The organism is Streptomyces sp. NPDC007971, from assembly GCF_042958635.1.
In the GTDB taxonomy this organism is placed as follows: Bacteria; Actinomycetota; Actinomycetes; order Streptomycetales; family Streptomycetaceae; genus Streptomyces.
Map to the genome: position 1 here is coordinate 400,730 of NZ_JBIBJK010000004.1, position 56,714 is coordinate 457,443.

Consider the following 56,714-nt stretch of genomic DNA (forward strand, 5'->3'; position numbering starts at 1 on the left):
GAACACCTGTGCCGCCCCCTCCGCCGTCTACGACGGCGAGGTGTTCTGGTCGGCCGACGCCACGGTCGTCTACGACATCGAGGGCGACGGCCATGGGCCCATCACCAAGGAACTGACGGGATCCCCGCTGGTCCACGGGTAACGGGTCGTCCCTGCACGGTTCTTCAGCGCCACACCGCACGACCGGCCGGCCCTGACCAGGCCGTTCCCGGCAGCACAGCACCCGTCCGTCCCACCGGCCGTATCGGCCGGGGCGGGCGGGCAGTCGTGCCCGCTCAGGGCACCAACCGACTGACACGGGGGATCTCTCTTGAGACCGAGAAAGCGAACACTCGCGCCTCTGGCCGCCGTAGCGGCCTGTACCGCGCTCACCGGCAGCCTGATACAGACCGCCCCTGCCGTCGCGGCGCCACACCCGGGTTCCGCACGGAGCCATACCGCACCGACGCCGCCCGGACGCGTGACGCATCCCGACAGCCTGCTCGGCAAGGGCTGGAAGAGCAGCGGGGACCGGGCCGTGACCGCCGCCGCCGACACCGGCGGGCTGAAGATCCTCGTGGCGGACAGCAGCCGGGCGTACGCGTGGAAGACCGCCGCCGAGCTGTCCGAGCCGGGTCTGACGGCGGACTCGTGGATCGGCAACCAGTGCGTGATGGACCGCGACCACGTCGCGGCCGTGTACGCGCCGCGGACCTTCACCAACAAGCCGGACCTGATGCAGGGCGGCGCCTTCGCCGCCATCGTCAACACCGGCAACGGCCAGGTGACGAAACTGCCGTTCACCGTGTCCCTGGCCTACTTCGACCCCTCCTGCAACACCCGCACGCACACGGCCGCGTTCAGCGCCTTCCGGAACGTCAACGACCCGTCCCTGACGAAGACCCGTGTGCTGACCGTCGACACGGCCGGAAAGTCCCTGGCCGAGGCGGCCGTCAAGGGTGAGATCACCAGCGCCGTGCCCGTCGAGGACGGGGCGGTGGCCGCGCGCGGCCACAACCTGGTCCACATCGACCGCTCCGGCAGGGTGAAGGACCTCGTCACCGGGGACAGCGTCCCCTTCGACATCCGGCCCGCGCAGGGCGGGAAGATCGCCTTCGTCGACCGCAAGAACACGAAGACCGCGCAGGCCAAGGTGTGGTCCGGGCACGGCAGGCCGGCCCTCGTCGCCGCCGGGAAGCTGGGCGACCTCGACCTGATGCCGGGCGAGACGGGCCGGGTGTTCCTCACCGGTCACCCCGAGGGAGCCCCGAAGGTGCGGGGCACCGGCGTCACCCGGATCGACGCCCCCGCCGACACGGACATCTCCACCCGGGGACGCCTCGCGGTCGAACCGGTCCTGACCCCGGGCGTCCGCGCGGGCCTGGCACACATCAAGAACGCGGGCAAGGGGTTCACCAGGACCGAGCCCGCCCCGGGCGGCACCAGGCCGACCCCTGAGACCGTGGCCGCGGACCAGCCCGTGACGGTCACCGGCACGGCCACCGCCACCGGCGAGAAGGTCACCCTGTCGGTCGCGGACACGACGGCACCGAACGGGAAGAACCCCTCCCCCGCGCTCGCCGTCGCCGGCGGCAGGGCAAAGGGATCCTCGGTGGCGCGGGTCAACGACCCCACCGCGAAGGTGGACCCGCGGGACACCGACCGCATCTGCGCCATCTCCCGCAACGACGTGAACGCGCAGGCGCTGCAGCCGACGCCGAACCAGGTCGAGTGGGCCGTCGACATGGCCGTACGCGGTCAGCTGCGCTCCCAGTACCTGCGCCAGGGCGGCTACCGCAGCCAGTCCGGCCTGGGCACGATCGACCCGCAGGGTCTCTTCCCGGTGCCGACGCTGACGGGCGGTGACGGCAAGGGGCGTATCCCGGCGAACGTGCTGCTCGGCATCATGGCGCAGGAGTCCAACCTGTGGCAGGCCGAGGGCGGTTCGATCCCCGGCCAGATGGGCAACCCGCTCGCCGCGATGGACGGCTACTACGGCCGCAAGGCCGTCGAGGACGACCCGGACGCCTACTGGAAGATCCACTGGGACAAGTCCGACTGCGGTTACGGCGTCGGTCAGGTCACCGACGGCATGCGCCTGGCCGGCCACGAGAAGGTGGACGACAACGGGCACAAGGAGCAGGCCCTGTCCCCGGCCCTGCAGAAGCTCGTCGCGATCGACTACGCCACGAACATCGCCGCCTCGATGAAGATCCTGGCCGGCAAGTGGAACGAGGTCCACACCCCCGGGCAGACGGTCACCGTCAACAACGACGACCCGTCCATGGTGGAGAACTGGTTCACCGCCGTGTGGAACTACAACCTGGGCTTCAACCCGGTCTCGGACGCGGGCAAGAACTCCGGCCACTGGGGTCTGGGCTGGTACAACAACCCCGCCAACCCGCTCTACAAGAAGAGCTGGGGCCACCCGTTCATGGACACCGACGTGGACGGCCCGGCCGCCAACAAGGACGCCGCGCATCCGCAGGACTGGCCCTACGAGGAGAAGGTGATGGGCTGGGCCGCCTGGTCCATGGACACCGGCTTCTCCTACGGCACCGACGGCAAACAGGACTGGCTCGGCGACTCCGGGTACAACACGGCCGGCTTCCAGCCCGCGTGGTGGACCAGCAAGGACTACCGCAGCCAGGTCTCCCCGCCGCTGGACGCGTTCTGCAACACCAAGAACAACTGCGACCCGAACGTCCCGCCGAACTGCCCGAACAAGGAGTGCTACAAGCAGTACTGGTGGAACCAGCCCAACGTGACGTGGAAGGCCCTGTGCGCCACCACCTGCGGGCACGAGAACATCAAGTACCAGACGCTGATCTCGGAGCCGGGTCAGGGCCACCGCCTGCAGACCGGCACCCCGGTGTGCACCGGCGCACCGACGGGGGCGAAGGTCGTGGCCTCGGTGCCGGACGGGACACCGACATGGTCCGACTGCGGCCCGGTCAAGTCGGCAGGCACCTTCGGGTTCCTCTTCCAGCCCGACTCCGACGTCCATTACGAGGGCAAGGAGGACCTCCACCAGGTCGGCGGCGGCTACGGCGGCCACTACTGGTACGCCCACACCCGCGACGCGCAGCACCTCGGCGGCGACGGCGGCCGGATGACCATCACCGGCGCCTGGACCCTCGGGCAGGACCTCGGCTGGGCACGGGTCCTGGTGCACCTGCCGGACACCGGCGCACAGACGAGGCAGGCGAAGTACCACGTCCTCAACAGCGACAGCAAGAGCCCCGACCGGGACGTGCAGCAGCGTGCCGGACGCTGGGTGAGCCTGGGCGCCTTCCACTTCACCGGACGGCCGACCGTGACGCTGTCGAACGCCACCGACGACGGCACGGCCGACGAGGACATCGCCTGGGGCTCGGTCGCGTTCCAGCCGCTGCCGGGCAAGCCGAAGAACGTGGTCGTCGCGATGGGCGACTCGTACTCCTCCGGTGAGGGCGCCTCCGAGGGCGACCGGGACTACTTCCCGGAGACCAACTACCGCGACAAGCTCGACGACGACGCCCGTGACGCCTGCCACCGCTCCACCCAGGCGTGGTCGCGCCAGGCGACGCTGCCCGGGGCGTCGAAGTCCATCGGCGCGCTGGACGACGCGCTGGACCCGGCCATGGACTACCACCTGATCGCGTGCTCGGGTGCCCGCACCTACAACGTTCTGCCCAAGAAAGTGAGCCCGGCCGACAGTGCTCTGTCGAAGGGCGAGAGCCAGAACGGCGAGGAGCCCCAGATCGACAAGGGCTATCTGGACCAGAACACCACCCTGGTCACGATCTCCATCGGCGGCAACGACTCCCGGTTCGCCCAGATCGTCCAGAAGTGCCTGCTGTCCATCGGCAACGGCAGTTGCCAGGGCGAGACGTTCGACAAGACGGACGACAGCGTCAACGGTCGGGACAAGCAGTTCCTCGGACAGCCGCTGGAGACCGCCGTTCCGGGCCTCATGAACCAGGTCGTCCGGCCGGACATCACACGGGTCCTGAAGGAGATCCACATGAGGGCCCCGAACGCGAAGATCGTCCTGATGGGGTACCCGCCCCTGTTCTCCGACAAGGGATCGTGCCTGAACATCGGCTTCAGCGGCATGGCCATCGGCCTGTCCGAGGCGTCCGCGGGCTGGCTCGACGACACCGCCGACACGTTGTCGACGGCGATGCAGGGCGCGGTCGACGACGCCAAGGCCTCGGGCATCAACGCGTGGTTCTCCAACCCGAAGGCCGACTTCGCGGGCAAGGGCGTGTGCGGTGACCCGGAGCAGATCCACGGCATCGTCAAGACGCTGGTGAAGTCCGACGATCCGGTCAAGGACTGGCCGCTCGTCAACCAGTACGGCCTGTCGGCCCAGTCGTTCCACCCGAAGATCGGGGGCGCGCGCCTGTACGCGAACGCCCTGGAACGCACGATGGCAGGCATGGGCCTGTAACCGTCCGAGTTCTGAGTACGGGTACTCATGCCCGGCCCGGCCGTCCTGGTGGACAGTGACGGCCGGGCCGGGCGTACGACGAGAGAGAGGCAGCTGCGGATGAGAGGCGGACAGGCATGAGGGCCTTCGCGCGGCGCACCGCCGGCCCGAAGAGCGTGTGGGGATCGTTGGCGGTCGTCGTCCTGCTCGCCGTCTCCGGCTGCTCCACGACCCCGGACCGTGCCGTCGGCGAGAAGCAGCTGCGCGAGCTCGGGGAGAGCAGCCGGGCGGTCCAGGCCCGGGAGCGGGCGGAGCAACGGCTTCGGGACGTGGCACGGGCGTACACCGACGGCACCCACCTGTCGCCGGGCCTGGTCGTGGTGCACGACGTGTGTGTGCCGGGGTCGGGCCCGGGCTGGTTCTTCCAGCAGAAGACCGACAACTACAAGATCGCCTGCTCGATGAACATCATCGCCTACTACGGCGCCGACCCCCAGCACGTGGGCGACGTACTCGACAGGATCCTGACGGCGGGTGATCATGCCCGCTCCCGGCCGGGCGGGTCCGCAAGTGCCGTTCCGTTCAGGCACGACGACTACGGCAGGCGGCTCGTCGCCTACTACCGGGGTCACGGTCCGAACCCCCAGGGCCCTCAGGCTCCGGAGCCGACCCAACTGGCCGCGTCCGGAAAGACGTTGACCTGGGACACGACCCGGGGCGGCGCTTCTGGGCGGACGGTCGAGGAGCCCTACGCCGGCCTCGTCGACGATCCGCCGGTGTCACGCGTGGTCCGTGACCCGAAGGCCGCCACGGTCGCCGCCGTCCGGAAACGGTACGGCCTGGTGTTCAGGCTCGAACTCCCCTACCGCGACTATTTCGCCGTGCTCAAGAACGGCCGGACCCGTACCGAGGTGCCCGGCTAGCCCGTGGGCGCCGGCACCCGCTCCCGCCACGGGATGCGCAGGGCCGCCGCGGTCACGATCAGGGACGAGGCCGCGACCGTGGCCATGCCCAGGGTCAGGCCCCCGGCACCCGCGACGAAGCCGACCAGCGCGGGGCCGGCCAGCAGCCCGGTCGTCCCCATCGCGGCGACCAACGCCAGGGCGTCCGAGCCGCGTTCTGCGGCGGCGACGTACACGCACGGGGTCACTGCGGCCGCTCCCAGGCCCACGCAGGCGAAGCCGAGCAGGGTGGGCACCACCCCGCCGGCCGACAGGGCGAGGGCCAGGCCGGCGCCGGCCACGGCGCTGCCGGTGCGCACCACACGCCCGTCGCCCCACCGGCTGCGCCAGTGGTCCGCGCGCACCCGGGCCAGCAGCATCATGACCGAGACGACCGCGATGCCCATCGGCGCGACCGCCGAGGAGGCCTTGACGACGTCCTTCAGGTAGAGCGTCGACCAGTCGTTCATGGCGCCCTCGGTGATGGTGCCGAACGCCATGGCGCAGCCCATCAGCAGGGTCGTCCCGGCCGGCACGGCCCAGCGGGACCCCGTCTTCGGGGTGTCCACCTGTGCGGGTCCCGGTTCCGTGTGCCGGAGCAGGCCCTGGCGCGCGTACCCGAGCAGCAGCAGCAACAGCGCCGCGGCCACCGCGAAGTGGGCCGGAACCGACGAGGTGACGGCGGTGGCGCCGGAGGCCAGGAGGGCGGCGGCGAGCAGGCCCGCGCTGAACGTCGCGTGCAGCTGGGACATGGCGGTGCGGCCGTACGCCGACTCCAGCGCGGCGCCCTGGGCGTTCATCGCGACGTTCAGGCAGCCGACGGCGACGCCGTCGCCGCAGATGACCAGCAGGGCGAGCGGGTAGTCCGGCACCACCGACAGGGCCGCCAGCAGCGCCACGAGGCACAGCGCGGAGACGAGGGACAGCCGCCGGGAGCCGAGCCTGCGCATCAGCACGGCCACGAGCGGGAACGAGGCCGCCGCGCCCGCGCCGCAGGCCATCAGCAGCAGCCCCAGCTCGCCGGCGCCCAGGTCGAGCCTGGCCTTCAGTGCGGGCAGCCGGGCGGCCCAGGTGGCGTACTGGAGGCCGAGGAAGCAGAACAGCGCCGCGATCGCCCACTTGGCACGCCGGAAACCGGGGTCCTCCATCAGCTCGCCTCCCGGTCCGCGGCCAACCGCGCCGACATGTACACCGCGTCACGGCCGTAGCCGGCCGGCGGCCGGGCCTCGTGGTGGGCCCGGTAGCCGTTGGCCCGCCAGAACGCTTCCCTGCCGCCGACCGCGATCAGCGACATCGTCTCGAAGCCGCGCGCGCCGGCCGCGTCCGTCAGATGGCGGACGAGTCTGCTGCCCAGCCCCCTGCGCCGCAGGGGCGCGCTGATGACGAGGTCGTGCAGATGAAGGTTGGGCGAGCGGTGGGCGACCCGCTCCGGCCGGGTCAGGTCCGGGTAGCGGAACATCGGGTACGGCAGGGCGAGGACGTAGCCCGCGACGCGGCCGTCGAGGTCCAGGACGAAGCAGGTGCCGGCCGAGACCCGGGACCGCAGCGCGGCCTCGCCCTCGGTCAGCGAGGTGTCCGCGTACGCCCCGGCCTCCAGCGCGGCGACCTCCGGCCAGTCGGCCTCGGTGACGCCCCGTATCCCGGGGCGGCCGGCCTCGGTGACGCCCCGTATGCCGAGCGGGCCGGCTTCGGTGGCGCCCCGCACCTCGGGCCGGTCGGTCTCGGTGACGCCCCGTATCCCGGGACGGTCGGTCTCGGTGACGCCCCGTTCGGGGTCTCTCATGTCAGTGGTGTCCTTCCGGGCCGCGGGTGCACAGGTACGGCAGCGGGCGGATGCCGTTGAAGCCCTGGGTCGTGTAGCTGGTGGCGTAGGCGCCGGCGGACAGGATCCAGACCGGGTCGCCGGAGGTGAGGGCACGGGGGACGAGCACCGGGTGCCGGCCGTCCCCGTAGGCGTCGTCGCTGTCGCAGGTCGGGCCGGCGACGACGGCGGGGACGGGCTCCCCCTCCTCCGCGCCCGTGCGGCCGGGGAAGACCAACCGGTGTCTGACCTGGTCCATCTCGTACAGGCCGTTGAACTTGCCGACGCTCAGGTACAGCCAGCGTGCCTCCGTCCCGTCGGGCTGGGTCCGTTCGGTCAGCCGGTACACGTGGGCGCGCACGGCGCCGTGGTCGGCGACCAGGTGGCGGCCCGGCTCCATGACGAAGCCGAGCGGTGCGGCGGTGAGACCGCCCAGGCGCTCCATGCCCTCACGGATCACGGTGAACATCTTGTCCAGGGGCGGGTCGAGGGGGTTGCCGTGCCGGTCGAGGTAGCCGAGCGCGGGCAGCCCGCCGCCGAGGTTGACGTGGTCCGGTGCGATCCCCAGCCCCTCCAGGGTGACCAGGACCTCGGCGAGCGAATCGAGGGCCTGCTGCCAGGCCTCGCCGGTCATCTGCTGGGAGCCGACGTGCACGGACAGGCCCGCCGGGACGAGCCCGGACGCGCGTGCCGTGGTGAGGATGCGGACGGCGTCCTCGGGTGAGCAGCCGAACTTGCGGTTCAGTCCCCACAGGGCGCCCTCCCCGCTGGTGGCGAGGCGGCAGAACACCCGGGCGCCCGGGGCGTGTTCGGCGATCGCGGTCACGTCCTGCACGCTGTCGGTGGCGAAGGTGCGGACGCCGAGCCGGTGGGCCTCGGCGATGTCGGCGTCGGACTTGACGGTGTTCCCGTAGTGGATGCGGGCCACGGGCACTCCGGTGCGCAGCGCCTGGACGATCTCGGCGGGGCTGGCCGCGTCGAAGCCCGCTCCGCGGTCCGCGAGGCCCCGCAGGACTTCGTCCACGGGGCACGCCTTCAGGGCGAAGCGGACCTGGATGCCGGGCAGCTCGGTCAGCAGGGTGTCGTACCGGTGCTCGATGCCGGTGAGGTCGTAGACGATGTGGTCGGTGGCGGCTTCGGTGAGGGCTTCGCCGAGCGCGCCGGTGGGACTGCCGCGCCGTGCCGTGGCGAGGGTGCGGATCCGGCTCGGCCCGTCGCGCAGTTCCGCGCGCCCCTCCGGGGCGCTCATCGCCGGGCCGCTTCGACGAGTGCGGGCCAGACGTCCGCGAGGTCCGCGAAGTCCTCGACGTCCTGACGGGCCTCGGCCAGCAACCGCTCGCGGCGGGGGACGAGTTGCTCGGCGAACCGCGCCCAGCGGCCGCCCAGCTTGCGGTAGGCGGTGTCGACGCGGTCCAGGCGCCACACGTTCTCGGCAGGGTCCTGCCAGGTGCTGTCCCGCAGGAACGTGGCGATCCGGTCCGCCCGGACGTGCTGCCGCTCGTCCAGGAGCCCGTTCGCCCCCTCTGCGGCCATCCGGTCGTAGACGTGGTGGAAGTACAGCATCGACAGCAGGAACTTCACGAAGCGGGTCTGGTAGGCCAGGAAGCCCGTGTCGGTGCGGCGTTCGGGGGTGTGGAAGTTCTCGATGTGCCGGTTGTGCAGAATGCCGGGGAGCATGGCGTCGTGCACCAGGTGGATGAGGAAGTAGTCGCTGCCGATGGTGTCGGTCGCCGGGGGCAGCGGGATCCGTTCGTACACGTCGCGGTGGAAGGCGACGTTGCACATGTCGACCCGCATCGGGTCCACGAGGGTGAGGGTGGAGCGGTCGCCGGTGAAGGGGGTCGTGCCCGCGCCGGTGAAGGACTCCTCGACCAGCTCGCGTCGCTGCTGCGACGACGCGCCCGCGGGTGCCCACAGGCCGACCACGTCGTGGTAGACGCCCTCGTCCAGGTGCCGCATCTCGGCCACGTCGACGGAGAGTTCGCCGATGAAGGAGGCGCCGGCCATCGACACCGGGCGGCGGGCGTGGGCCGGATCGAGGGCCGTGGGGATGCCGGCCGCCTTCGCCTCGGCGGCGGGCCGGCCCAGCCACGGCAGTTCGTGGTGGACGGGGAAGACCGGCTCGCCGTGCAGGTGCTGGTAGGTGCTGTCGGAGTCCCGGCGGTGCACCGAGTCGCAGCCGAGCGCGGCGGCCAGCAGGAAGGCGCGGTCGGTGCAGGAGCCGTAGGAGACGCCGGGGGGAGCAGCAGGCCGAGGATCCGGTCCGGGTCGGGCACGCCGGCACGCCGGATCACGCGGCGCAGGAAGTCGCGCTGCGGGGCCTCGCCGAGGTGGTGCACGGTGACCTGCGCGGCCGGGGGCAGTGCGGCCACGGCACGGGCGTGTTCGGCGCGGGTGCGGTCGTCGCAGGAGTCGAGGACCACGAGCTGGACGTCGGCGCCGAAGCGGTCGGCGGCGTAGGCCGCTTCCCGGTGGATCGCGGTGATGGTGGCGGGGCAGGCCCGGTTGGTGGGCAGGCACAGGCAGATCCGGTTCACTGTGCCCCTTTCGCCGCGGCCCAGGAGTCCAGGCCCAGCAGCTTGCGGCCGAGGTCGTTCAGTTCGGCGGGGCCGTAGCGCAGGGCCTCCGGTCGGTGGGCGTCGCCGAGCAGGGTGGCGTTCCAGTCGGGGGTGCCGAGGGTGCGCCAGGACTCGATCCGCGACCGGCGAAGCTCCGTGTGCTCCTCCAGGGCGGGCATCATCGACAGGTACTGGACGGCGCGGACGGCGCCCGCGGAGAGGTTCGGCGCGACGCCATGGGCCAGCAGCCCGTTGAAGATCAGCAGGTCGCCGGCCTGGAGGTCGGGGCGGACCACGGGGAACTCCGCGCGGTCGGTCCCGGGCCGGATCGGGTCGCGGCCGGCCGGCTGGGCGACGCGCCACTGCTCGAAGCGGCGGAACAGCTCCGGGGCGCACTGGAAGCCACCGAGTTCGGGCCGGGTGTCGTGCAGGGCGATGATGCCCTGGACCCGCTGCGGCAGCACGGCGAGGGTGGTGTCGACGTCCCAGTGCAGCTCGATGTCGAAGCCCTCGTCGGCGGGTTCGATCAGGGAGCGGGAACGGGTGCGGACGTTGGGCGGGTTGAGGTTGAGCCGGTCCAGGGTGACCCACAGCTCCTCGCAGTCCCACACGTCCACGAAGGCGTCGTGGACGCGCCGGGACTGGCGGCTGTCCCACAGGAGCTGGTGGTGGTAGGCCTCCACGAAGCCGTAGATGAACAGGTGCTGGTCGAGTTCGGAGCGGAACTCGGGCTCGGCGTACCAGGTTTCGGGGCGGTCGGGGTCCAGGCCCTGGAAGTCCCAGGCGAATTCGAGCAGGCTCTTCGCCTCGCCGGGGGTGATGGCCTCGCGGACGACGATGTAGCCGTACGTCTGCCAGAAGGCGAAGTCCTCCTCGGACAGCACCCGCAGGGGCCGGGACTTCTCCAGGTCACGCAGGGGGGTCGGGGCGAGGTAGGTCTCGCCGTCGGCGCTGAAGTAGGGGCGGCCGGAGGCCGCACGGTGGAGATGGGGGGTGGGCTTGAGCATGCCGTCACTCCGTGCTGATCGAACTGAAGTGCCCCCTCAAGCTGGACTAGACCAATTGCGGGTGTCAACGATTACCGGTCGGTACCCCCGTAAAAGTGCCGCCCAACTGCCGCATGGATGCCGCTTGTCGGGCAAGCAGAAACGGCCGGCACCGGGCCTCGGTGAGACCTCGGTGCCGGCCGTTCGGGCGGGCGGTGCGGTTCAGCCCGCGACGACCGCCTCCGCCGCCGCCACACCGCAGACGCGGGCGGCGCCGTGCGTGGCGATGTGCAGGGCGCCGCGCGGTGGGGCCTGCGGCACACCCATCTCGACCACGACGGTGTCCGGGCGGGCGGCGAGCAGCGCGTCGAGAGCGGTGCCCATCCAGGCGTGCCGGTGCTCGTCGCGGACCACGGCGACGACCCGGCGGCCGCTCGCCGCCGCGAGGGCCTCCCGGCCCGCGGCGGGCCCGCCGAAGGAGCCCTCCGCGCTGCCCGGCAGCAGCCGGCACAGCTCGGCGGCCACGCCCCAGGGGGTCTGGTCACCGACGGCGATGTTCGGGGCCGGGTTGAACCGGGCGACGTAGACCGGGTCGGTGACCGGCGCGGCCGGGGCGGCCCGCGTCACGGTCAGGGCGCGGCGGGCGGCGGTCAGGCCGATCTCCGGCTCCGGTACGACGGTCTCGGCGTCCTTCCTGGTCTCGGCCGTCCAGCGGGCCAGCTCGCGCACCCGGGTGGCCGCGTCGGCCAGGCGTTCCTCGGGCAGCTCGCCGGAGCGCACCGCGGCCACGAGCGCGTCGCGCAGGCTGAGCACCGTGGCCTCGTCGCACAGGCCGCCGCCGACGCAGATCGCGTCCGCGCCCGCCGCGATCGCGAGGACCACGCCGTGCTCCAGGCCGTAGGTGCCGGAGATGGCACGCATCTCCATGCCGTCGGTGACGATCAGGCCCCGGTAGCCGAGTTCACCGCGCAGCAGGTCGGTAAGGATGCGGCGCGAGAGGGTCCCGGGGCGCTCGGCGTCGAGGGCGGGGACGAGGATGTGCGCGCTCATCACCGCCCGGGTGCCGGCGGCGATGGCGGCGCGGAAGGGGGGCAGCTCGCGCTCGTACAGGGTCTGCGCGTCCACGTCGATGCGCGGGACCGCGTGGTGCGAGTCGACGTTGGTGTCGCCGTGCCCGGGAAAGTGCTTGGTGCACGCGGCGACGCCGGTGGACTGCAGGCCCTCGACCCAGGCGGCGGTGTGCCGGGCCACCAGGGCGGTGTCCGCGCCGAAGGAGCGCACGCCGATGACGGGGTTGTCGGGGTTGGCGTTGACGTCGGCGGACGGCGCCCAGTCGAAGTTGACGCCGCAGGCGGCCAGGCGCCGGCCCAGCTCACGGGAGACGGCCCGGGTCAGGCCGGGGTCGTCGACGGCGCCGAGGGCGTGGTTGCCGGGGAAGGAGGAGCCGGTGCGCACGTCGAGGCGGGTGACGTCGCCGCTCTCCTCGTCGATGGCGACCAGCAGGTCGTCGCGCTCGGCGCGCAGCTGGGCGGTGAGGGCGGTGACCTGCTCCTCGGTGACGACGTTGCGGCCGAACAGGGCGACGGAGGCGAGCCCTTCACCGAGGCGTCGGCGCACCCAGTCCGGGGCGGTGGTGCCGTCGAACCCCGGCTGCAGCACCGCGAGCGCGTCCCGGGTGAGGGTGCCGGGCCCAGTGGTGAGTGTGGTCATCGGGGCGTCATCCCTTCACGGCGCCGTCGGTCAGACCGCTGACAGCCTTGCGTTGCAGGAAGATGAAGAGGATCAGGACGGGCAGCGCGAACAGGGACGAGGCGGCCATCGTGGCGCCCCAGTCGTCGCCGAAGGCGGTCTGGAACTGCGAGAGCCACAGCGGCAGGGTCTGCTTCTCGATGTCCTTGTTGAGGATCAGGACGAGCGGGAACTCGTTCCAGGCGGTGATGAAGCCGAACAGCGAGGTGGCCATCAGGCCGGGTGCCAGCAGCGGGAAGATCACCCTGACGAAGGCCTGGGGCCGGGTGCAGCCGTCGACCATCGCGGACTCCTCCAGCTCCTTCGGCACGGCGGCCACATAGCCGCGCAGCGTCAGGACGGTGAGCGGCAGCACCATGATCGCGTAGAAGACGGTGAGCGGGACCAGGCTGTCCAGCATGTCGTTGTCACGGACCAGCATGTAGATGGCGATGACCATGACCTCCCAGGGCGCCATCTGCGCCAGCATGAAGGTCACGATGAAGCCGCGCCGGCCCTTGAACCGCATCCGGGCCAGCGCGAAGGCGGCGAACAGGGCGATGACCAGCGACAGGAGCACCGCGCTGAGCGTGACGGTGACCGAGTTGAGGACCAGGGTCCAGAAGTGGTCGGCGTGCACCGCCTTCTTGAAGTGGCCGAAGGTGAGGTCGGTCGGGATCCAGACCGGGTTCTCCGAGATGATGTCGCCGGTCGGCTTGAAGGCCGTGGCGAACATCCAGTAGACGGGGAACACGAAGCCGGCGAAGAGGATCACGGCGGTCGCGTTGGGCCAGATCCGGCCGAAGAGTGAGCGCTTCACAGCTCGTCCTCCTCTTGCTTGAGCACCATGCGCAGGTAGTACGAGGTGAGGGCGAGCAGCACCAGGATGGTCAGGAAGGAGATCGCGGCTCCGACGCCGAAGTGCTGGTTGCCGACGCCCTCGACGAAGGCGTAGATCGGCAGGGTCTCGGTGAGGCGGTCGGGGCCGCCCTCGTTCATCGCGAAGATCTGCGGGAACGCCTTGAAGACCCAGATGACCTCCAGGAAGGTCGTCGAGTACAGGAAGGGCCGCAGGAAGGGGAAGGTCACCGAGGTGAAGCTCTTCCAGGCGCCGGCGCCGTCCAGCGAGGCGGCCTCGTACAGCTCTCTGGGGATCGTGGTGGTCGCGGCGTAGAGGTTGATCGCGACGAACGGGATCGACTGCCAGACGATGAGCAGGGTGACCACGGAGAAGGTGGAGAACTGCGAGCCGAGCCAGTTGTAGTCGGCCATGGAGTGCCACCCGAGCGTGTCCAGGACCCAGTTGACGACGCCGAATCGCTGGGCGAAGAGCCACTGGTAGACGGTGGTGGCCGCGATGACGGGCATGGCCCAGGCGAGGACGAGGCCCAGCAGGAGCAGCAGCCGCATCTTCTTGCCGAGCCGGGCCAGCAGCAGTCCGGTCAATGTGCCGAACAGCATGATCAGGACGACATTGGCGGCGGTGAACAGGACCGAGCGCTCGACGACCTTCCAGAAGTCCGAACCGGTCAGGACCTCCTTGTAGTTGTCGACGCCGTTCCACTCCGTGAGGTGCTGGATGAGCTGCCGCGGGTTGAGGTTCTGGAACGACAGCATGCCGTTCTTCACCAGCGGCCAGCCGAGCAGGATCAGTGTGGCCAGCAGCGCGGGCAGCAGCAGGAGGTAGGGGGCGGCGGCACCGCGGCGGGACGGGGCCCCGGGGCCGCGGTCCTCACCCGTCGGCGGCCCGGACGTCGGGGCCTTGCGGACAGCGGGCTCCCCGGCCGTGTCCGTGCCTTCGGTCTGCACTGACATGAGTTGCCATCTCTTCCGTGGCGGTCTGGGCCGCATCGGCCGTACGAACGACCTGGCCGGGGGCGTCCTCGGGCCAGGCCCCGGACGCCCCCGGCGGGTCATCAGTTCTTCTGGGCCAGGCGCTTGTTGATCTCGCCCTCGACCTGCTTGGCGGCGTCCGCCGGGGACTTACCGTTCAGCACGGCGGTCATGTAGGACTTGATCGGGTTCGGGGTGTTCTCCACCGCGGCCCACTCGGGGATCAGCGGGGTGGTGCCGCCGGCCGCGGCGGCGGGAGCGGCGGCCTCGGCGACGACGTTGCCCTTGAGGTTGGTCTCCAGGGACTGCTTGTTCGGGATGATGCCGTTCAGCTTGGCCAGCTCGCCCTCGAACTGGTCGGACAGGGCGACCTTGAGGAACTCCTTGGCCAGCTCCTGCTTCTTGCTGCCCTGGGCGACCGCGAGGTTGGAGCCGCCGAGGAAGACACCCTCGGGCTTGTCGGCCGTCGCGCCCGGGATGGTGAAGTAGCCGAGGTCCTTCTCGATCGCCTTGTTGGCCTGGACGGCGGTGCCGGCCTCCCAGCCCATGCCGATGAACGCGCCGGTCTTGCCCTTGGCGAAGACCTGGGCCTGCTGCGGGGTGGCCTCGTCCTTGTCCTTGGGGGCCTTGGAGTAGGCGGCGTACTGCTTGTAGACCTCCATGGCCGCGGCGACCTTGGGGTCGGCGAGGTTGGAGACGTACTTGTCGCCGTCCTTCTTCACCAGGTCGGCGCCCTGGCCGATGGTCAGGCCGTCGAAGAAGTACCAGTTCTGGCCGGGCAGGTAGAGCGGCTCGGCGTCGGTCTTCTTGCCGATGGTCTGAAGGTCCTTGAAGAACTCGCTCCGGGTCTTCGGGGTGCCCTTGATGCCGGCCTTGGCCCAGATCTTCTTGTTGTAGATGACGACGCGGTTGGCGAAGTACCACGGGGCGGCGTACTGCTTGCCGGCGTAGACCGAGGACGCGGAGACCGACGGGGTCCAGTCCGAGCCGATCTGCTGCTTGAGGTCGCCCAGTTCGGCGAGGCCGCCGGTGGCGGCGTAGGCGGGGGTCTGGGTGTTGCCGACCTCGATGACGTCCGGCGGGTTGTCCTCGGAGAGGGCGGTGGTGATCTTCTGCTGGATCCCGTCCCACTTCTGGATCTCGAACTTCAGCTTGGCGCCGGTCTTCTTCTCGAAGGCGGCCTGCACGTCCTTCGACCACTGGGGCGGCGCCGAGCCGTCCATCGTCCAGACCGTCAGCGTCTGGCCCTTGAAGCTGTCCGGTCCGGCGGCCTTGCCACTGTCCTTATCGTCGTCGCCGCCGCACGCCGAGACGGAGACCATCATGCCCGCGATCACGATCGCGGCAGCAAGCTTGCGCTTCACGCCACCCTCCTCAGGGATGCCACTAACCCCCCACGCCCTCGGCGGTGACCTGCGTACGACGCTGTTGCACGTAGGGCTCGGGACCTGGCCACTAATGGTGTAGACCAGTAGGGTGGAGCTTGGCCTAGACCTTTTGAGGTGTCAAGGGTGGTTCAGGAAGCCGGTCCCGGCCGTTACGAGAAAGTCACCGGAGCGCATCCGTCCCCTTTGCCGCGTCGCGCCCACTGGACCAGACCTCCACGCTCAGTTGGACTAGACCATAGGACAGTTGGTCGCTATAACGGGAGCCCACCCATCGAGCCGGGAAGGCAGGCATGACCACCGACGTCAGCAGCGCCCAGCACCACCGGGAGCCCGGCCGTGCCGCGCGCGTGCCGAAGTACTACCGCATCAAGCAGCAGGTGCTGGAGATGACGCAGGCGCTCGAACCCGGCTCGGCCATGCCCGCGGAACGTCTGCTCGCCGTCCGGTTCGCCACCTCGCGCACCACCATCCGGCAGGCGCTGCAGGAGCTGGTCGGGGAGGGCCGGCTCGACCGCATCCAGGGCAAGGGCACCTTCGTCGCCCAGCCCAAGCTGTACCGGACCCTCCAGCTCACCTCGCACACCGAGGACATGCGCGCCCAGGGCCTGGAACCCGCCTCGCAGGTGCTGGACATCGGCGAGGTCCCCGCGGACGAGAAGCTGTCGGGGCTCCTCGGCATCGACGTCGGCGCACGGGTGCTGCGCATCGAGCGGCTGCGGCTGGCCAGCGGCGATCCCATGGCGATCGAGACGACCCATCTGTCCGCCCGGCGCTTTTCGGGGCTGCGGCGGTCGCTGGCGACCTACCCGTCGCTGTACACGGCCCTGGCCGAGGTGTACGGCGTCCATCTCGCGGAGGCCGACGAGACCATCGAGACCTCGCTGTCCACCCCGCGCGAGGCCCAGTTACTCGCCACCGACGTGGGCCTGCCGATGCTGCTGCTGTCCCGGCACTCCCGGGACGCCGACGGAGCTCCGGTGGAGTGGGTGCGCTCGGTGTACCGGGGCTCCCGCTACAAGTTCGTCGCCGCCCTGCGCCGGCCGGCACCCTGATGAGCCCGCTCCACCCGGCCGCCGTCCCGGACACCCTGGCCGCCGCCCTGGTCCGGGCCCGCGAGGCGGCCTGCCTCACCCAGGGGGAGCTGGCCGAGCGGTCGGGGCTGAGCGTGCGGGCCATCCGCAACCTGGAGACCGGCCACACCGCCCGCCCCCGCCGGCAGTCACTGCTGCTGCTCGCCGACGCGCTCGGGCTGCCGTCCCGGGAGACCGGCCGGTTATTGCGGCTGCCCCGCGCCGGGTCCCCGCCCGCTCCCCCGGAGGTGTCGATACCGGCGGAGCTGCCGGCCGCGCCACGCCACCGGCTCGTCGGCCGGGATGCGCTGGTGGCGGACCTGACGGCCCATCTCGCACGGCCCGGGCCCGGCCACGGCAGGCCCGCCGTCGTCGTCGGACCGCCCGGCGCGGGGAAGACCGCGCTGGTCCTGCGGGCCGCCCACGAGGTGCGCGGCCGGTTCCCGGACGGACAGGTCTTCGTCGACCTGCACCCCGTCTCCTCGCTTCCCGTCACCTCGGACGTGCTCGTCCGCCGGATCCTGCGCTCCCTCGGCGACGCCCCCGCCGCCCAGAACCCGGAGGAGGACCGCGCCCGGCTGCGCGACGCGCTCAGCAGGCGCCGGGTACTCGTCGTCCTCGACAACGTCGACAGCGAGGCGCAGGTGCGGCCCCTGCTCGTGGACGACGGGCCGAGTGCCGTCCTGGTGGCCGCGCGGCGCGAACTCGCCGCGCTGCCCGACCGGTTCGACCGCCGGATCGGCGCCCTGGACCGGCAGGACGGCCACCGGATGCTGGCCGACCTGGCCGGCATCGCCCGCACCCGGGCCGAACCGGCGGCGGCGCTCGCCGTCGTGGAGTCCTGTGCGGGGCTGCCGCTGGCCGTGCACATCGCCGGCCTGTGGCTCACCGCGCGCCCGCACCGGCGCGTCGGCGAGCTGGCCGAGCGGCTCGCCGACGAGGGCGACCGGCTGCGCTCGCTGCACATCGGGGACCTGTCCCTGCACGCGAGCGTGGCCGCCTGCTACCGGCTGCTGCCGCCCCCGCTGCGCACCTCGCTGCACCAGCTCAAGCCCGTGCACGGCGACTTCGGTGTCGAGGAGATGCTGGCCCGGGTGACGCCCTCGCGGCGGCTGGCCGTGGACCTGCTGGAGGAACTGCTGCACCGGCAGATGATCCGCGCCGGCCGGCCGGACCTGCACGGCCGGATCCGCTACCGCCTCTACGACGCGGTGCGCCTGTACGTGACGCACGGCGCCGCACCGCCCCGGCCGCGGCCCCCGCACTGTCCGTAGCGGCCCGCCGAGGTCAGTCCAGGAACGCCGTCTCGATCCAGCGGCGCACCGCCCCCGGCCGCATCCGGTGCAGCCGGTCGACGGTGTCGGCCACCTCCGGGGAGCCGCCGACCGACAGGAACTTCTCCCGCACCAGGTCGGCATGGCCCGCCCGGGTCTCCGGACCGGCCGCGCCCACCGGGATCAGCCGGGTGCGGGAGACCGTGCGGCCGTCGGTGAGCCGTACGGTGACCCGGGCGCCGGTGGCCTTGGTGGACCGGGAGAAGTCCCGGTCGTCGGCCTGCAACGCGCCGATCAGGTCGACGAGTTCGTCCCCGCCGAAGCCACGCAGCCACGGCACGGCCAGCTCCCCCGCCTCGCGCACGGCCTCCCCGAACGGCGCGTCCGACAGGAACAGTTCACGGGTCATCTCCGTGTCGTGCTCCAGCCGGATCCGCTTCGCCAGCGCCCAGCGGTCGGGGTCGTCCAGGTGCGGCGGGGAGAAGTCGTCCACCGAGAACTCGCCGGTGAGCAGGGTGGTGGCGACCGGGTAGGGCACGTCCAGGACCAGCGCGCCCAGAGGGGAGCCGGGGCCGGTGACGTACCGGGCGGCCCGTTCCCCCGCGAACAGCGTGTACAGCGACGCCTCGACGACCACCTCGACGATGTCGCCGGGCCGCAGGGAGCCGAGTTCCCGGTGGATCTCGGCGGCACAGTCCACGGCCGCGTCGATGCCGGGGCCGCCGGGGTGCATCTTGAACGACAGCGTGTCGGTGTGCCAGCGCCGGCCGAGGCCCTTCGCCACCGCCTGGGGCAGCGGCACGGTCGCGAACCGGGCCAGGAAGCCGTCGCTGTGCTCGATGATGTCCGGCGCCCCGCGCAGTCCGGCGTACGCAGCGTCGCAGGCGTCCATGGCGGTGCGTACGGGTGTGAGGGTGTTGAACAGGCGGGCGTCGCTGGCGAGGAAGGCACGCATCAGCGGCCAGTTCGGCATGGCGAAGGCCAGCCCGAAGGAGTTCTCGAAGAGACCGGCGGAGGCCCGGTCGCAGTGCAGGCGTCCGGCGACCGCGCCGGCCAGGTGGGTGTGCACGGCGCTCTGGCCGCGCAGCGGCCCGAGGGTCGCGGAGGCGGTGATGCGGGCCGCGCACTCGTTGGCCGCGACCACCGCGGTGAGCAGCGACAGCCCGTCCAGCCGGCGTCCGTACGCGAAGGCGAGCGGGACCGCGACGGTGGAGTTCGACAGATGCCCGGCGTACGCGGTGTCGTCCAGGTTGAGCCAGGAGCCGAGGGCGGCGAAGACGCCCGCGGCCTGCCGCGGGTCGCGCTGCATGGGGTGTCCGAAGGCGGCGACCAGCTTTCTGCCCAGCGGGTGCTGGAGACCGGCCCGGATCGAGGCGATCTGCGACAGCACCTGGCTCGCGGCGAGCTTCAGCACCCGGCACGGTATGTGCTGCGGGCGCAACGAGGCGGCCCAGTGGGAGAGTTCGCGCAGCGGGGTGTCGGCCGGCCGGCGGCCACGGGCGGTCCGGGGCAGGGTGGCTGCCCGGTCGGCCCAGTCGGCGCACAGGGCCCGGGCGACGCTCTCCGCGAGGACAGCGGTCATGAGGCGGCTACCTTCCTTGCCGTGCGTGCGTCGAGAGCGGGACCCGCCTCGGGCGCGGGACCACACATGCGGGAACAGGAGTGCAGGTACAGGGAGTGCAGGAACACGAGGACCGGAACACGAGCGCGGGAGCACCGTCTGCCCGGTGCTCCCGCGGTGTGGCTGGGTCCTAGGCGGCCGGGACCTTGTCCAGGAAGCCGTAGACGCCCTTGATGCGGCCGGCGTCGTCGGTGACGACGACGTCGAAGCCGATGGCGATCGGCTCGGCGCCCGGCTCGGTCACCAGGCCCCACTGGAAGCGGGCCTGGTTGTGGTGGGCGTCGACGGTGCCGTGCAGTTCGAAGATGAGGCCCTTGAACTGGTCGCGGGCACCGGCCACCACGGCCCCGAAGCCCTCGTGGCCCTCGACCGCAGCGAGCGGGTCGATGTACGGGGCATCGGCGGTGAACAGCTCGGCGATGGCGGCGGCGCGCTTGCCGGCGTCCGCCTCGTTCCAGATGTCGAGGTAGCGGGAGACGGTGGTGGTCAGGTCGCTCATGCGGGATTTCTCCTCTGTGACTTGCTTGACTTGTTCGTCCGACAGGTGGCTTCGTACGGGCTTCAGGAGCCGGCCGGCGCCCAGACCGGGAGGGCTCCGGGGAGCACCTCGAAGGTGGCCGACGCGCCGATGCCGTGCTGGTACTCGCCGTCGTGCTCCAGCGGCAGCCGCCGGCCGTCGGTGCGCTCGACGGTGATCGTGCGGCCGCGTGCGTACACGGTCGCCGGGTGGTCCATGTGCGTGGCCTGCAGGGTCAGTCCGGGCACGTCCGCCGCCGCGATCCCGCCGCCGATCACGCAGACGTCGAGCAGTCCGTCGTCCAGCAGCGAGTCGGGCAGCACCAGGAACCGGCCGCCGCGGTAGCGGCCGCCGCCGACGTTGGCGAGGACCGTGGGGCCCTCGTGCACGACGCGGCCGTCGACGGTGACCCGGCCCGGGTACGGCGCATAGCCGGCGGCCGTGTCCGCGAAGGCGCGGGCGTAGCGTTCCCGGCCGGTCAGCGGCAGGCCCTTGGCGGTGATCAGCGCGTCGGCGATCACCCCCGAACAGGCGCCCAGATAGACGTAGTTACGGGTCTCGGCGAGACGGGCCAGGTCCAGACGGCGCAGGCGGGCGCTGCCGCCGATGCCGTAGTCGGTCAGGATCGCCTTCAGGGACTGGCTCCAGGGGCGGTCGCCCCACAGCATCTTGTAACCGGAGTTGCCGGTGCCGCCCGGCACCACGGCCAGGGTCGCGCGGCCGCCGGCGGGGACGAGCCCCTGGACGACCTCCCGGACCGTACCGTCCCCGCCGATGGCGACGACCAGGTCCGGTGCGCCGTCCGCCCGCTCCAGCGCCCGGCGTACGGCGACGGTCGCATCCCCGGGGGCACTGGTCGCGTGCAGCTCGGTGCGCTCCAGGCAGGACTCGCACAACTCCTTGACCTGACGCACCAGTTCGGGACTGTGGCTGCCGGAGGCCGGATTGGCCAGGATCAGGGCCCGGGTGGGTCCCGGGGCTGCGGTGTCTGCCATGACGAGCGTTCTCCTCACGTCGGTCGCACCGGCGGCGGACCGGGGCGGCAACGAGATCGGTCCCCCCTCGCCCGGGCGAGTCCCGCGGAACCGGGTCCGGCCGGTTCGGGCGAGGAGGAGCGTGCGACACCGACGACTCTGCCAAGCCCGGCTGACCCGGCCCTGACATGCGGCTGACGCCCCGAGGAGCCCCGGCGGCGACGAGTACGGCGTCAGCGTCCGATCAGCGTGGCGGCGTCGAATGACCGTGGTGCGCCGCATCGGACCACGGCCGTGCGCACCGACATGTGTACCGACCATCTACGGGGTGAGAACCACATGACCGAACCGACCCTGGCCGGCAGCCGCTACACGTCCGAGTTACGCCGGGAGACGGCGCGCCTCGCCGACGCCAGTCGCGGGATCCCCCTGTCCGAACCGGTCCCCACGTGCCCGGGGTGGACGCTGGGCGACCTGCTGCGCCATGTGCGCCAGAGCCACGACTGGGCGACGACGATCCTGGCCGCCCGGAGCACCGAGCTCATCCTGCCCGGCGACCCGGGGGGCGCCTCCGGCCACGAGAGCGACTGGACCGAGCGGGTGGCCCGACTCGGGGTGCAGGATGCCGCCCCGGAGCGCCGCATCGCCGATCCCGCGCTGCGCGCCCGGTTCCTCGCCGAGGGCGCGGACCGGCTGGTGGAGGCGATCGACGGGCTGGGTCCCGAGGTGCCGGTCTGGGCGCCGCACGGAAAGCAGAACAAGGAGTTCTGGCCGCGCTGGGCGGTGTTCGAGACCGCCGTGCACCGGGCCGACGTGTACCTGATGGCCGGCCTGCCGTTCGCGCTGGACAACGATGTCGCCCTGGACTGCGTGGACTTCTGTCTGAGCGCCTTCGGGGCGCCCGCCGCCCGGCCGTTCCTCTCCCCGCTGTTCTCGCAGGTGCCCCGCGGCGGCGAGACGCTGAGCTTCAGGTCCGCCGATGCGTCCGCCGGCGGTGCCTGGAACTGGCTGATCACCTGCGCCCCCGACGGGGTGCGGGTCACCCGGGACACCGCGGGCCGCGACGCGGCGGCCGACGCCACGGTGATCGCCGCTCCCTCGGACCTGCTGCTGGTGGTCAAGGGGCGGCTGCGGCCCGGGGGCCCGCGCATGACGGTGCGGGGCGACCGCGCACTGCTGGACTTCTGGCTGAGTCACGCCGTCTCCTGACCGCCCGGCCGCAGGACACGACCGGAACGCATGAGCGTGAGCGCACCGACCGCGTCGGTGCGCTCACGCTCATGCCTGCACGTGCGGGCGAGGTGGGGGCGACGCGGAGGGGCGGAGCGAGGTGGGGAGCGGACGAGGTGGGGGGCTGGGCCGCGGTGGGGGGCGGGGCCGCGGTGGGGGCGCGGCCCTCTGCCCACCCTGGGGACACGGCCGTCACCAGGTGACGGGGAGGTCCTCCAGGCCGTACACGATCGTGTTCTGGCGGAAGCGGACGTCCTCGGACGGGACGGCCAGGCGGAGGGTGGGGAAGCGGGCGAAGAGACCGCTCAGGCACACCTCCAGCTCCATGCGGGCCAGTGAGGCGCCGGGGCACAGATGGGCGCCGAAGCCGAAGGCGAGGTGGCCGGAGGCGTTGCGGTGGATGTCGAGGCGGTCGGGGTCGGGGTAGACCGACTCGTCGTGGTTGGCGCCGGGGATCGCCACGATCACGCCGTCGCCCTTGCGGATCCGCGCCCCGCCCAGCTCGACGTCGGCCACCGCGGCCCGCACCTGGTTGTCCTGCGAGATGGACCAGTAGCGCAGGAGCTCCTCGACCGCCGGCTTGAACAGGGCCGGATCGGCCCGCAGTTCGGCCAGCTGGCCCGGGTCGCGCAGCAGGCTGAGGACGCTGAGGCTGATCTGGTGGGCCGTCGTCTCGTGCCCCGCGACCAGGAAGAAGCGGGCCATGGCGACGAGTTCCTGGTGGGTCAGTTCCCCGGTGGCCACGTACCGGGTGACCAGCCGGCTGATCAGGTCGTCCTGCGGATCGGCGGTGCGCTGCGCGGCGAGCCGGTCCAGGAACTGCGACATCTCGACGAACGCCGCGTACGTCTCCTCGGGGCTGGCGTCCTGGGAGAGGATCACCTGGCTCTGTTCGGCGAAGTCCGCCTCGTCGTCCTCCGGCACCCCGAGCATGCGGGCGATCACCAGCGAGGGCAGCCGCAGTGCGAAGCTCTTCACCAGGTCGACCGGGTTGGGGCCCGCCGCCAGCTCGTCCAGCAGCTGCTCCACGAGGAGTTCGACCTCGGGGCGCAGGGCGCGGGTGCGGCGGGCGGTGAACTCGGTCATCGCCATGCGGCGCAGCCGGCCGTGCTCGGCACCGTCCATCCGGCTGAAGGACATCACGCCGGGCTCGGGCGGCAGCTGGATGCGGATCGGGAAGCCGGGCTGCTGGTCGTCGGAGCTGAACCGGTTGTCGTTGAGCACCTGACGGACGTCCGCGTGCCGGGTGACCAGCCAGGCTTCGCCGCCGCGTATGCGCACCTTCAGCGGCGGATCCTTGCGCAGGCCCTCGTAGGCGTCCGGGGGTGCGTAGGGGCAGCTGCGGGGCATGGGCCACGCTGGAAGGGGCTCGCAGGAGTCAGCCATGGTTTCCTCCGTTGGGTCGGCCGAATCGGGGCGGTTTGTTTCGGCCATCGTGGAGGATGTTGCTGACCCGGTTCTGATACATGGCTGACGGGCACGCGGAGGCTCTCCTTCCACGTGCCCGTCGGTTGATCTTTGCACCAGTCGCCCTGCGTGCAGGGCCTGTCGGCGGCTGCGGGTGCTCGGTGGCTTCTCGTGCCCACCCGGCTAGGGACGATGTACCGCCCCGCGCCCCTGGGCGACCCGGGTCCTCCTCGAAAGCCTCAGGACGCCTCCGCCTTGCGCGGCAGCAACTGGACCAGTGCCGCCACCAGGACGCAGATTCCCGCCTGCACCAGCAGGCTGGAACCGAAGGCGTGGGCGTAGGTGTGGGCACTGCCGTGGTGGCCGGCGACGCCGAAGAAGACCACGCCGATCACCGCGATGCCGATGGCGTTACCCATCTCCTGGGCGGTGGAGAAGACCCCGGACGCGGCGGCCGCGTGCTGCGGGGCCACGCCTTCCAGCACCAGCGAGGCGAGCGGGGCGACCACGAAGCCCATGCCGAATCCGGAGAGCACCATGGCCGGAATGCACCAGCCCACGGCACCGCTGCTGTCCAGGTGCCACGCGGTCGCGGCCAGGGCGATGTTGCCGGCCGCCTGCAGCACCGCGCCGACGGTCAGGACCTGTTTGCCGAGCTTGGCCGCGGCCTTGGGCGCCTGCGCGGAGCCGATGAAGAAGCCGAGGCCGAGCGGGATGAACAGCAGACCGGACTGGAGCGCGCTCAGGCCGCGGCCCTCCTGCAGGTACAGCGCGAGGACCAGGAAGAAGGAGGCCATCGCGGCGAAGAACACCAGCAGGGAGACGACGCCCACGCCGAACGCGCGGTCCTCGAACAGGCTCGGGTGGACCAGCGGCGACCTGTTGCGGGCCGCCTTGCGGCGCTGGGTGTACCAGAAGGCGGCCAGCAGCGGCACCGCGGCGACCAGGCACTCCCAGGTCCAGGTCGGCCAGCCCTGCTCGCGGCCCTCGACCAGCGGCAGCACGACGGCCGACAGACCCGCGGTCACCAGGATCACGCCGGTCCAGTCGAGACCGGTGCGGCCCTCGGCGCGGGACTCGGGCACCGTCTTCGGGGTGAGCAGCAGGACGACGGCGCCGATGGGGGCGTTGATCAGGAAGATGGTCCGCCAGTCCCAGCCGAAGATGTCGGCCTTGATCAGCAGGCCGCCGATCAGCTGGCCGAACACGGCCGAGGCGCCCATCGTGATGCCGTAGGCGTTGAACGCGACGGCCCGGGCCTTGCCCTGGTACGCCGTGGTCAGGATGCCGAGGACCTGCGGGATGACCAGGGCCGCCGCGGCGCCCTGCACCGCCCGCGCCGCGATCAGTTCACCCATGTTCGGGGCGATGCCGCAGGCCAGCGAGGCGAGCGTGAACAGCCCCAGGCCGATGGAGAAGACCTTCCGGCGGCCGTAGATGTCGCCGAGCCGTCCACCGGTGATGAGCATGGCGGACAGGCCGATGTTGAAGGTCGCCGCGACCAGCTGGATCTGGGCGCTGCTCGCGTGCATGTTGCGCTGCAGCGAGGGGATGGCGACGTTGACGATGAAGAAGTCGATGTTGGCGATGAACAGGCCGGCCAGCACCACCAGGAGCGCACCCCAGGCGGGTTTGCCCGCGGCCTCCTCGATGTCCGGTGCCGGTGCGGCCGAGGCCGCGCTGCCGGTCAGTTCCGCTTCGGTGGTCATGGACGACCCTCCTAGGTCGTTTCGTGCTGGTGGGTTTCGGGCCGCAGGTGTCCGCGACGCGCGGCGGGGCACGGGACGGCACCCGATTCGGCGGTCATCGGGTCACTGTCCCGCGCCCCGCTGACACGGCGCTGACACGGCGTCCTGGGCTCAGCTGCCGGCGGCGGTGGCCACAGCCCGCTGCAGCCGGTGCGCGAAGTGCGCGGTGACGGCCTGCGCGTGCGTGTCGATGTAGAAGTGGCCGCCCTCGTACTCGTTGTGGCCCAGGTAGGCGGGGGTGCGCCCCGCCCAGTGGGACATGGCGTCATCGGCCTCCTGGAGCGGGTCGCTGCGGCCGCCGTAGGACGCGAGCGGGCAGGTGACGCCGGCGCCGTCGTCGTCGTAGTCCCCGGCGACCCTCAGGTCGGCGCGGAGGGCGGGGACGACGAGCGCGAGCATCTCGGGGTTGTCGTAGACCTCGGCCGGGAAGGACCCCAACTTCTTGATCCACTCGATGAGTTCGGGTTCCGGCATCCGGCTCTGCTCCTCGGTCGGCTTGAAGAAGCCCACCGGCGACCAGCCGGACATGCCGACCATCACCGGGGCCGGGCCACCCTCCTCCTGCATGCGGATCGCCAGCCGGAACGCCAGCTGGGCGCCGAGGCAGTGGCCGAAGAACGCGAACGGCCGGTCGTCCAGGTCGTTGAGCACCGCCTCGTGCAGGGCCTCCAGCAGCGGCCAGAAGTCCTCGTAGGTCTGCTCCTCGCGGCGGTTGTGCCGGCCGGGCAGGGTCACCGCCTGCGGGGCGATGTCCGGGGGCAGCAGACTCTCCCAGTCGCGGTAGATGATGGCGCCGCTGCCGGCGTGGGGCAGCAGGAACAGCCGGATCGAGGCGTCCGGCGAGGGTTCCACGGGGTGGAACCAGTGTCCCTCGGTGGACATCTGGCTGCCGACGGTGCCTATGGCGGTGGTCACGACTGCGTACTCCCAACGGTGGTGGACGGATCGAGGGCGCGTACCGCGGGCAGCAGCACCTCGGCGATCTCCTTCAACTGCGGCTCGGGGTCGAGGGATCCGATCCGCACGACCAGGTGCCGGGCACCGGCGCGGACATAGCCGCCGAGCCATTCGGCGCACTTCTCGGCGCTGCCCCAGGCGTAGGCCTGGATGGTCCGCATCTGGTCCAGGGAGCGGCCGTAGTAGTGGCTTATGTAGTGCTCCAGTTCGGCCCTGGCCGCGGTTTCGTCGGCGTTGACCGTGACCGTGGCGTACAGCGCGGGTGTCACCGTCCGGCCTGCCTCCGCCGCGAGTTCCCCGAGGCGGCGGCCGGCCCGGGCGTAGGCGTCGACGTCCGGGAGGAAGGGCAGCCAGCCGTCGTACCGGGTCGCCGCGCGGGCGAGGACCTTCGGGGTGTCACTGCCGGCCAGCCACAGCGGCGGCCCGCCGGGGACCGCGGGCGACGGCAGCCGGTCCAGGTTCTCCGCCTGCCAGAACCTGCCCTCGAACTCGGCGGGTTCGCCGTCCTCGCCCGACCGCCAGGCCGTTCGCCACAGCGCGGTGATCTCGTCGAGACGGCCCACGCGGCCCTGGAAGGAGGCGCCGACCGAGGCGAACTCCTCCTCCGTCTCGGCCATCGGGAAGCCCGAGCCGAGGCCGAGGATCAGCCGGCCGGCGGCGACATGGCTGAGGCTCGCGGCCATGTTGGCGCCGATGAGGGGGTGGCGCAGCGCGGGGGTGAGGGCGGCGGTGCCGACCGTGATGCGCGTCGTCGCCGCCGCGGCGGCCGAGAGGACGACGAGGGGGTCCAGACGGGGGCGGGCGGTCAGGGAGTCGCCCGCCCACAGGGAGTCGAAGCCGAGGGCCTCCGCCTGGCGGGCGAAGTCGAGCAGTGGGGCTGCGGCGTAGGTGCCGTTGATGGCCTGCTCCCGGGTGGGCAGGAGGATGCCGATCTGCAAGGGCGGGTTCGCATCCGTTGCGGACCGCGTGTGCGTCGTGGCTTGTCGCGCAGTTCCCCGCGCCCCTGGATTCTCGACGGAGTTCGAAGGCATGCGGTGTTTCCTTTCTCGGCGAGCGGTGTTGTCAGACGACCGTTGCCTTCAGTGCGTCCCTGGCCGGGGCTGTCAGTTGCTGCCTCACCGCGCGGCGCAGGATCTTGCCGGACGGGTTGCGGGGCAGGGAGTCGGTGAAGTGGTAGGTGCCGGGGATCTTGTAGTCGGCGATGCGGCCGCGCAGGGACAGCAGGAGTTCGCGGGGGGTGGCGCTCGCGCCGGGGCGCAGGACCACCACCGCGTGCACGCTCTCGCCCCAGCGCTCGTCGGGGAGTCCGACCACGGCCGCGTCGGCGACCGCCGGGTGCGCGGCCAGCGCCTTCTCGACCTCGGCGGGGTAGATGTTCTGCCCGGCGACGATGATCGTGTCGTTGATGCGGTCGCACAGGTGGAGGTAGCCGTCCTCGTCGAGGTAGCCGGCGTCGCCCATGTGCAGCCACTCCCCCACCAGGGTGCGGGCGGTGGCCTCGGGCAGGTTCCAGTAGCCGAGCATCCGGGAGGGGGCGCGGACGCAGATCTGGCCGATGGTGCCGGCCGGGACGGTCTCGCCGTCGGGGCCGACCACCTTGATCTCGTTGCCGGGGCAGGCCTTGCCGACCGAGGTGAGCACGGTGCTGCCGGGGTGGTGGGCCCCGGGCGGCAGGCAGACGGCCACGCTGCCGGTCTCGGTGCTGGCGTAGATCTGGGCGAACTCGCAGCGGTACGTCTCCAGGCACTGCTTGAGCAGCGTCTCGGACATGGGGGCGGCGCCGTAGGCGATCTTGCGCAGGGAGGCGAACGCCTCGGGTCCGGCGCCGCGTTCGGCCGCCATCGCCTGGAGCATGGCCGGGGCGGCGAAGGTGGTCGTGACCTGGTGTTCGCGGATGAGGCGTACGGCTTCCTGCGGGTCGAACTGCGGCATGATCACGTTGGTGCCGCCGGCGTTGAACGTGTGCAGGAACCAGCCGATGCCGGCCACGCCGAAACCCGGCAGGGAGATCAGGCCGACGTCCTCGGGCAGCCAGTCGATCCAGTCCACGCCCTGCTCGCGGCTCGCGTGCGGCAGCGTGAAGAAGCTGCGGTGGGCGAGGACCGCGCCCTTGGGCAGGCCGGTGGTGCCACTGGTGTAGATCTGGACGACCGCGTCGTCGGGGCCGGTGCCGGGCGTGAGGTCGGAGTCGGGCTGGTCGGCGGCCCAGGCGGGCAGGCCCGCGCCGCGGGCGGGTTCGCCGTCGGCGTCGGTGCCGTCGACCCGGATCACCTTGCGCAGGCCGCGCAGCTGGTGGCGGACGGTGGCGACGGTGTCCCAGAACTCGTCGTCGACGAAGATGAGGGCGGCGCCCGAGTCGCGCAGGATGTGGTCGACCTCGCTCGGGGTGAGCCGCCAGTTGACCGGCACCAGGACCGCGCCGGCCTTGGCGCAGGCGATCATCACCAGGTAGTAGTTCGCCGACTCACGGCCCAGGTAGGCGACCCGGTCGCCGCGTCGGATCCCGCTGGTGCGCAGGGCGTGCGCGGCCTGGTTGCTGTCGCGGTGGAGCTTGTCGTAGGTGGTGACGCGGCCCTCGCAGATGATCGCCGGGTGGTCCGGGCGGCTTCCGGCGTGGGCCCGGGAGGAGTGGTGGAGCGTCCAGCGCTCCCGCGGTATGTCAGTCATGGTGGGTTCCCGTCCCTGGGGGGCGTCCCCTGTCGAGGACGCCCCCCAGCTCTGTCACGCTGCCGGTACCGGACCGAGCAGCCCGTCGACGAACTGGGCCAGCGCGCGGACCGTGGGGTGGTCGTGGGTGAGGGAGGCCGGCAGGGCCAGCCGGAAGGTCTGCTCCAGCGCCGACTTGACCTGCTGGGCCATCAGGGAGTCCAGGCCGAGCGAGACGAACTCGGTGGACACGTCCAGCTCGTCGCCCTCCTCCAGGTGCAGGACGGCGGCGACCTTCTCGCGGACCGTGCCGGTGACGGCGGCCAGGCGTTCGGCCTCGGGCAGGGCGGCGAGCGCCGTGAGGTCGAGACCGCCGTCGTCGTCGGGGGCCTGGCGGGCGAGCCGGTCGTAGAGCAGGTCGCCGGTGGCGCTGCCCGCCACATAGCGGTCCCAGTCGAACTCGCCGACGATCCGCTGGGTGCGCGGCCGTCCCCACAGCCGGGCCAGGGTGTCCAGGGCCCGGGTCGGGGAGAAGAAGCGGACGCCGCTGCGTTCGATCTCCTGGCTCAGGTGCTCCTCCAGCCGGGCCGACATGCCGACCCTGGCCCAGGCGCCCCAGTTCACCGAGAGCCCCGGCACACCGCGCCGGCTGCGCCACTCGGCGAGTGCGTCGAGTGCGGCGCTGGCGGCGGCGTAGTGGCCCTGGGTGGCGCCGCCGAGGACGGAGGCGATGGAGGAGTAGGTGACGAAGAACTCCAGCTCGGGGAAGGAGTCCTCGGCGGCCTCGTGCAGCAGCCAGCCGCCGTAGGCCTTCGCGGCCAGCTGGGCGTCGATCGACTCCCAGGTCAGCTCGGAGATCAGCTTCTTGTCGTAGGAGCCGGCCGCGTGCACGATCCCGCCGAGCGGGTACGGCCCGGCCGCCAGGTGCCGTACCAGGCGCTGGACGTCCTCGTCGCGGGAGATGTCGGCCCGTACGACGTCGATCTCGGCGTCGGCGGCGAGGTCGGCGAGGACCGGTGAGGCCTCCTCGGTGGCCCGGCCGCTGCGGCTGACCAGGGTCAGGTGCCGGGCGCCGAGGGCGACCAGCTTGCGGGCGGTGACCAGGCCCAGGCCGCCGAGACCGCCGGTGACGAGGTAGGTGCGGTCGGGGCGGAGCCCGGCCGGGCCCTCGTCGACGGGGTCGGTCTGCTCCCCGGCCGGGTCCTCCGGCAGGGTCACCCAGGTCCGTCCCGCCGGGTCGGACAGGGCGGTGCGCAGGGCCTCGCCGGTCTCGTCGAGGCGGAAGCAGGGTGCGGTGTCGTCGGAGCCGGTGGCGTGGACGACGGCCGCCGCGGGGACGGTGAGCGTGGAGCGGAACGTGCCGTCGTGCCGGACGAGGACCTCGTCGCCGGTCTCGAAACCGGTACCGGAGGCCGCGGCGAGGACCGTGCCGCGGGCCAGCCGGCCGAGCAGCGGCGGCGGTTCCTCCTCCGCCGCGTCCTCCTCCGCGCGTTCGGCGCGGCCGGTGTCCAGGGCGGTGCGGGCGTCCTCGGCGGTCAGGCCGACGGTGTGCACCCGGACCTGGACCTCCTCGGCCTCGGGCGCACGGTCGGTGACCGAGGCCAGGGCCAGGTCGGAGAGGTCCCCGGAGTCGGGGGCGCGCAGTTCGAAGCCTCCCGTCCAGGTCAGCGTGGAGTCTCCGGCGAGCAGCCGGCGCACATAGCGGCGGCCTGGACGGTGGGCGACCTGGTACTCGCCGGGCGGCTCGGTGCGCCACTCGTCGGCCAGCGGGGCGAGACCGCTGCCCGGGGCGAGGTCCACGAGGGTCGCCCGGTACTGCGGGTACTCCGTCAGCAGCACCCGGCCGAAGCCCCACAGGGTGGCGGCGCCGAGGTGCCCGCCGTCACCCGCCGGGTCGCCGGGCAGCCACTGGGCGCCCTCGGTGACCAGCCACAGCCGGGGCGGCCGGGGTGCGCCGGAGGCGTCCAACGCACCGATGAGGGTGAGGAGTTCGTGGTAGTTGTCCTCGCACTCGGCGCGCAGCCGGCCGGCGGACATCGGTGCCGGGCGCTGGTGCCAGATCCGGCACACGTCGGTGACGGTGGGGTCCTCCAGGGCGGCCTTGAGGTCGGTGGGGTCGGGCAGCCAGGTGACCTTCAGGCCGGGCTCGGCGGCGAGTTCCGCGGCCCGGACCGCGGAGGGGTCGAGCAGGACGACGTGCCGGGCCGGTGCGTGCTCCTTGGCCGGCAGCGCCCGGCGCACCCACTCGGGCCGGTGCAGGAACTGGCGGCGGCCGGTGCGGCCCTCGGGGCGGGCCATGCGCACGCCGAGCAGCTCGGCGACCGGGTCGCCGTTCTCCAGCAGCAGGACGTCGGCCAGGCGCCGGTCCAGGTCGCCGCGGATCCGGGCGAGGACACGCAGGTTCTCGCCGCGCGGCTTGCGGAAGTGCCGTACGGAGGCGATCTCGCGCGGCACGAACACCGGGCCCTCGGGGTCGAGGACGACCAGGGCCTGGACGGCGGCCTCCAGCAGTTCGGCCGGGACGTGCTCGACGGCGGTGGCGTCGCGGCCGGTCAGCTCGCCGGTGACCAGGCCGTCGCCGTGCCGGGCGGCGCGCAGCAGCAGCCGCATCCTCGGGCCCTGCGGGCGGCCGACGGAGGCGAGGTCGGTGTAGATGTCCTCGTCGTCGATCTGCTGCCCGGCCGGGGCGAGCGTGGCGTCCAGTTCGGCCAGCTCCGACACCGGCACGAGGGGTTCGCGTTCGGCGGCGACGACGGCGGTGGCGTGCAGGTTCTCCTCGCCGCCGACGACGGTGAACACCTCCACCTCGGCGCCGCCGCCGGGGCGCGGCCGCCAGCGGGTGGTCAGCGCGGTCATGGTCTCGGCGGGCAGCTCCAGCGGGGCGAGCAGCCTCAGGTCCCGGACGGCGGAGCGGGCATGGCCCTGGACGGCGTCCTGGGCGGCGAGCAGCAGGTCGACATAGGCACCGGCCGGCAGGACGGTACGGCCGCCGTCTGCGGTGTCGGCGAGCGCCCCGAGTTCCTCGGTGGTGAACTCCGCGTTGAACTCCCGCACTCCGCTGGCGAACCGCTCCTCGATGCCGAGCAGCAGGTGCCGTGCGGTGCCGTTCGCGGCCGACCGGCGGGGGGTGACGGAGGGCAGCCAGTAGCGCTTGCGCTGGAAGGCGTAGGTCGGCAGGTCCACCCGGGCGGGGGCGGGCCGGCCGGCGTGGTAGCCGTCCCAGGACACGGCCAGGCCGTCGGCGTAGTAGCCGGCGAGCGCGGTCAGGGTGGTCTCGATGGTGGTGTCGCGGCGGCGCAGGCTGGCCAGCCACAGGTGGTCCTCGACCGTGACGCTGCGCCGGGCGAGCGCGGTGAGCCCGGCCTGCGGGCCGACCTCGATCAGGGCGTGCCTGCCGCGCTTGGCGACGGCGCGGATGCCGTCGAGGAAGCGGACGGGCTCGCCGATGTGCCGCACCCAGTAGTCCGGGTCGCCGATCTCGCGGAACCGGGCGAGGCGTCCGGTGACGTTGGAGATGAGGCTGATCTTCGGCTCGTGGAAGGTGATGCCGTCGAGGGCGGCGCGGAAGTCGTCGTAGACCTCGGCCATCAGGGGTGAGTGGAAGGCGTGCGAGACCTTCAGGCTCTCGACGCGCACGCCCTGCTCGGTGAAGTGGGCGACGACCTCGTCGAGGGCGGCGGTGGCGCCGGAGATCACGGTCTGGTCGACGGCGTTGATCCCGGCCAGCGCCAGGTCGGCGTGGCCCTCCAGCAGGGGGGCGACCTCCTCGACGGGTGCGGTGATCGCGGCCATGCCGCCCTCGCTGCGCACCGACTGCATCAGCCGGGCGCGGGCCGCGACCAGCGTGACGGCGTCGGGCAGGCTGAAGAGTCCGGCGACGGCCGCGGCGACGACCTCGCCAATGCTGTGCCCGAGGAGCACGTTCGGGCGCACGCCCCAGGCCATCCACTGCTGGGCGAGGGCGTACTCCAGGGTGAACAGGGCGGGCTGGGTGTACTCGGTGCGGTCGATGGCCCCGGGGTCGTCGGCGGTGCCGAGGAGCAGCTCGCGCACGGAGCGGCCGAGGTGTGCGGAGAACAGCCGGTCGCACTCGTCGACCTGGCTGCGGAATTCGGGGAAGGCCTCGTAGAGGGCGGCGCCCATGCCGGCGTACTGGGAGCCCTGGCCGGTGAACATGAACGCGGTCTTGCGGATGCCCGAGGGCCCCTCGTGCTCCTGCTCGGCGGCCCGGTCGAGGAGCTTTTCCAGCGCGGCGCGGTCGGTGACGGGCGCGGCGACGCGGTAGGGGTGGTGGGCGCGGGTGGTGTTGGCGCTGTGGCACAGCGCGGCCACCGGGAGGTCGGGCTGATCCTGGAGCAACTGCCGGTATTCAGCGGCGAGTTCGCGCAGGGCGGTGGCGTTCTTCGCGGACAGGGTGAACACCGGCGCGGCGCCGGCCTCGTCCTGCGGCCGCTCCTCCGGCTCGGGTGCCTGCTCCAGGACCACCGCGCCGATGGTCCCGGCGAAGCCGAAGCTGTTGACGACGGCCCGCCTCACGTCCGCCTCCCAGGGCTCGGGGGCCGTGGGGATGCGCACCGGGTACAGGTCCCAGGGGATGCGCCCGGAGGGGGTGGTGAGGTTGAGGTGCGGGTAGACGGTGGCGGAGCGCAGCTGGAGCACCGTCTTGATGACACCGACGATGCCGGAGGCGGGCTCCATGTGGCCGAGGTTGGTCTTCACGGAACCGACCAGCACCGGGCGGTCCTTGGTGTGGGAGTCGACGAACACGTCGCCGATGGCGCCGAACTCGATGGGGTCGCCGAGCGGGGTGCCGGTGCCGTGCGCCTCGACGTACTGGATGTCCTCGGGTGCGAGGCGGGCGGCGGCCAGCGCGCTGCGGATCACCTTCTCCTGGGCGGGGCCGTTGGGCACGGTCAGGCCGGCGCTGTCGCCGTCCTGGCCGACGGCGGTGCCGCGGACGACAGCGAGGACGCGGTCGCCGTCGCGCTCGGCGTCGCAGAGCAGCTTGAGGACGACGATGCCGCAGCCCTCGGCGCGCGCGTAGCCGTCGGCGGCCTCGTCGAAGGTCTTGCACTGCCCGTCCGGGGAGAGCATCTGGGCGTTGGAGAACATCACCGGGATGCGCGGGTGGTGCAGGGCGTTGACGCCGCCGCACAGGGCGATGTCGGTCTCGCCGGCGCGCAGCGCCTGGACCGCGAGGTGCATGGCGACCAGGGAGGACGAGCAGGCGGTGTCGACGCTCATGCTCGGGCCGCGCCAGCCGAGGAAGTAGGACAGCCGGCCCGAGAGCGGGAACATGGTGATGCCGGAGGCCAGGTGGCCGTCCAGCTCCTCGTACGGCAGCGAGTCCAGCTCCAGCGCGTAGTCGATGGAGCTGGCGCCGATGTACACGCCGCCGTTGCCGCGGCGCAGCGGCGCCGGGTCGATGCCCGCGTGCTCCAGGGCCTGCCAGGCGGTCTCCAGGAGGAGCCGCTGCTGGGGGTCCATGTAGCGGGCTTCCTTCGGGGAGATGTTGAAGAAGCCGGCGTCGAACAGGTCGATGCGGTCGAGGAATCCGCCGGCCGAGGCGCGGATCTTGCCCTTGTCGTCGGGGCCCTCGGGCGTGAACGCCTCGACGTCCCAGCGGTCCCGGGGGATCGGGCCGATTCCGCTGCGGCCCTCCCGCAGGAAGGCCTCGAACTCGTCGGGCGAGCCGCTGCCGCCGGGGAACCGCAGACCGATTCCGACGATCGCGACCGGCTCGGGCGCCTGCTCTGATTCCGTACGCGGCATGGAACGACTCCTCAGCTTTCCTGGATGGCCTGGGTCAGGTGGTCCACGAGGTGGGCGATCGTCGGCTCGTTGAAGAGCACGTTGACGTTGATCGACAGATCCAGGAGCTGTTCCAGGCTCTGCCGTATCTCGGTCAGCCGCAGCGAGGTGAGGCCGAGATCGAAATAGCTGACGTCGAGAGGAAGATCCTCGGATTCGTCCATGAGGAGAACGACCTTGAACTTCTCCAGGACGAGTGTCTCGATTTCTTCCGCGAGTTCGCTGCGCGGCAGGTCCCGCAACCGCTCGATGGTGCTGTCGACAGGTGGCATGCGGCCATGCAAGCAGCGCCGCCTGACGCCCCGCTGACGACCGCGGGACCCGCTGGGGTTGGCTTGATCAGGCCGGTCAGCCACGTGTCAGCGCGGGGTCAGATTCCGCTGCCAGGCTCGCACTGCTTCAAGAAATCCACACGCCATATCCGAAAGGCTGAAGATGCTTCGCGAAGCCGCGCAGGAGGAGAGTGCTGAGGCACCTTCCGGATTGAAGAGTTACGACCTCTACATCGCGGGCAAGGACGTCGCCGGAGACGGATGGGTCTACACCGTCAGCGGGCGCTCCCTGCTGGAAGACGTATTCACCAGCGTGAGCCTGAAGCGCTCCCTCGAACAGGACCCGGAGTCCGAGGCGGCCAAGCACCCCTATGTCGTCGGGCGCTGCGCGATCGCGGACGACTCCGCCATCGACCTGGCCACCCAGGCCGCCGCCGCGGCCGCCCCCGACTGGGCGGCCGTACCTCTGGAGCGGCGGATGCAGCTGGGCACCCGCTTCCGTGAGGAACTCATCAAGCACCAGGACGAGTTCCTGCGGATGCTGGTCGCCGAGTCCCACCCGGTCAAGCTCGCCCGCTGGGAGCTGAGCTGCCTGCTGCAGATCTACGCCCCCGGCTCCCTGCGCTGGTACACCAAGCAGATGCAGGTCGAGAAGGAGTACAACGGCCGCAAGCTGATCCTGCAGCGCCAGCCGGACGGTGTGGTCGCCTTCAACCCGCCGCAGAACGCCCCGCTGCCGAGCGCCGCCCTGTGCGTGCTGGCCCTCATGGCGGGCAACGCCGTGGTGGTGCGGGCGCCGCGCAGCATCGCGCTGTCCACCATGTGGCTGCTGCGCGACATCGTCGCCCCGCTGCTGGAGGAGGCCGACGCGCCGGCCGGTGTGCTCAACGCGGTGTGCTCCAACCCCAAGCAGACCATGGACCGCTGGATCGCCGACCCGCTGATCAACGACATCTTCTACATCGGCGGCAGCCAGGAGGGCCTGCGCTTCGAGCAGCAGTGCGTGGCGCACGGGAAGAAGCCGATCCTCGAACTCGCCGGCAACGACGGCATCGTGGTGTGGAAGGACGCCGACGTGAAGTGGGCGGCCGAGGCCATCACGGAGGCCTTCTACGGCTCGGGGCAGATCTGCATGGTCCCCAACTACGTGCTGGTGCACCCGGAGATCGCCGACGCGCTGATCGCCGAGGTGAAGGAGCAGGTCAAGGGCATCAAGCCGGGCCTGCCCGAGGAGGAGGACGTCCTTTTGTCGCCGGTCAGGCGCAGCGAGCGCTTCTTCCGGCTGCTGCGCCAGGCGCTGGACAACGGCGCCGAGCTGGTCACCGGCGGCAACCGCACCGAGGTCGACGGCACGGTGTCGGAGACGGGTGTCTTCCTGCAGCCGACGGTGGTCCGGGTGGACGGCCTGGACCGGGCGCGGACCTACGACGTGGTCCGTGAGGAGACGTTCTTCCCGCTGGTCCCGATCGTGGTCGCGGAGCGCGACAACGACGACGCCCTCCTCGAAGCCTTCCTGCAGTTCGTCAACAGCAACGACTACGGGCTGCGCAACTCCCTGTGGTCGCGTTCGGACCACGTCATCGAGACCTTCGTGCGCCGCGTGGTCAACGGCGGTCTGCTGAAGGTCAACGACTCCCACATCGGCTTCCTGCCCTACCTGCCGAGCCACGGCGGCACCGGCCGCACCGGCGGAGCGTTCGGCGAGGCCAACTACCCGATGCTCAAGACCTCCCATGTGCAGGGAGTCAGCATCGCCCGCGACGTGAGCCCGTACGACGCGGTCTTCGGCGCCTGACAGTCCGTTTCGACGTCTTCCGGAGGATTCCCGTGCGTTCCCTCGATGCTGCCCGGACCGTGTGCGAGCAGTTCCACCCCGGACTGCTCAAGGAGCTGGACCAGATTCCGTACGCCGAGCGGGAGCGGCCCAACAGCCCCGTGATCGACCTCTTCCGCATCCACGGCGGGGTCGGCCTGCTCATACCCGAGGCCTACGGCGGCCACGGCGCCGCCCCGCTCGAGGCGCTGCGGGTCCAGCTGGCTCTCGGCGCGCTCTCTCCGTCACTGGTCGCGGCCGTGTCCATGCACCACTTCACCGCCGCCATGCTCTACTCGCTGGCCGTCAAGTCGGGCCGGCTCACGGATGCGCAGACCGCGCTGCTGCACCGGATCGTGCCCGAGCAGCAGGTGATGGCCTCCGGCTGGGCCGAGGGCCGTACCGCACAGAACATCCTCAAGCCGGCCGTGACCGCGCGGCCGGTCGAGGACGGGTTCCTGCTGTCCGGGTCGAAGAAGCCGTGCAGCCTGTCCCGTTCGATGAGCCTGCTCACCGCGTCGATCGCCATCCACGGCGAGGACGGCGGCGAGCCGGAGCTGGCGCTCGCGCTGGTGCCGGCGGACGCGCCCGGCATGTCCGTGCACGACTTCTGGGGCAACGACCTGCTGGCCGGCGCGGAGAGCGACGAGGTGCGTCTGGAGGACGTGTTCGTCCCGGCGGAGATGGTCGTGCGGGCCGGTGCCGACGACCCGACGCGCCTGGACGACCTGCAGTCGGCCGGGTTCGTGTGGTTCGAGATGCTGATCTCCGCCGGGTACGCGGGCTCCGCCGCCGCGCTGGTGGAGCAGGTGCTGGAGCGCAAGCGGGGCGGTGCCGAGGAGCGGGCCGCGCTCGCCGTCGACATGGAGGCCGCCCTCGCCCTGCTGGAGGGCGTGGCCCGGGGCACCGGAACGGAGCCCGGCGACGAGGAGTCGGTGGCCCGGGTGCTGGTCGCCCGGTACGCCGTGCAGAACGCGCTGCCGGACATCGTCGGGCGGGCGCTGGAGCTGCTCGGCGGCCTGGACTTCATCAGCAACTCGGCGAGTGCGCAGGCCGCTGCGGCGACGCGTGCGCTGGCCTTCCATCCGCCGTCCCGCATCGCTGCCGCCGAGCCGCTTCTCGCGTATTTCGGCGGGGGGCCGCTGGTCCTGGCGTAGAGCTCGGCCGGCAGAGCCGAGTGGGCGACTGCGGGTCCGTCGTGGCTGGTCGCGCCCACGCGGCGGAGCCGCACATCGACAGGACCCCGCGCCCCTCGGGGCGCCGTACCGCACCGGCGTGGCCGACTGCCCGGCCGAGACCCGCCCCACCCACATCCCTTGGAGTGAGCGACAAGTGACCATCATCCAGGAATCCCCCCAAGCGCCGGCGGCGTCGGCCGCCGACGACGAGGCAGAGGTCCTCAACCTGTACCGGGCCCACCTCAGCAAGGGCCGGGCCACGCTCGCCGAGCTGTTCGGCAGCCACATGGAAGTGGCGTCCGAGGGCGCCTGGCTCACCACCAGCGACGGCGAGCGCTTCCTGAACGCCGGCGGCTACGGCGTGTTCATCATGGGCGCCCGCCATCCGATCGTGATGGAGGAGGTGGAGCGCCAGCTGCGCACCCACCCCACCGCGACCCGCATCCTGCTGGAGCCGACGGTGGCCCGCGCCGCCGAGGCACTGGTGTCGGTGATGCCGGCCGGTCTGGACCGCGTGCACTTCGCGCTGTCCGGTGCGGAGGCGGTGGAGACCGGTCTGAAGCTGGCCCGCGCGAACGGCTTCAAGCGCACGATCTCGATGCGCGGCGGCTACCACGGCAAGACGCTGGGCGCCCTGTCGGCGACCGCGAAGGACGTCTACCAGGCGCCGTTCCGCCCGCTCGTCCCCGACTTCCAGCACCTGCCCTTCGCAGACGCCGACGCCCTGGAGGCCGAGCTGCGGGCGCACCCGGGCGAGGTGTGCGTGATCCTGGAGCCGGTGCAGGGCGAGGGCGGGGTCATCATCCCGCCGAAGGGCTACCTCAAGCGGGTCGAGGAACTGGTCCGCGAGTACGAGGGCTTCCTCATCCTCGACGAGGTGCAGTCCGGCTTCGGACGGCTCGGCGAGTGGTGGGGCGCCGACATCGAGGGCGTCGTCCCGGACGTCCTGCTCGCCGGCAAGGCGCTCGGCGGCGGCGTGATGCCGGTGTCGGCGGCCGTCGCCACCCGAAAGGCGTTCCGCCCCTTCGACAAGGACCCCTACGTCCACACCGCCACCTTCTCCGGGCAGCCGGTGCTGATGGCCGCGGTGCAGGGCGCGATCCGCGCCGTCAAGGAGGAGCGCCTGGTGACCCGGGCCATGGACCTCGGTGCCCGGCTGCTGCCGCGGATCGAGGAGGTCGCCCGTCGCAACATCCCCGAGCTGGTGGTGGACGTGCGCGGCCGCGGCCTGCTGATCGGCGTGGAGCTCGTGGAGGCCGGTCTGGCCGGCGAGCTGCTGATCGAGCTGTTCAACCACGGCGTGGTCGCCAACCACTCCATGAACGGCAGCTCGGTGGTGCGGTTCACCCCGCCCGCCGTGCTGAACGACACCGACGTGGACTACCTCGTCGACTCCTTCGACCTGGCCACCCGCGACCTGATCAAGGGCGCGGCCAAGATGCCGGAAGGCGGTAACTGATCGTGCGGCACGTCGAACTCGATGCCCTGATACCCGCGGAGCAGGCCGAAACGGTCCTGCACGCCGTACGGCGCTGGGAGAAGTACCCGGACCTGGCGCCCCACGTCAACGCGACCACCGTGCACGCCTCCTACCCCGACCCGAAGGCCTCCTCCAGCTGGGAGCTGCACTTCCGCAGCGGCCTGCTGCGCTGGACCGAGGACGACACGGTGCTGCCCGACAGCGGCGAGATCCGCTTCGAGCAGTCCGACGGCGACTTCGACTCGTTCACCGGGACCTGGTCGATCCAGCAGTCCGGCGACGACGTCGCGGTCCGTTTCGACGCCGACTTCGACTTCGGCATCCCGAGCCTGGAGGGCATCCTCGACCCGATCGCCGAGCGGGTCATCAAGGAGACCGTCGCCTGGGCGCTGACCGGGCTGTACCCGGCCGTGCGCATCCAGGGCGGCATCGAACTCACCCAGCCCGCCGCGGTCGGCGCCTAGGAATCTGCCGAGGAGCTGACCATGGACCAGGCGAACCCGTTCGAGACACCGCGCACCTACTCGCTGCACCGCGCCGAGTACCTGGTGGGCCTCGCCGTCACCACCGGCATGATCGTCTACCACTTCGGTGACATCCGCTGGCTGCCGGCGATCGGACTGTTCCTCTACATCGACCTGATCGGCTACATCCCCGGTGCCATCGCGTTCCGCAAGAGCGGCGGCCGGCCGATCCACAAGGCGTACTACGTCCTCTACAACGTCATGCACAGCCTCATCACGCAGGGCGCGGTGGCCGCGCTGTGGTGCTGGCTGGTCAAGCCCGAGTGGGCGCTGCTGGTGCTGCCGTTCCACCTGTTCGGCGACCGCGGTCTGTTCGGCAACTTCATGAAGTCCTTCGCGCTGCCCTTCGAGCCGGTGCGGCAGGAGGGCTATCTGCGCCTCCTCGACGACCTGGGCCTGGCCCATCCCAAGCCCGTGGGCCACGCGATGGAACCGGTGCCGGTCGGGCACGTCCCGGCACGGCCGGTGGTGCGCGAGACGGAGGCCGTGCGATGACCACCGCGACCGACGTCCGGCGGGCGGTCCGGCAGGACCCGGCCGAACGCCGCCGGGCCCTGTACCACCTGGCCTCCCCTGTGTCGGTGCTCACCACCGGCCCCGAGGAGCGGATGCACGGCACGACCGCGAGCACGGTCACGCTGGTCTCGCGCTCGCCCCTGCTGATCGGTGTGGTGCTGCGGGCGGGTTCGTCCTTCGCCCGGCTGGCCGCCGCCGAGGGGCGGTTCGCGATCAACGTGCTCGGCGGCGACCAGGCCGACGTGGCCCGGCGGTTCGCTGACAGTTCCCGTCCCGACGGCGCCGCGGCCTTCACCGGCCTGGCCTGGACGGCGGACCGGTACGCGCACGCCCCGCTGATCGCGGGCGCACTCGCGCACTACGTCTGCCGCTTCCACTCCGCGCACACGGCGGGCGACAGCGAGCTGCTGCTCGGCCACGTCGTCCGCGCCACCGCGGACGACGGGCTCCCCCTGTTCAGCTACGCCGGCGGGCTCTGCGCCGGCACCCTGCGCCCGGCGAAGGAGACCGCCGCATCATGACCGAACATCCGGTACCCGTAGCCCCCGAGGCCGACTGGGACAAGGCGCCCGGTCTGCTGGACGGCGCGAAGGAACTCACCCTCGGCCCCGAGGAGTGCGACCTCGCCTACTGGATCACCTCGGTGGCCCAGGGCACGCTGCGCGAGCGCGGGGTGACCGGCCACCACGAGAGTGCGATCACCCCGGACTTCCTCAAGGCGCCCGGCCCGCTGCGCGAGGCGCTGGTCCTGGAGTTCGGCTTCCGGGCCCTGGCGGAGGAGCTGGCCACCCGGCTGCTCGGCCACTACGTGTCCATCGCGCCCGGCATCCCGCAGATGGAGTTCTACGCCACCCAGCTGATCGACGAGGCCCGGCACGCCCGGGTCTTCCGCCAGCACCTGGTGGAGCTGGGCGTCCCGGCGAGCACCCTGCTCAAGGACATCGAGGAGATGGCCCGGGACTACCGGCGGCGGGTCCTGGACCCGGTGGTGGACTTCACCCTGGACATCGTCCGCGACCAGGCCGACTTCCCCGGCGGGGTCGCCGTGTTCGCCATCATCATCGAGGGCGTGCTCGCCCCGGCGGCCGAGCTGAGCGAACGCAAGTGGACCCCGCTCTCCCCCGCCACCGGCGAGATCTCGCGCGGCACCGCGATCGACGAGATCCGCCACCTCACCGTGGCCAGCACCATCCTGCGCGACCACGTGATCGAGCACCCGGAGTACAGGCCGAGGCTGCTGGAGATCCTGCGCTCGGGCGTGAAGCTGTGGGACGAGATCCCGGACCGGGAGTTCGTCATCCACCGCGAGGAACTGTTCCAGGAGGGCATGTTCCAGCACGCCGACCTGATCGGCGACTACGAGGTCTGGCCGGGCGTCCGGCTCCTCGACACCACCGCGGAGCAGCGCTACGACATGGCCGAGCGGTGGACCGACGAGATGGCCGAGGTCCGCATGAAGTACATGGGCCTGCCCGTCGAGGTCCTCGCCTCGGAGGCGGGCGCATGAGTACCGGGCAGGCGGCGGTCGTCACCGGCATCGGGTCGTACGTCCCGCCCAACCGGGTGACCAACGACGACCTGGCTGCCCGGCTCGACACCTCCGACGCCTGGATCCGGTCGCGCACCGGGATCGCCGAGCGGTACTTCGTCTCCCCGGGCACCTCCACCGGCGACCTGGCGGTGGAGGCGGGCCTGAGGGCGCTGAAGTCGGCGGGCGACGAACAGGTCGGGGCGGTGGTGCTGGCCACCACCACCCCGGACCAGCCCTGCCCGGCGACGGCACCGCAGGTGGCCGCGCGGCTGGGGCTCGGGGCGGTGCCCGCCTTCGACGTGGCGGCCGTCTGCTCCGGGTTCCTGTACGGGCTGGCCTCGGCCGGCGGGCTCATCGCGGCCGGGATCGCGGACCGGGTGCTGCTGATCGCGGCGGACGCCTTCACCACGATCATCAACCCCGAGGACCGCACCACCGCGGTGATCTTCGCGGACGGCGCGGGCGCGGTGGTGCTGCGCGCCGGCTCGCCCGACGAGCCGGGGGCCATCGGTCCACTGGTGCTCGGCAGCGACGGCGAGCTGAGCCATCTGATCGAGGTGCCGGCCGGCGGCTCCCGGCAGCGGTCCGGCGACCGGCCGGCGGCTCCGGAGGACCACTACTTCCGGATGATCGGCCGGGAGACCTACCGGCACGCGGTGGAACGCATGACAGCCGTCTCCACCGAGGCCGCCGAACGGGCGGGCTGGCTGCTGGACGACGTCGACCGGTTGGTGGCCCACCAGGCCAACGCCCGGATCCTGGACGCCGTCTCGGACCGGCTCGGCATCCCCGCGGAGCGGCAGCTGAGCAACATCGCGCGGGTCGGCAACACCGGCGCCGCCTCGATTCCGCTGCTGCTCGCCGAGGCGACCTCGGAGGGCCGGCTCACCGCGGGCCACCGGGTGCTGCTCACCGCGTTCGGCGGAGGCCTTTCGTGGGGCGCGGCCACGGTCGTCTGGCCGGAGCTGCAGACCATTTGACCGACCGTCAGTCACTCATATCGATTCAGCGGTACGCGGGGCGCGTACACCTTCGAAAGGATTCGACATGCTGGAGCAGCTCAAGGAAATCCTGTCCAACAAGCTCAAGGTGTCGCCCGAGGCCATCACTCCGGAGGCCACCAGGGAGGACATCGAGCTGGACTCGCTGGCCGTGGTGGAGCTGTCGCTGCTGCTGAAGTCCGAGCTGGACCTGGACATCAGCGACGACGACCTCCTGGAAGCCGAGACCGTGTCAGACATGGTCCGGCTCATGGAGGAGCGGAGCGCGACGGTCTGATGGCCGGCATGGACATCGCCGTCACCGGGCTCGGCCTGGTCACCCCGGGTGGGATCGGGGTCGGGCCGAGCTGGGCGGCGGTCTGCGACGGCAGGCCGGCCGCCGCCCTCGATCCGGTGTTGGCGGACAACCCCGTACAGATTTCCTGCCGAGTACCCGCCTTCGACCCCGAGACCCTGCTCAGTGCGCGGCGTGCGCACCGCCTGGACCGGTTCGTCCAGTTCGCGCTGGTCGCCGCGCACGAGGCGGTGGCCGACGCGGGCCTGGACCCGCAGACCTGGGACGGCGCGCGGGTGGGAGTGGTGCTGGGCTGCGCCGACGGTGGTCCGGGAACCGTCGAGAGCCAGCACCATGTGCTGCGCGAACACGGCGCCGAGCGCGTGTCGCCGCTGCTGCTGCCCATGCAGCTGCCGAACATGCTGGCCGGTCAGACGGCCATCGAGTTCGGGGCGACCGGACCCAACCTGGTGGTGGCGACGGCCTGTGCGTCGGGCGCGACCGCCATCGGGACGGCCCGGGACCTGCTGGCGCTCGGCCGGTGCGACATCGTGCTGGCCGGCGGCAGCGAGGCCATGATCACCCCGCTGGTCATGGCCGGGTTCGCGCAAATGGGCGCGCTGTCCAAGCGGCACGACGACCCCGCGTCCGCGTCCCGCCCCTTCGACGTGGACCGGGACGGCTTCGTCGCCGGCGAGGGCGCCGGGATCCTCGTGATGGAGCGGGTCGCGGACGCACGTGCCCGGGGCGCGCACGTCCACGGCCGGATCATCGGCTACGGCGCGACCGCCGACGCGCACCACATGACGTCGCCGCATCCGGACGGTGCGGGGATCGAAGCCGCGGTGCGGGCGGCGCTCGCCGATGCGGGTGCCGATCCGGACGATGTGCAGCACGTCAACGCGCACGGTACGTCGACGCCGCTGAACGATCTGTCCGAGGCCCGGATGATCCGGCGGACCCTGCGCGGGGATCCGCTGGTCACCTCCACGAAGGGAGTCACCGGTCATCTGCTCGGCGCCGCCGGCGCGGTCGAGGCCGCGTTCGCCGTGCTGAGCGTCGAGCACGAGGTCATTCCACCCGTCGCCAACCTGGTCATGCCCGATCCCCGGATCGAGATCAAGTTGGCCCAGACCGTCACCGAGATGCCGATCGACCTGGCACTGAGCAACTCGCTGGGTTTTGGTGGGCAGAACACGGCACTGGCGATCGCCCCCGCCTAGCGCTCCGCGTCAGGGCCGGTGGCTCGTCTGCAGGCCGGCTGTGGCTGGTCGCGCAGTTCCCCGCGCCCCTTGTCGGGCGGCTGCGCCGCCCATGCCGGGGCATCCCGACAGCCGTCCGCTGGTTCGCCGCGGACGGCTGTCCCCCGTTTCCCCTCCCTCTCCCCAAATCCCTTGAGAGTCCCTGGAGTTCCTCATGTCCACCAGTGGTTCCCCACCCCCGGCCCCTCGGCTCGGTACCGGGCACATTCTGTTTCTGATCGTCGCCGCGGCGGCTCCGCTGTCCGCCATGGTCGGCACCGTTCCTCTCGCGTTCGCCTTCGGTGACGGCGCGGGTGTGCCGGCGGCCTTCCTGTTCGCCGGGGTCACCCTGCTGTGTTTCTCCGTCGGGTATGCGGTCAGCGCCCGTCGCACCGGCGGTTCCGGCGGTTTCTACGCCTCCGTCGCCGACGGGCTCGGCCGGCCGCCCGCGGTCGCGGCCGGGTACGTCGCCCTGCTCTCCTACAACTGCGCGACCGTCGGACTGGCGGGCGCGCTCGGCTACTTCACCCACCTGGTGCTCGCCGCCCACGGGCTGACGGTGTCCTGGGAGTGGTGCGCGGCCGTCGGACTGGTCCTGACGGCCGTGCTCGGGTACCGGGAGATCGCGCTCAGCGCCCGGGTGCTGGCCCTGTTGATGCTCGGCGAGATCGGGGTGCTGGCCGCGCTGGACGTGGCGATCCTCGCCCGGCACGGCGTGCACGCACTGCCCGCCGCCTCCTTCTCGCCGCACGTCGCCGCCGGGCACGGCGCGGGTGTCTCGCTGATGTTCGCGTTCGTGTCCTTCATCGGCTTCGAGTCGGCCGCCCTGTACGGCAAGGAGGCGAAGGACCCGCGGCGCAGCGTGCCGCGCGCCACCTACGCGGCCGTCGTCCTGATCGCCGGCTTCTACGCCCTGACCAGCTGGCTCGCGGTCGGTGCCGTGGGCAGCGACCGGGTGCGCGAGGTCGCGGGCAAGCAGATGGGCGACCTCTTCTTCGTCCTCGGCGACGACTTCCTGGGCAAGGCGGGCAGCACCGGGCTGCAGATCCTGCTCTGCACCAGCCTGTTCGCGGCGACGCTGGCCCTGCACAGCGCCGCCAACCGCTACGCCCAGGTCCTCGCCGAGGACGGTCTGCTGCCCGCCGCGCTGGCCGCCGAGCACCCCCGGCACCGCTCGCCCCACCTGGCGAGCCTCGCGCAGAGCGCGCTGACCGCGGTGGTCGTGGCCGGTTTCGCCGTCGCCGGTCTCGACCCGTACGCCGATCTGACCACCAGCATGCTCGGCCTGGGCACCCTGGGCATCGTCGCCCTGCAGGCACTGGCCGCGCTGTCCGTCCTCGGGCTGCGGTTGCGCGGCCGAGGGCAGGGGCACTGGTGGCGGGACACCGTGGCCCCGCTGCTGGGCTTCGCGGGCCTGGCCGCATCCGTCTGGCTGGTGGTCGGCAACTTCGACATGCTCACCGGTTCGCCGTCCCGGGTGATCGCCGCCCTGCCCTGGCTGCTGCCGGCGGTGGCCCTGGGCGGCCTGCTGTACGCCGCCCGGCTGCGCTCGGCCCGGCCGGCGCGCTACCGCGGGCTCGGGCTCAGGCACACCGCCGTGCCGGACCTGCCGCCCGTCGTCCCCTCCGCCCTGTCAGGAGACCGCCATGCATGACGCCCAGCAGCTGATCGAGGCCGGCCCGGATGCCGTACGGCGCCTGGCCCGCCGCCGCTACGACCTGGACCTGGACGCCCTGACGGCCGCGCTGCGCGCCCGTGCGGCCACCCAGGGGGAGGTCACGCGGCTGCGTACCGAGCTGAACCGCACGGCCAAGGCCCGCCGTTCCGGTCCGCCCACCGAGGCCGAGAAGGAGGCCGCCCGGGCGCTGCGCACCGAGGTGCAGCAGGCGGAGGGTGCCGCCCGCACGGCCGCCGCGGAGCTGACCGACCTGCTGCTGGGCATCCCCAACCTGCCGCTGGACGCCGTGCCGGACGGCGACTCGGAGAAGGAGGCGGTGGAGATACGACGCGGCGGTCCGGCCCCGCGTCCGGCCGAGGGGGCCCGGCACCACGCCGAGATCGGTGAGGCGCTCGGCATCCTGGACTCCCCCGCGGCGGCCCGGCTCTCGGGTGCCCGGTTCAGCGTCGCGCACGGTGCCGGGGCGCGTCTGGAGCGGGCCCTCGGCGACTTCTTCCTGGACCTGCACACCCGCGAGCACGGCTACACCGAGCAGTCGGTGCCGTTCCTGGTCGGCCGCGACACCATGACGGGCACCGGGCAGCTGCCCAAGTTCGAGGAGGACCTGTTCCGCACCCAGGTCGGCGACCGGGAGCTGTTCCTGATCCCGACGGCCGAGGTGCCGCTGACCAACCTGGTGGCCGGACAGCTCCTGGACGCGCGGGCCCTGCCGTTCGCGTTCACCGCCCGTACGCCCTGCTTCCGCGCGGAGGCGGGTGCGTACGGCCGGGACACCCGGGGCGTGCTCAGGCTGCACCAGTTCGAGAAGGTGGAGCTGGTGCGGATCTGCTCCCCCCAGGCGGCCCAGGAGCAGCTGGACCTGATGGTCGCGCACGCCGAGGAGTGCCTGCGCCGGCTCGAACTGTCCTTCCGGACGGTGCTGCTGCCGGCGGGCGACATGGGCTTCTCGGCGCGGATGACGTACGACATCGAGGTGTGGCTGCCCGGTGGCGGCTCCTACCGGGAGATCTCCTCGGTGTCGGACTGCGGGACCTTCCAGGCCCGGCGCGCCGACATCCGGGTCAGGCAGGCCGACGGCCGCAAGACCCCGGCGGCCACCCTGAACGGCTCGGCCCTGCCGATCGGACGGACGGTGGCCGCGCTGCTGGAGCAGGGCGTCCAGGACGACGGTTCGGTACTGCTGCCCGAGGCCCTGGTCCCGTACACCGGGTTCCGGCGGATCCTGCCGGGCGGGGCGACCGAGTAACGCATCGCAAAGGGGCGGGGGTCGAGGCCATGGCCTCGACCCCCGCCCCTTTGCGGGCGGTGGCTCACGCGCCCATCATGTGCACCCCGCCGTCCACGTGGACGATCTCGCCCGTGGTGCGCGGGAAGAAGTCCGACAGCAGGGCGACCACGCCGCGGGCGGCCGGGTCCGGGTCGGTGAGGTCCCAGCCGGCCGGGGCCCGGTCGGTGGTCCAGACGTCGGCCAGGTCGGCGAAGCCCGGGATGGACTTGGCGGCCATCGAGCGCAGCGGTCCGGCCGCGACCAGGTTGCAGCGGATGCCCCGGCCGCCGAGGTCGCGGGCCAGGTAGCGGCTGGTGGACTCCAGGGCGGCCTTGGCGACGCCCATCCAGTCGTAGTGCGGCCAGGCGACGGCCGCGTCGAAGGTGAGCCCGACGACCGAGCCGCCGCGCCGCTCCAGCAGCGGCAGACAGGCGGTGGTCAGCGACTTCAGGGAGTACGCCGAGATGTGCACGGCCGTCGACACGTCGTCCCAGGTGCCGTCCAGGAAGGAGAAGGCGCCCTGGGGGCCGTAGGCGATGGAGTGCACGACGCCGTCGAGGGAGTCGGTGTGCTCGCCGAGCCGCCCGGCGAGGCTGTCCAGGTGGCCCTGGTCGGTGACGTCCAGCTCGATCACCGGGGCGGGCCTGGGCAGTTTCGAGGCGAAGCGCTCGATGAGGGTGAGCCGCCCGAAGCCGGTCAGCAGCACCTCCGCGCCCTCCTCCTGGGCGATCCGGGCCACGTGGAAGGCGATGGAGGCGTCCGTGACGACCCCGGTCACCAGGATCCGCTTGCCGGCGAGGAGGCCACTCATGCCGACACCTTCTTCGGCAGCGCGCTGACCAGCGGGGAGTCGTGGTCCTGGGGGCCGACGGAGCTGCCGCCGCCGGGCGCGCCGAGGTTCTCGAAGAAGGCGGCGTTGGAGGAGGCGTGGTCGTCGCCCCACTCCTCGGGCAGGTCGTCCTGGAAGTAGATGGCGTCGACCGGGCACACCGGTTCGCAGGCGCCGCAGTCCACGCATTCGTCGGGATGGATGTACAGGGCGCGGCGGCCCTCGTAGATGCAGTCCACGGGACACTCGTCGATGCAGGAACGGTCCTTGACGTCGACGCAGGGCAGTCCGATGACGTAGGCCATGCTCAACTCCTCGGTAAAATACGGTGGTTCACTTGAGCGGTGTGCCGGTGGTGCGCTCGCCGAGCGTCAGGACGGTGCCGGCGAGGACGGCCATGCAGGCGGCGATGACGCCGAACAGGGCGCCGGGGCCGTGCGCGTCCAGGACCGGCAGCAGCACGAACGGCAGTGCGGCGGCGCTGAGTTTGGACAGCGAGTAGGCGGCGCCGGAGGCGGTGGCGCGGATCGCGGTGGGGTACTGCTCGGACAGATAGACGTGCGAGACGCTGGAGAAGACGTTGCTGCACAGCGTGTAGGCGAACCCGCAGACGACGATCTGCGTCGCCGAGCCCGCGTAGGCGAAGCCGAGCCCGGCCACCACCATGGCGCTCGCCGACAGGGCGATCAGGGTGCGCCGTTCGATGCGGTCCACGACGGGCAGGGCGAGCGCGGAGCCCACCGGGTAGCCGAGGAAGGACAGCGCGGTGAAGCCGAGTCCCGCGACGATGCCGTAGCCCTTGGCGGCGACGATCTGCGGGGCGAGCGTGCCGAAGCCGTAGTAGCCGACGACCGAGAGCACGGAGAACAGCCAGAGCACCAGCGTGCGGCGGAGCATTCCGGGGCCGACGACGTCCCGCAGCCGGAAGCGGTCCGTGGTCGCGCCGGGCCCGGCCGGGGCGGGCGGATCCAGCGGCAGTCCGCGGCCCGCGGCCTCCGCCTCCATCTGCGACACCAGGTGTTCGGCCTCCGCAGTGCGGCCGGTCGCCGCGAGCCAGCGCGGGGACTCGATCAGCTGCCGGCGCAGCACCCACACGACGGCCGAGCCGAGTGCGCCGAGCACGAACAGCCAGCGCCAGCCGGCCACGCCCAGCGGGGTCAGCGGCACCAGCCACAGCGCGGCGAAACCCACCGCGGGCACTCCGCAGAAGGCGAGGGTGTAGGCCCAGGCGATGAAGCGGCCGCGCTTCTTCGCGGGCAGGACGTCGGCCAGATAGCAGTCGGACAGGGCCTGTTCGGCGCCGATGCCGATGCCGGCGAGGAAGCGGGTGGCGATCAGCCAGCCGGCGTTCGGGGAGAAGGCGCCGAGCAGGGAGAAGACCGAGTAGATGGCGAGGTTGATCAGGAAGGCCCGGCGCCGGCCGAACCGGTCGGCGATCCGGCCGAGCGTCAGGGAACCGATGAACTGGCCGACGAACACGGCGGCCAGGACGAGTTTGAGCGAGGTGGCACCGAAGCCGAAGCCGCTCTGCAGCACCTTGCCGATGGTGCCCGACAGGTTGTTCTCGAAGGTGTCGAAGAACAGGCCGACGCCGATGACCGCGGTGAGTCTGCGGTGCAGGGGAGTGATCGGCATGCGGTCCAGGCGGACCCCGATCGGGACGGGAGCGGCGACTTGGCCCGCCGCCGTGGTGGTCTGGGACATGGGGCTGGCTCCTTCGGAACTGCTGGGGACTGTTCGTACGCCGCTCCCGGGAAGGAACCGCCCGGGCCACCGACGGGCCCGGGCGTGCGGCCCGGGGGCCGGGGTGTGGGGGTGTGGGGGTGTGGGGGGTGTGGGGTGAGGGAGGGTGTGGGGGCATGGGGGTCCGGGCGGGGGACGGACGGGATCAGGCCGCTTCCATGGCCCGGCGCCGGATCTGCTCGTCCACGTCACCGCGCCGCACCGGCGCGCTGACCTCGTGCAGATAGGACGCGACCTCGCGGTAGGAGGCCCAGAACCCGACCTCGTGGTACGGCACCCCGCGCTCGGCGCAGTACTGCATGGTCAGCTCCCGGGCACGTCCCAGGTTCTTCTGCGGCATCGCCGGGAACAGGTGGTGCTCGACCTGGTAGTTGAGCCCGCCGTAGAGGAAGTCGACCAGCCAGTTGGGCCGGATGTTGCGGGAGGTGAGGACCTGGCGCTCCAGCCAGTCCAGGGTCTCCTCCTCGCCGTCGCGGATCTGCATGCCCTTGTGGTTCGGGGCGAAGATCATCCCGAAGTAGACGCCGAGGGCGGCGTGCTGGACGACGATGAAGGCGACCGCGAGCGCCGGGGACAGGACGGTGAAGACGAGGCCCAGGTAGACGGCGGCGCGCAGCAGGATCAGGAACGTCTCCAGCGCGGGCCGCTTGGTCTTGCCCTGGGCGATCGACAGGACCGCCGTCTTCAGCATCTTGAAGCCCTCGAGCACCAGCAGCACGAAGAACAGCACGCTCTGGTAGCGCACCACGATCTTCTGGGTGCCGGTGCGGCTCGGGTACTGCTTGATGTCGAAGATGGCGGTGCGCCGGCCGATGTCCGGGTCCATGTCCAGGTGGTTGGGGTTGCTGTGGTGCCTGTTGTGGTGGTTGACCCACCAGCCGTAGCTGACCCCGTTGACCAGGTTGGCGTGGATGTAGCCGACCGCGGAGGCGGCCTTCTTGCTGCGGAACATCGCCTTGTGGCCGGCGTCGTGCCACATGAACGCCGACTGGCCGCCGCACAGGCCCATCCACAGGGCCGTGACGAGCTGCCACCAGGAGTCGCCCAGCTCGAAGAAGGCGGCGAACCCGATCAGCAGCAGGGTGGTGTTGAGGGCCAGCCTGCCCACGTAGTACCGCGGGTCGAGGTCGAGGAGGCCTTCGGCCTTGATGCGTTTGAGCAGTTCGGCGAAGGTCGCCGAGGCGCCGGTGCGCTGTCCCGCGCCGGCTCCTGAGCCGGTGGCCAGGGCCCCGGCTTCCTGTATGTGCGGACGCTGCATGCGTAGCTCTCCTTGGGAGACGTGCCCGGATCGGGCGGCGGCGCCGCTGCCCCGCGGACCTGCGGGCGCCGCGAGTCGACAAGGCTCCCGCGTGCGGTCACCGTCGCGGGCGCATCCGCCCGGCGGACCCGGGCGACGGGGGCACAGTGCGGTACTCCCGGGCCCGGACCGCCGGGCGAACGTGTGTCCAGCGTTCCGTGGAACGCTGATGTGACACTGATGCCGGTCTGATCGGATGCGCGGTGCGCCTTCGGTGCCCGGCTCAGGCGGCCGCCCCGGCGCGCAGCCGCTCGTCGAGGGCGCGCACGACCGCGTCGGCGGCCTCGGCGACCGCCTCGTCGTCGGGTGCGCCGATGACGGCCATCAGCTGCTCGACCATGGCGTGCTGGAGTTCTTCGGTGGACTGGCTCATGGCGTGCTCTCCTGTCGGTGACGAAGGGTCAGAAGGCGTTGCAGGCGCGGAAGACGTGCGCGAAGCCGGGCAGCGAGGCCTGCGGCCCGTCGAAGGCGACGTACTCGGGAATCAGCACGTCGGGCGCCCACTTCTGCTTGTACGACAGCTGCGTCTGCGCCGGGTACAGCGCCGCGCCCTCGGCCCACAGGGCGTGCATCAGCCATTGGAACGCGGGGCTGTGGCCGTCGAGTTCGTGGCTCGCGTCCAGGCCGGTGAACGGCGTGAACCCGAAGTGCAGCCACTCGACACCCTCGGCCCGGAACACCTCGATGGCGTGCGCGTTGATGGCCTCCATCAGGCCCGGGGAGCCCTCGGGGATGCGGCGGCTGAGGTCGTGCATCCAGCCGGCCCGGCTGCCGTAGACCGGCGAGTACGAGATGTACGCGACCGGGGCGCCCTCGATGGTGCCGACGAAGAGCCGGCGGTGGGCCTGGGCGGGGCCGCCGATCTGGCCGACGAGGAACTCCAGTTGCTGGGCTCCGCCCTTGGAGCCGAGCCAGGCCTGGTCGATGGTGGCGATGGCGTCCTGCACGTCGGACGCGTCAGCCTCCTGGATCACCAGGCCGTTGCGCAGGGCGCGGGAGATCTTGTTGCGCAGCTGCATGAACTTGGTGCCGCGCAGGGTGAACTCGGCGAGGCCCACCGCCCAGGAGGCGCCGACCTGGTTGACGGTGAAGCCCCGCCGGGCGTAGCGCTCGGCGTCGGCGCGCTGAAGCTGGACGCCGACCAGGGTGAGGCCCTCGGCGCGGACATGGTCGCGGAAGGCGTCGAGGAGGGTTCCGTAGTCCTGCTCGGCGGCGAAGGGAGCGCCGAACTGCACGGCGAAGCGGCCGGTACGGCGGTAGACGACGACACCGTCCGCACCCGGGACGGTGAACGTACTGTTTCCGCTGTTGAGCGCCAGGAACGAACTCGGGTTCTCGCTTGCCGTGTGGGTGCGTATGGCATCGAGAACCGGGGTGTTCGTGACGGTTTCGGTGGTGGTGGCGGTCATTCCCGTACCCCTTTCGGGAGCGTATTCCATCGAGGGGAGTACAGCACCGACTGGACGTCCGGGAAAAGGGCCGAAAGGAATTCATTGCCTGCGTCAGAAGCGTGTCAGCATTCCGTCAGCGGATGCTGCCACTGTGGTTGTCGTGAACGGCACGGCAATCCCGGAGCCGGGAGCGAGGAGAGGTGCCCGGAGTGGCTGATCGGGGACCATGAGCATGTCTCGAGGTCGGGTCGGAAACGGCCCACGCAGGTTCAAATCCTGCCCTCTCCGCCACCGGCGGAGCAATGGCCGGAGCATCGTCGGACCGGAGTTCCGTGCGCGGTGACCTCTGATTCACCGACCCACCGCACGGAATGCACCATCCCACACCGGGACTGCGCCGAAGGCGGCTCAGGACCGGATTCCCAGGAACCGCCGGCGCCCCCCGTCCCGGCGGAGCAACCGCCCCGGCGGGCCGTCCAGGAGTCGACGCCCGCCGGGGCGCGGCGCGTTCGGTAACTCTTTATTTCACCGCTGCGCAACCCCAGAAAGAAATATCTCGCCAAGGAATTGCCACCAAGGGGGGAAGACATGCTGAGATTCGGCATTCTCGGGGCACTTCAGATACTCACGACGGCCGGCCCGGCGGACATCTCCGGCGACCTGCAGCGCACTCTGGTGCAGACCCTGCTGGTCAGCGAGGGCCAGCCGGTCTCCGGGGAGGGCCTGGCCGAGGAGATGTGGGGGGATGCCGCCCCCGACCACCAGGCCAACGCCCTGCAGGCGCACGTCAGCCGCTTACGCCGCAGGCTGCGCGAGCTGGAGCCGGACCGTCCGGCCTCCCGGCTCACCATCCACCCCTCCGGCTACCGGCTCAGCGTGGGTGAGGGCGAGCTGGACGCGGCCGAGTTCATCCGGGCGGTACGGCTCGCCGAGTCCGCCGGACCGGACGACGCCCCCCACACGGCGGGGCTGCTGCGCGAGGCGCTCGCGATGTGGCGCGGTCCGGTCTTCGGCGGGTTCGCGGCCGGGACCCTGTGCCAGCTGGCGGGCGCCCGCTACGAGGAGCACCGGATGCGCGCCATGGAGCTGCGCTTCGACGCCGAACTACGGCTCGGCCGGCACGCCGCCGTCCTCGCCGAGCTGGCCGAGGCGCACACCAACCACCCCCTGCGGGAACGGTTCTGCGAGCAGCTGATGATCGCCCTGTACGGCTCGGGGCGGCAGGCCGACGCCCTGGACGTCTTCCGCCGGATGCGCCGCCACCTCGACGACGAGCTGGGCATCCAGCCCTCCCCCGCCCTGCGCCGGGTCGAGAACGCGATCCTCTCCCACGACCCCGCCCTGACCGGCGACCTCCGTCTCCAGCCCGTCTGACGTGCGGCCGGTCCGGTCGGCGTAAGCGGTCCGTCAGCCACCGGTCAGCGGGCCTTGTCACGCTCACCGGACCAGTGGAACCGCGAGAACCGACGTCCAGTCACTTCATCCAAGCAGGGGGAGACATGAGGTCCCGTGTCGAGGAACTGGCCGGCCTACGCGAACGCGTGCTCGCCGGCCCGAGCGCCAAGGCGACCGCCGCGCAGCGGGCCAAGGGCAAGCTCACCGTGCGCGAACGGATCGGCCTGCTTCTCGACGAGGGCTCGTTCCACGAGGTCGAGCCGCTCCGGCGGCACCGGGCCAGTGGTTTCGGCCTGGAGGAGAAGAAGCCGTACACGGACGGTGTCGTCACCGGCTGGGGCACGGTCGAGGGCCGTACGGTCTTCGTCTACGCCCACGACTTCCGGATCTTCGGCGGCGCGCTGGGCGAGGCCCATGCCACCAAGATCCACAAGATCATGGACATGGCCATTGCGGCCGGTGCCCCGCTGGTCTCCCTCAACGACGGCGCGGGCGCGCGCATCCAGGAGGGCGTCACCGCCCTCGCGGGCTACGGCGGCATCTTCCGCCGCAACACGGCCGCGTCCGGGGTCATCCCGCAGATCAGCGTGATGCTCGGCCCGTGCGCGGGCGGCGCGGCCTACAGCCCCGCCCTGACCGACTTCGTCTTCATGGTCCGCGAGACCTCGCAGATGTTCATCACCGGTCCGGACGTGGTCAAGGCCGTGACCGGCGAGGAGATCACCCAGAACGGGCTCGGCGGCGCGGACGTGCACGCGGAGACCTCGGGCGTGTGCCACTTCGCCTACGACGACGAGGAGACCTGCCTGGAGGAGGTCCGGTACCTGCTGTCCCTCCTCCCCCGCAACAACCGCGAGAACCCGCCCGCGGTGCCCTGTGACGACCCGGCCGACCGCCGCTGCGAGGCGCTCGCCGATCTGGTGCCCGTCGACGGCAACCGGCCCTACGACATGGCGAAGGTCATCGAGGAGATCGTCGACGACGGCGAGTACCTGGAGGTGCACCAGCGCTGGGCGCGCAACATCATCTGCGCGCTGGCCCGCCTGGACGGCCAGGTCACCGGGATCGTCGCCAACCAGCCGCAGAGCCTGGCCGGTGTGCTGGACATCGAGGCGTCCGAGAAGGCGGCCCGCTTCGTGCAGATGTGCGACGCGTTCAGCATCCCGATCGTCACCCTGCTCGACGTGCCCGGCTTCCTGCCGGGTGTCGGCCAGGAGCACGGCGGCATCATCCGGCACGGCGCGAAGCTGCTGTACGCCTACTGCGACGCGACCGTGCCCCGGATCTCCCTGATCCTGCGCAAGGCCTACGGCGGCGCCTACATCGTCATGGACTCCCAGTCGATCGGCGCCGACCTGACCTACGCCTGGCCGACGAACGAGATCGCGGTGATGGGCGCGGAGGGCGCGGCCAACGTGATCTTCCGCCGGCAGATCGCCGAGGCCGACGACCCGGAGGCCAGGAGGGCCGAGCTGGTCAAGGAGTACAAGGCCGAGCTGATGCACCCGTACTACGCGGCCGAACGCGGCCTGGTGGACGACGTCATCGACCCTGCCGGGACCCGGTCCGTCCTCATCGCCGCGCTGGCGATGCTCCGTTCCAAGCACGCCGAGCGCCCCACCCGCAAGCACGGCAATCCCCCTCAGTGAAGGAGGCCCCGATGTCCCCGACGTCCCCCCTGTCACCTGCGCCCCCCGCATGCCTCACCGCCCCCATCCGCGTCGAGAAGGGCGAGGCCACGGACGAGGAGCTGGCCGCGATCGCGGTGCTGCTGCTCAGCCGCAGCGCCCTGGCCGGGAACGGCGCCGAGGCCGCGTCCCCCGGCACCACCTCCTGGCGTCCGCACGCCTTCCACGCGCCGCACAGCTGGCAGAGTTCCTGACCCCCCGCGGCCGCACGGCGGCGGCCCGGCACGCACCGGTGTGCCGGGTCACTCCGAGGGAGACCGGCTCACTTCTGGGTCAGCTTCACGTCCTGGTCCTTGACGGCGTGGAAGGCCGGCACCACCAGAAGGCCGCCGGGACGCAACTCCGTGACCGTGGCCTGCACATGGGCCTTGCCGGCCTTGACCGGGTTCGGCGTGATCCTGCCGGAGTTCTCCCAGCGGTGTTCGGCTCCGTCGCACTGGGCGACGGAACCGCCGATGCCGTGCTGGACGCCGGGTTCGTCCTGAGCGATCGAGGAGCTGACGAAGGCCGGCCCGGTGGCCCCGGTACAGCGGTAGGTGCCGGACAGGGTGATCGTGCCGTCCGGGGCGATCCGGCCGGCCGGGTCGACGGTGACGGTCTCGGCCGAGTCGGCGGCGGCCGGGCCGACGGCGGTCCACAGCAGGGCCGTGGCGCCGAACACGGCGGCGAGGGCGGGGCGTACGGGCATGGAATGCCTCCCGGTTCCGTGGGGG

Annotated in this window: 46 protein-coding genes and 2 pseudogenes (1 of these 48 cut by a window edge); 22 read left to right on the plus strand and 26 right to left on the minus strand. The window is 71.8% G+C overall.

Features of this window, described 5'->3' with window-relative positions; translation table 11 throughout:
• From ACFZCP_RS10880 to ACFZCP_RS10890, 3 genes are all read left to right on the plus strand, one after another.
• A protein-coding gene (locus ACFZCP_RS10880) for a hypothetical protein (RefSeq protein WP_362701112.1) crosses the window boundary here: on the plus strand, positions 1-142 show its 3' end. It extends 380 nt beyond the left edge of the window; the window shows 142 of its 522 coding nt (coding positions 381-522); the start codon falls outside the window, past its left edge; the stop codon is at positions 140-142.
• 318 nt (positions 143-460) lie between these two features.
• Positions 461-4,414, plus strand: a complete 3,954-nt coding sequence (locus ACFZCP_RS10885; RefSeq protein ID WP_391426038.1) for an SGNH/GDSL hydrolase family protein — start codon at positions 461-463, stop codon at positions 4,412-4,414.
• Between the two features lie 116 nt (positions 4,415-4,530).
• Complete coding sequence (locus ACFZCP_RS10890) at positions 4,531-5,316, plus strand: hypothetical protein (RefSeq protein WP_391426040.1); 786 nt, start codon at positions 4,531-4,533, stop codon at positions 5,314-5,316.
• Here ACFZCP_RS10890 and ACFZCP_RS10895 read toward each other — a convergent pair.
• From ACFZCP_RS10895 to ACFZCP_RS10935, 9 genes and pseudogenes are all read right to left on the minus strand, one after another.
• Entirely contained in the window at positions 5,313-6,482 is a 1,170-nt protein-coding gene (locus ACFZCP_RS10895) for an MFS transporter (protein WP_391426042.1), read from the minus strand. The two genes, ACFZCP_RS10890 and ACFZCP_RS10895, sit on opposite strands and share 4 nt — an antisense overlap.
• Positions 6,482-7,117 (minus strand): GNAT family N-acetyltransferase, encoded by a 636-nt coding sequence (locus tag ACFZCP_RS10900; RefSeq protein WP_391426044.1) that lies wholly within the window; start codon positions 7,115-7,117, stop codon positions 6,482-6,484. Before ACFZCP_RS10900 ends, ACFZCP_RS10895 begins: the two co-directional genes overlap by 1 nt.
• 1 nt (position 7,118) lies before the next feature.
• A complete protein-coding gene (locus ACFZCP_RS10905) occupies positions 7,119-8,384 on the minus strand; it encodes an alanine racemase (protein ID WP_391426047.1) in 1,266 nt (421 codons plus the stop codon).
• Positions 8,381-9,672 (minus strand): annotated as a pseudogene (locus ACFZCP_RS10910) (DUF6271 family protein). Before ACFZCP_RS10910 ends, ACFZCP_RS10905 begins: the two are co-directional and overlap by 4 nt.
• Positions 9,669-10,700, minus strand: a complete 1,032-nt coding sequence (locus ACFZCP_RS10915) for a phytanoyl-CoA dioxygenase family protein (RefSeq protein ID WP_391426049.1) — start codon at positions 10,698-10,700, stop codon at positions 9,669-9,671. Before ACFZCP_RS10915 ends, ACFZCP_RS10910 begins: the two are co-directional and overlap by 4 nt.
• A 201-nt stretch (positions 10,701-10,901) precedes the next feature.
• Positions 10,902-12,389, minus strand: coding sequence for a glycoside hydrolase family 3 N-terminal domain-containing protein (locus tag ACFZCP_RS10920; protein WP_391426051.1), 1,488 nt, complete (start codon positions 12,387-12,389; stop codon positions 10,902-10,904).
• 7 nt (positions 12,390-12,396) lie between these two features.
• Positions 12,397-13,227, minus strand: coding sequence for an ABC transporter permease subunit (locus tag ACFZCP_RS10925; protein ID WP_391426053.1), 831 nt, complete (start codon positions 13,225-13,227; stop codon positions 12,397-12,399).
• Positions 13,224-14,222, minus strand: a complete 999-nt coding sequence (locus tag ACFZCP_RS10930; RefSeq protein WP_362701085.1) for a sugar ABC transporter permease — start codon at positions 14,220-14,222, stop codon at positions 13,224-13,226. Before ACFZCP_RS10930 ends, ACFZCP_RS10925 begins: the two co-directional genes overlap by 4 nt.
• A 101-nt stretch (positions 14,223-14,323) precedes the next feature.
• Entirely contained in the window at positions 14,324-15,604 is a 1,281-nt protein-coding gene (locus ACFZCP_RS10935) for an extracellular solute-binding protein (RefSeq protein WP_391426056.1), read from the minus strand.
• A gap of 314 nt (positions 15,605-15,918) precedes the next feature.
• On the opposite strand from ACFZCP_RS10935, the gene ACFZCP_RS10940 reads away from it, so the two are divergent.
• Positions 15,919-16,680 (plus strand): GntR family transcriptional regulator, encoded by a 762-nt coding sequence (locus ACFZCP_RS10940; protein WP_362701080.1) that lies wholly within the window; start codon positions 15,919-15,921, stop codon positions 16,678-16,680.
• Positions 16,680-17,972 carry an AAA family ATPase gene (locus ACFZCP_RS10945; protein WP_391426058.1) on the plus strand — a complete coding sequence of 431 codons (1,293 nt, stop codon included), beginning with the start codon at positions 16,680-16,682 and terminating at the stop codon, positions 17,970-17,972. The genes ACFZCP_RS10940 and ACFZCP_RS10945 overlap by 1 nt, the downstream gene beginning before the upstream one ends.
• A 13-nt stretch (positions 17,973-17,985) precedes the next feature.
• Here ACFZCP_RS10945 and ACFZCP_RS10950 read toward each other — a convergent pair whose 3' ends face one another.
• The 3 genes from ACFZCP_RS10950 to ACFZCP_RS10960 form a co-directional block, all read right to left on the minus strand.
• Positions 17,986-19,554 carry an MmgE/PrpD family protein gene (locus ACFZCP_RS10950; RefSeq protein ID WP_391426060.1) on the minus strand — a complete coding sequence of 523 codons (1,569 nt, stop codon included), beginning with the start codon at positions 19,552-19,554 and terminating at the stop codon, positions 17,986-17,988.
• Positions 19,555-19,723: 169 nt separating this feature from the next.
• Positions 19,724-20,092, minus strand: coding sequence for a nuclear transport factor 2 family protein (locus tag ACFZCP_RS10955; protein WP_362701072.1), 369 nt, complete (start codon positions 20,090-20,092; stop codon positions 19,724-19,726).
• A gap of 62 nt (positions 20,093-20,154) precedes the next feature.
• Complete coding sequence (locus tag ACFZCP_RS10960) at positions 20,155-21,105, minus strand: diacylglycerol kinase family protein (protein WP_362701069.1); 951 nt, start codon at positions 21,103-21,105, stop codon at positions 20,155-20,157.
• Between the two features lie 318 nt (positions 21,106-21,423).
• On the opposite strand from ACFZCP_RS10960, the gene ACFZCP_RS10965 reads away from it, so the two are divergent.
• Positions 21,424-22,293, plus strand: a complete 870-nt coding sequence (locus tag ACFZCP_RS10965) for a maleylpyruvate isomerase N-terminal domain-containing protein (protein ID WP_391426063.1) — start codon at positions 21,424-21,426, stop codon at positions 22,291-22,293.
• 213 nt (positions 22,294-22,506) lie between these two features.
• Here the strand turns inward: ACFZCP_RS10965 and ACFZCP_RS10970 are convergent, their stop codons facing one another.
• From ACFZCP_RS10970 to ACFZCP_RS11000, 7 genes are all read right to left on the minus strand, one after another.
• Positions 22,507-23,700 carry a cytochrome P450 gene (locus tag ACFZCP_RS10970; RefSeq protein ID WP_391426065.1) on the minus strand — a complete coding sequence of 398 codons (1,194 nt, stop codon included), beginning with the start codon at positions 23,698-23,700 and terminating at the stop codon, positions 22,507-22,509.
• Between the two features lie 260 nt (positions 23,701-23,960).
• Positions 23,961-25,430, minus strand: coding sequence for an MFS transporter (locus ACFZCP_RS10975; RefSeq protein WP_391426069.1), 1,470 nt, complete (start codon positions 25,428-25,430; stop codon positions 23,961-23,963).
• Positions 25,431-25,580: 150 nt separating this feature from the next.
• Complete coding sequence (locus ACFZCP_RS10980; RefSeq protein ID WP_391426214.1) at positions 25,581-26,351, minus strand: thioesterase domain-containing protein; 771 nt, start codon at positions 26,349-26,351, stop codon at positions 25,581-25,583.
• A gap of 29 nt (positions 26,352-26,380) precedes the next feature.
• Positions 26,381-27,364, minus strand: coding sequence for an LLM class flavin-dependent oxidoreductase (locus ACFZCP_RS10985; RefSeq protein ID WP_391426071.1), 984 nt, complete (start codon positions 27,362-27,364; stop codon positions 26,381-26,383).
• 124 nt (positions 27,365-27,488) lie between these two features.
• Positions 27,489-29,093, minus strand: a complete 1,605-nt coding sequence (locus tag ACFZCP_RS10990) for a long-chain-fatty-acid--CoA ligase (protein WP_391426073.1) — start codon at positions 29,091-29,093, stop codon at positions 27,489-27,491.
• A gap of 54 nt (positions 29,094-29,147) precedes the next feature.
• Positions 29,148-34,844: an SDR family oxidoreductase gene (locus ACFZCP_RS10995; RefSeq protein ID WP_391426075.1), complete on the minus strand. Its 5,697-nt coding sequence runs from the start codon at positions 34,842-34,844 to the stop codon at positions 29,148-29,150.
• 11 nt (positions 34,845-34,855) lie between these two features.
• The gene (locus tag ACFZCP_RS11000; protein ID WP_362700878.1) at positions 34,856-35,155 is read right to left on the minus strand and encodes an acyl carrier protein; all 300 of its coding nucleotides are present in this window, start codon (positions 35,153-35,155) and stop codon (positions 34,856-34,858) included.
• Between the two features lie 163 nt (positions 35,156-35,318).
• On the opposite strand from ACFZCP_RS11000, the gene ACFZCP_RS11005 reads away from it, so the two are divergent.
• From ACFZCP_RS11005 to serS, 12 genes are all read left to right on the plus strand, one after another.
• Complete coding sequence (locus ACFZCP_RS11005; RefSeq protein ID WP_362700875.1) at positions 35,319-36,950, plus strand: aldehyde dehydrogenase family protein; 1,632 nt, start codon at positions 35,319-35,321, stop codon at positions 36,948-36,950.
• Between the two features lie 32 nt (positions 36,951-36,982).
• The gene (locus tag ACFZCP_RS11010; RefSeq protein WP_391426077.1) at positions 36,983-38,125 is read left to right on the plus strand and encodes an acyl-CoA dehydrogenase family protein; all 1,143 of its coding nucleotides are present in this window, start codon (positions 36,983-36,985) and stop codon (positions 38,123-38,125) included.
• A 175-nt stretch (positions 38,126-38,300) separates the two neighbouring features.
• Positions 38,301-39,605 carry an aminotransferase class III-fold pyridoxal phosphate-dependent enzyme gene (locus ACFZCP_RS11015; RefSeq protein WP_391426079.1) on the plus strand — a complete coding sequence of 435 codons (1,305 nt, stop codon included), beginning with the start codon at positions 38,301-38,303 and terminating at the stop codon, positions 39,603-39,605.
• A gap of 2 nt (positions 39,606-39,607) precedes the next feature.
• The gene (locus tag ACFZCP_RS11020; RefSeq protein ID WP_391426081.1) at positions 39,608-40,090 is read left to right on the plus strand and encodes an SRPBCC family protein; all 483 of its coding nucleotides are present in this window, start codon (positions 39,608-39,610) and stop codon (positions 40,088-40,090) included.
• 21 nt (positions 40,091-40,111) lie between these two features.
• The gene (locus ACFZCP_RS11025) at positions 40,112-40,645 is read left to right on the plus strand and encodes a hypothetical protein (RefSeq protein WP_362700868.1); all 534 of its coding nucleotides are present in this window, start codon (positions 40,112-40,114) and stop codon (positions 40,643-40,645) included.
• Complete coding sequence (locus ACFZCP_RS11030) at positions 40,642-41,187, plus strand: flavin reductase (RefSeq protein WP_391426083.1); 546 nt, start codon at positions 40,642-40,644, stop codon at positions 41,185-41,187. Before ACFZCP_RS11025 ends, ACFZCP_RS11030 begins: the two co-directional genes overlap by 4 nt.
• Positions 41,184-42,173 (plus strand): VlmB-like protein, encoded by a 990-nt coding sequence (locus ACFZCP_RS11035; RefSeq protein WP_362700864.1) that lies wholly within the window; start codon positions 41,184-41,186, stop codon positions 42,171-42,173. The genes ACFZCP_RS11030 and ACFZCP_RS11035 overlap by 4 nt, the downstream gene beginning before the upstream one ends.
• Positions 42,170-43,177, plus strand: coding sequence for a beta-ketoacyl-ACP synthase 3 (locus ACFZCP_RS11040; RefSeq protein WP_391426085.1), 1,008 nt, complete (start codon positions 42,170-42,172; stop codon positions 43,175-43,177). Before ACFZCP_RS11035 ends, ACFZCP_RS11040 begins: the two co-directional genes overlap by 4 nt.
• A 67-nt stretch (positions 43,178-43,244) precedes the next feature.
• Positions 43,245-43,475, plus strand: coding sequence for a phosphopantetheine-binding protein (locus ACFZCP_RS11045; protein WP_362700860.1), 231 nt, complete (start codon positions 43,245-43,247; stop codon positions 43,473-43,475).
• Entirely contained in the window at positions 43,475-44,695 is a 1,221-nt protein-coding gene (locus ACFZCP_RS11050; protein ID WP_391426087.1) for a beta-ketoacyl-ACP synthase II, read from the plus strand. Before ACFZCP_RS11045 ends, ACFZCP_RS11050 begins: the two co-directional genes overlap by 1 nt.
• 193 nt (positions 44,696-44,888) lie before the next feature.
• A complete protein-coding gene (locus ACFZCP_RS11055; RefSeq protein ID WP_391426089.1) occupies positions 44,889-46,367 on the plus strand; it encodes an amino acid permease in 1,479 nt (492 codons plus the stop codon).
• Positions 46,360-47,637 (plus strand): serine--tRNA ligase, encoded by a 1,278-nt coding sequence (serS, locus tag ACFZCP_RS11060; protein WP_391426091.1) that lies wholly within the window; start codon positions 46,360-46,362, stop codon positions 47,635-47,637. Before ACFZCP_RS11055 ends, serS begins: the two co-directional genes overlap by 8 nt.
• Before the next feature lie 64 nt (positions 47,638-47,701).
• Here serS and fabI read toward each other — a convergent pair whose 3' ends face one another.
• The 6 genes from fabI to ACFZCP_RS11090 all read right to left on the minus strand — a co-directional run bounded on the left by fabI (position 47,702) and on the right by ACFZCP_RS11090 (position 52,936).
• Positions 47,702-48,469 carry an enoyl-ACP reductase FabI gene (gene fabI, locus ACFZCP_RS11065; RefSeq protein ID WP_391426093.1) on the minus strand — a complete coding sequence of 256 codons (768 nt, stop codon included), beginning with the start codon at positions 48,467-48,469 and terminating at the stop codon, positions 47,702-47,704.
• Entirely contained in the window at positions 48,466-48,792 is a 327-nt protein-coding gene (gene fdxA / locus ACFZCP_RS11070) for a ferredoxin (RefSeq protein ID WP_362700850.1), read from the minus strand. The genes fabI and fdxA overlap by 4 nt, the downstream gene beginning before the upstream one ends.
• A gap of 28 nt (positions 48,793-48,820) precedes the next feature.
• Positions 48,821-50,191 carry an MFS transporter gene (locus ACFZCP_RS11075; RefSeq protein WP_391426095.1) on the minus strand — a complete coding sequence of 457 codons (1,371 nt, stop codon included), beginning with the start codon at positions 50,189-50,191 and terminating at the stop codon, positions 48,821-48,823.
• A gap of 184 nt (positions 50,192-50,375) precedes the next feature.
• The gene (locus ACFZCP_RS11080) at positions 50,376-51,488 is read right to left on the minus strand and encodes a fatty acid desaturase (RefSeq protein WP_391426097.1); all 1,113 of its coding nucleotides are present in this window, start codon (positions 51,486-51,488) and stop codon (positions 50,376-50,378) included.
• Positions 51,489-51,750: 262 nt separating this feature from the next.
• The gene (locus tag ACFZCP_RS11085; RefSeq protein ID WP_362700844.1) at positions 51,751-51,900 is read right to left on the minus strand and encodes a hypothetical protein; all 150 of its coding nucleotides are present in this window, start codon (positions 51,898-51,900) and stop codon (positions 51,751-51,753) included.
• A gap of 28 nt (positions 51,901-51,928) precedes the next feature.
• Positions 51,929-52,936, minus strand: a complete 1,008-nt coding sequence (locus tag ACFZCP_RS11090; protein ID WP_391426099.1) for a phosphatidylglycerol lysyltransferase domain-containing protein — start codon at positions 52,934-52,936, stop codon at positions 51,929-51,931.
• Positions 52,937-53,112: 176 nt separating this feature from the next.
• On the opposite strand from ACFZCP_RS11090, the pseudogene ACFZCP_RS11095 reads away from it, so the two are divergent.
• The 4 genes and pseudogenes from ACFZCP_RS11095 to ACFZCP_RS11110 all read left to right on the plus strand — a co-directional run bounded on the left by ACFZCP_RS11095 (position 53,113) and on the right by ACFZCP_RS11110 (position 56,195).
• Positions 53,113-53,209: pseudogene (locus tag ACFZCP_RS11095) on the plus strand.
• 297 nt (positions 53,210-53,506) lie between these two features.
• A complete protein-coding gene (locus ACFZCP_RS11100) occupies positions 53,507-54,292 on the plus strand; it encodes a BTAD domain-containing putative transcriptional regulator (RefSeq protein ID WP_391426101.1) in 786 nt (261 codons plus the stop codon).
• Positions 54,293-54,417: 125 nt separating this feature from the next.
• Complete coding sequence (locus ACFZCP_RS11105; RefSeq protein WP_391426103.1) at positions 54,418-55,962, plus strand: carboxyl transferase domain-containing protein; 1,545 nt, start codon at positions 54,418-54,420, stop codon at positions 55,960-55,962.
• Between the two features lie 11 nt (positions 55,963-55,973).
• On the plus strand, positions 55,974-56,195 hold the full coding sequence (locus ACFZCP_RS11110; protein WP_391426105.1) for an acyl-CoA carboxylase epsilon subunit: 222 nt from the start codon (positions 55,974-55,976) through the stop codon (positions 56,193-56,195).
• Between the two features lie 68 nt (positions 56,196-56,263).
• Here ACFZCP_RS11110 and ACFZCP_RS11115 read toward each other — a convergent pair whose 3' ends face one another.
• Complete coding sequence (locus ACFZCP_RS11115) at positions 56,264-56,689, minus strand: DUF6299 family protein (protein WP_391426108.1); 426 nt, start codon at positions 56,687-56,689, stop codon at positions 56,264-56,266.
• Between the last annotated feature and the right edge of the window lie 25 nt (positions 56,690-56,714).

What these genes read in the sequence shown, in the direction of transcription:
- ACFZCP_RS10975 (WP_391426069.1), bottom strand. Translation starts at nt 25,430, where the DNA reads ATGACCACCGAAGCGGAACTGACCGGCAGCGCGGCCTCGGCCGCACCG.
- serS (WP_391426091.1), top strand. Translation starts at nt 46,360, where the DNA reads ATGCATGACGCCCAGCAGCTGATCGAGGCCGGCCCGGATGCCGTACGG.
- ACFZCP_RS10955 (WP_362701072.1), bottom strand. Translation starts at nt 20,092, where the DNA reads ATGAGCGACCTGACCACCACCGTCTCCCGCTACCTCGACATCTGGAAC.
- ACFZCP_RS11090 (WP_391426099.1), bottom strand. Translation starts at nt 52,936, where the DNA reads ATGACCGCCACCACCACCGAAACCGTCACGAACACCCCGGTTCTCGAT.
- ACFZCP_RS10900 (WP_391426044.1), bottom strand. Translation starts at nt 7,117, where the DNA reads ATGAGAGACCCCGAACGGGGCGTCACCGAGACCGACCGTCCCGGGATA.
- ACFZCP_RS10920 (WP_391426051.1), bottom strand. Translation starts at nt 12,389, where the DNA reads ATGACCACACTCACCACTGGGCCCGGCACCCTCACCCGGGACGCGCTC.
- ACFZCP_RS11115 (WP_391426108.1), bottom strand. Translation starts at nt 56,689, where the DNA reads ATGCCCGTACGCCCCGCCCTCGCCGCCGTGTTCGGCGCCACGGCCCTG.
- ACFZCP_RS11105 (WP_391426103.1), top strand. Translation starts at nt 54,418, where the DNA reads ATGAGGTCCCGTGTCGAGGAACTGGCCGGCCTACGCGAACGCGTGCTC.
- ACFZCP_RS11055 (WP_391426089.1), top strand. Translation starts at nt 44,889, where the DNA reads ATGTCCACCAGTGGTTCCCCACCCCCGGCCCCTCGGCTCGGTACCGGG.
- ACFZCP_RS10945 (WP_391426058.1), top strand. Translation starts at nt 16,680, where the DNA reads ATGAGCCCGCTCCACCCGGCCGCCGTCCCGGACACCCTGGCCGCCGCC.
- ACFZCP_RS11000 (WP_362700878.1), bottom strand. Translation starts at nt 35,155, where the DNA reads ATGCCACCTGTCGACAGCACCATCGAGCGGTTGCGGGACCTGCCGCGC.
- ACFZCP_RS11040 (WP_391426085.1), top strand. Translation starts at nt 42,170, where the DNA reads ATGAGTACCGGGCAGGCGGCGGTCGTCACCGGCATCGGGTCGTACGTC.
- ACFZCP_RS11045 (WP_362700860.1), top strand. Translation starts at nt 43,245, where the DNA reads ATGCTGGAGCAGCTCAAGGAAATCCTGTCCAACAAGCTCAAGGTGTCG.
- ACFZCP_RS11035 (WP_362700864.1), top strand. Translation starts at nt 41,184, where the DNA reads ATGACCGAACATCCGGTACCCGTAGCCCCCGAGGCCGACTGGGACAAG.
- ACFZCP_RS11080 (WP_391426097.1), bottom strand. Translation starts at nt 51,488, where the DNA reads ATGCAGCGTCCGCACATACAGGAAGCCGGGGCCCTGGCCACCGGCTCA.
- ACFZCP_RS10970 (WP_391426065.1), bottom strand. Translation starts at nt 23,700, where the DNA reads ATGGCTGACTCCTGCGAGCCCCTTCCAGCGTGGCCCATGCCCCGCAGC.
- ACFZCP_RS10960 (WP_362701069.1), bottom strand. Translation starts at nt 21,105, where the DNA reads ATGGCAGACACCGCAGCCCCGGGACCCACCCGGGCCCTGATCCTGGCC.
- ACFZCP_RS11025 (WP_362700868.1), top strand. Translation starts at nt 40,112, where the DNA reads ATGGACCAGGCGAACCCGTTCGAGACACCGCGCACCTACTCGCTGCAC.
- ACFZCP_RS10895 (WP_391426042.1), bottom strand. Translation starts at nt 6,482, where the DNA reads ATGGAGGACCCCGGTTTCCGGCGTGCCAAGTGGGCGATCGCGGCGCTG.
- ACFZCP_RS10905 (WP_391426047.1), bottom strand. Translation starts at nt 8,384, where the DNA reads ATGAGCGCCCCGGAGGGGCGCGCGGAACTGCGCGACGGGCCGAGCCGG.
- ACFZCP_RS11100 (WP_391426101.1), top strand. Translation starts at nt 53,507, where the DNA reads ATGCTGAGATTCGGCATTCTCGGGGCACTTCAGATACTCACGACGGCC.
- ACFZCP_RS10940 (WP_362701080.1), top strand. Translation starts at nt 15,919, where the DNA reads ATGACCACCGACGTCAGCAGCGCCCAGCACCACCGGGAGCCCGGCCGT.
- ACFZCP_RS10930 (WP_362701085.1), bottom strand. Translation starts at nt 14,222, where the DNA reads ATGTCAGTGCAGACCGAAGGCACGGACACGGCCGGGGAGCCCGCTGTC.
- fabI (WP_391426093.1), bottom strand. Translation starts at nt 48,469, where the DNA reads ATGAGTGGCCTCCTCGCCGGCAAGCGGATCCTGGTGACCGGGGTCGTC.
- ACFZCP_RS11110 (WP_391426105.1), top strand. Translation starts at nt 55,974, where the DNA reads ATGTCCCCGACGTCCCCCCTGTCACCTGCGCCCCCCGCATGCCTCACC.
- ACFZCP_RS11005 (WP_362700875.1), top strand. Translation starts at nt 35,319, where the DNA reads ATGCTTCGCGAAGCCGCGCAGGAGGAGAGTGCTGAGGCACCTTCCGGA.
- ACFZCP_RS10965 (WP_391426063.1), top strand. Translation starts at nt 21,424, where the DNA reads ATGACCGAACCGACCCTGGCCGGCAGCCGCTACACGTCCGAGTTACGC.
- ACFZCP_RS11030 (WP_391426083.1), top strand. Translation starts at nt 40,642, where the DNA reads ATGACCACCGCGACCGACGTCCGGCGGGCGGTCCGGCAGGACCCGGCC.
- ACFZCP_RS11085 (WP_362700844.1), bottom strand. Translation starts at nt 51,900, where the DNA reads ATGAGCCAGTCCACCGAAGAACTCCAGCACGCCATGGTCGAGCAGCTG.
- ACFZCP_RS11050 (WP_391426087.1), top strand. Translation starts at nt 43,475, where the DNA reads ATGGCCGGCATGGACATCGCCGTCACCGGGCTCGGCCTGGTCACCCCG.
- ACFZCP_RS10890 (WP_391426040.1), top strand. Translation starts at nt 4,531, where the DNA reads ATGAGGGCCTTCGCGCGGCGCACCGCCGGCCCGAAGAGCGTGTGGGGA.
- ACFZCP_RS10915 (WP_391426049.1), bottom strand. Translation starts at nt 10,700, where the DNA reads ATGCTCAAGCCCACCCCCCATCTCCACCGTGCGGCCTCCGGCCGCCCC.
- fdxA (WP_362700850.1), bottom strand. Translation starts at nt 48,792, where the DNA reads ATGGCCTACGTCATCGGACTGCCCTGCGTCGACGTCAAGGACCGTTCC.
- ACFZCP_RS10995 (WP_391426075.1), bottom strand. Translation starts at nt 34,844, where the DNA reads ATGCCGCGTACGGAATCAGAGCAGGCGCCCGAGCCGGTCGCGATCGTC.
- ACFZCP_RS10990 (WP_391426073.1), bottom strand. Translation starts at nt 29,093, where the DNA reads ATGACTGACATACCGCGGGAGCGCTGGACGCTCCACCACTCCTCCCGG.
- ACFZCP_RS10980 (WP_391426214.1), bottom strand. Translation starts at nt 26,351, where the DNA reads ATGTCCACCGAGGGACACTGGTTCCACCCCGTGGAACCCTCGCCGGAC.
- ACFZCP_RS10950 (WP_391426060.1), bottom strand. Translation starts at nt 19,554, where the DNA reads ATGACCGCTGTCCTCGCGGAGAGCGTCGCCCGGGCCCTGTGCGCCGAC.
- ACFZCP_RS11075 (WP_391426095.1), bottom strand. Translation starts at nt 50,191, where the DNA reads ATGTCCCAGACCACCACGGCGGCGGGCCAAGTCGCCGCTCCCGTCCCG.